A 57382-nucleotide genomic window follows, 5' to 3' on the forward strand; every position below is an offset into this window, starting at 1 on the left:
AATACGCTTTACGGTACGCGATCCCATATCGGCCGAAAATTCACTGTCACGAAAAACGGTAAACCCTTCTTTCAAGCTTAACTGGAACCAATCCCGACAAGTGACTCGGTTGCCGCTCCAATTATGAAAATATTCATGGGCTACTACGCCTTCCACTCGTTGGAAACCGCTGTCGGTGGTGGTTTGCGGGTGGGCCAAAACACAGGACGTATTGAAGATATTCAGCCCTTTGTTTTCCATGGCGCCCATATTGAAATCGTCCACGGCTACGATCATAAAAATATCCAGATCGTATTCACGGCCATACACTTCTTCATCCCAGCGCATGGAATTTTTCAATGCGGTCATGGCATGATCGCACTTCTCAAGATCTTTGGGTTCAACAAAGATACGCAGTTGCACCTCACGCCCAGACTGAGTAGTAAAACCGTCATCAATCACCGACAGTTCCCCGGCCACTAAAGCAAACAAATACGCGGGTTTTTTATGGGGGTCATGCCAGGTCGCAAAATGCCGTGTGTGATCAGTGGCATCATCCCCCTCTTCCACTAAATTACCGTTGCTTAACAGCACTGGACAATGGGCCTTATCGGCCACAATGGTGGTGGTAAATTCACTCATGACATCCGGGCGATCCAGATAATAGGTGATTTTACGAAACCCTTCTGCTTCGCACTGAGTGCAATACATGGTTTTCGAGCGATACAGCCCCTCCAGAGAGGTGTTGCTTTCTGGGGTAATTTTACCGACACACACCCACTCAAAAGTATCGGGGACCGTATTCACCAACAGCGATTCATCCCCCACCGTATACTGGCCAGAAGAGAGCGGCTCGCCATTTAGGGTAATGCTCTGAATATCAATCTCTTGACCCTGCATCAGCAATGGCGCTGCAGAGTTCTGGCTTTCTGGATTTCGGCGAATAGCCAGAGTACTGGTCACGATGGTATGACCATCAAATATCTCGACCTTCAAGTGGGTACGATCGATCAAAAAGTCCGGGACCTGATACTCTTTTAAAAAAATGGTTTTCGGTTGCGCGTCTTTCATTCTCTGAAGCCCTAATTAACAATCGGTGACTGTCGTTTTCGATTCGCCAATGGCATAAGACAGCCCATAAAGTGATTTGTATTAAACGGTTGTTATCAGAATCAACCTGCTGCGACTTTTAATTGATAGCCGGTGTATTTTCTCAAATTGATGACGCCCGTATCGAGCAATAGGTATTGGCCTTTAATCCCTTGTATACAGCCTGTCGCTACCGGATCTTTATCGAGGTTGAAGCTTTTGATGGTTTTAGGGAAGGCTTTCACTGGATAATGAATCGACACCGGCATCACCTCTAATTCCACTACGGCCAGATCCCCGTGCTCAGATCGCAACTGCGCAAGCACATCGCGATGTTTTTCCAGCAATTGCTGTTTTAGGGCCAATAAATCGACATCCTCCCCATTGCCTTTCAGCATGGTGCGCCAATTGGTTTTATCGGCAATATCCGCTTTGAGTGCGGTTTCAATCAGACCAGAAAGTTGACGAGTCGCCACACGCAATATCGGCAAGGCCTGGGTAGCACCTTGATCAATCCAACGGGTGGGAATTTGCGAAGCGCGGGTGATGCCAACCTTGGCCCCGGACGTATTGGCAAGATAGACGATATGGTCGGTCATACAGAATTGTTCCCCCCACTCTGGCTCACGACAGGTGCCCAGATGGTAATGGCACTTTTCTGGGCTCACTATACATTGGTCACATCGGGCCAGTTTTTTCATGCAGGGATAACAATGCCCTTGGCTGAAGCTCTTTTTGGTCTTTCGACCACAAGCAACGCACTCAATCGCCCCCATAAATTCCAAGGTGATGTGCTGTCCAATCAGCGTATTGGCATCGATATGACGATCATTCACTCGTAAGGCGTAAGTGGCGTTGTTGCTTTCATCCAGTGACACCGCCATTTTTTCAATAAATCCAACCACTGACTCACCTTGGTTCAAATGCTCAATGGCCTGAGCCTCCACCACCGCTTGACTCATTGATCACTCCATTTGAGGGGCTGTTCTTCTTGATGATCCGCCACCTCGCCTTCTCCACCACAATGAGTGTGAGATTTTGGTGGAACGTAGCCGGTACGTGCTTCAGGGGAGAGGTGCTTCATCTCATAGGCGATGATCGCTTGCATACAGGTCTCACGTTGCGCTTGGGACAGCACCTGCCCATTGGGCCATTTTCCCAATTCCACGGCGCGCTTTAAATTTTGGTAAATGGTCGGATCAATACTCTCAAGGAGTTGTTGGTAATTCATACTGGATGGGTCACTTCTTCGTCTTTGTCGTCGTTTTTGTCTATGAAATTTTTTGTCTATGACATTAGAGTGTCTTTGAAATTAGAGTGTCTACGGTTAGCCTGACAATTTTGATTATTTTTTCTCCGGCTGGCGTGTTTTTGGCTGTTCAGCGTACTCCTTTAATGATGTACCCGTTTAATGATGTACTCCTTTAATAACGCACCTCTTTAATGTCGTACTCTGATAATGGAGTCCTTCGATAATGGGGTCCTTCGATAATGGAGCCCTTCGATAAAAGTATGCAGTTTAGGTCTGGAAACGGCGTGTGGCCAGCCCTAAAGCCACTCCCGCCAATAACCCACCTAAATGAGCACCATTGGCAATAGAACCCTCAATGAATAAATCAATGCCACCGACCATACCTAACACTAGCCACAACAACATAAACATCGCCAATACGTTTGGCACCTTCACCGCAGGTTCTTCGACAACACGCTGGTACACTAAAATGAAGCCTAATAAGCCGTACACCACGCCCGATAAGCCCCCAAACAACGAGGGGCCACTCCACCAATATTGAGCCATATTAGAGATCAACATCAGAAACAACAGCGCACTGCCCATGGCCAGTGAACCGAATTTAGCCTCCAAACGTGCGCCGAACACCCATATCCACACACTATTAGAGAGATAATGCAGAGCGCCGAAATGCAAAAACGCCGGCGAGACCAGCCGCCATACTTCAAACTGAGACAAGGTATACTGCCATCGAATAAACGCAATTCGATCGCCGTAGGGGATAAACCCCGTGAAGGTCAATAGCGAGAGCCACCCTTTCGTGCCTGTGGCATCCAACCACACTACCATGGCACCCAAGAATCCCAATACTAAGGTCATGATCGTTAAGGGGGCATTTTTGGCGGGACCGGTCAAAAAACGTTGGACACTTTCAGAGAAACGTTCAGAGAAACGTTGGCTCGAGGTTGATTTGGGAACGATTAACCCGGCTTTCCACTGTTCTGCCAACGCCTTAACGTGCTCGGCATCGGTGGATTCAGGAAGCCACAGACATTGATGACCCTTTTCTTCTGTGAACCGATGAGCTAAACCGGCCTGCCATAAAATTTGGCTCAGCTCAGAATAATCATCCGTGAGGGGGAGTTGCGCCAGCGGATACCAATTCACAATCAGGTGAGCCTTTGTCAATTAACGTTATTACACTACTTAAGGCTACTGATCGCCGTTTTCAACGACAAGTCCCACCCACCCTTCAACAGCTAGGCCGCCTCAACCCACTTCGTTTACCCCAATCTTCGTTTAACTCAATCAGCTTCAGGTTGCCGCCATTCGGGCGGATTCACATACACCCATGCAAATTTTTCTGGGCAAAGCTGTGGCTCCCCATCGTAACGATAGGCCGCCAAGCGACCAAATTTAACCGCACTGTAATCCAGGCAGGCGATGTTGTTTCGAATGGGACGTGGCCGACCTTGCAGCCAATAGTGTCCCACAAACAACGGCTTATGTTCAGGACCGTAGTACAGCAGTTGCGCCCTCTCCGCTTCGCTCAATGGTCTGTCCATCAAATCTTCAGGTAACGGATCAGGCTGATACACAACGTCTGCATAGGTGATTGGGGTTTTTGCCCAAAATTTGGTGCGAAAAAATCGACGTTGATAACCATCACGACTGGTAATCACCCGCTCGTCCGGCAACTTTAAACAGGTGCCTCGGGTAAGGCGATCCATCACTTGACCTTCAAAACTGTCTCGATTAACCGAATTGATGATGAAGCGATCATCGACCTGATTAGTACCAAATTCGGCCAAGTAACGGTGAATCAGCGACTCATCCCAACAAGCGTGCACCACTCGGAAATCATTAAATTCAATAAACAACGGCAGGGTTTTAAACCAGGCAAGGTAATCTTTCCAGTCACCGGGGTGGGCTTCAAATTGGGCTTTGGTTTCGGCAATCAATCGATTGTGATGGTGATTATGAGGACGGAGGTAGTCTCGATCTGAAAGCCAGTCCGGCGCAGGGGTTTCATAGCCAATGGCATTGTATTCATGGTTGCCCATAATCATAGTGGCGGCGTTATGCTCGGCCATATCATGAACAATTTGTAGGGCTTCGCGAATGTGAGGGCCTCGGTCGATGATGTCTCCCAAAAAAACCGCTAGGCGTTTAGGATGGCGCCATACACCTCGTTGCTTATGATAGCCTAATCGCGTGAGTAAATTGACAAGGGTATCCGCACACCCATGTACGTCACCAATAATGTCATAACCTGTAAAGTGCTCCAACTCGCCCTGATCTAACATCGTAACCGTTTATTTACCACCAGCCGTTTGTGTCAACCTAACCCCGTAATACTTAATTTTCCCTCAGAAGTTAATGCGTACCCTCTCACTTAGGATAGATCAAACCCTTATCGGCCTATAACAGGATTTAGACAAACGCACTTTATATTTTGGCCACTCTATTCCACCAAATGGGAAGCCCAACCCAGTTTACGACGACACGTTTCATAAAAATTATGGTCTGTGGGGTGAATCAGCGTCATTGCGGTGGATTTTTTCTTAATAAAAACTTCATCTCCTGGCTGGGTCACCACATGAGTTTGCCCATCGCAGGTCACATGGGGGTAAGCCGTGTTATGAGAACCCACTACCAAGCGAATCTCCACATTTCCATTCAATAAAATAGGCCGGCTGCTCAACGTGTGCGGATTAAGGGGAACCAACTCAATGGCGTCCAGTTTAGGGTGCATAATCGGTCCTCCGGCACTGAGCGCGTAGGCGGTAGAGCCCGTTGGAGTAGAAATAATAATGCCGTCAGAACGCTGTCCATACACGAATTGATCATCAATGTAGAGCTCAAACTCAATCATTCGAATGAATTTACCGGGGTGCACAACCACGTCATTCAGTGCATCGCCACCGGCAATGGCCTCACCCTCCCGACGTACTTCCATCGACAACAAAAACCGCTCTTCACTCACATAATGACCTGCCAATACATCCGCGACTTTTTGTTCGATTTCATCAGGTGCGATATCGGTTAAAAAGCCTAACCGACCCCGGTTAACGCCCAATAACGGCACGCCATGATTGGAGACTTCTCGCCCTGCCCCCAATAAGCTGCCATCTCCCCCGACCACGATAACCAAATCACACTTACTGCCCAACTCAGCGGCGCTGAACTCCCCGTGCTCATGGCCTGGCAAGGCAGAGGCGGTATCGGCCTCTAAGACTACGGTCAAACCGCAACTGTCTAAAAAACGCATCAATCGTTTGATGGTGTAAATGGCCCGGTCGCTGCCCAAGCGTCCAACTAACCCGATTTTTTTGAACACAGCCGGGCTAACGGGAGTGCTGCTTGATAGGCTGTCTTTGGATGAGACGTCAGACGAAGTGGACATGAATTTTACAGTGCTCTCTTATCGGTGTACGGTGCGCACTCATTTAGGCGAGTACGGCCTCAAGTATACTCATTCTTTCACGATATTGAGTCATTTAATCAACGAAGAAGTCAAAAACCAACACCCAAAAATCATGACAGGTGCCCTTACGATGCATTCTAGCCCTTTCCGACATCCTCTCGTTCGTGACTTGGCATGGGCATTATTGTCACCAAACCTACTAAGCGCCCACGCGTTGCCAGAAGGTATTTCCTTTTTATTCCCTACAGATTTATTCCCCACAGATTTATTCCCCACAGATTTACTCCCCACAAAAGTGCCTGACTGCCACGACACCCAATACCATAAAATATGGACGTGGTTAAAAGCCCTAGATGAGCGTCCCCAAACACTCGAAAGTCATTTATTGACGCAAGGCTCTCGTCGAATCGGCGTCCAATTCGAACAACTATTGGCTTTTTATTTTCAGTATGGGCCTGAAGCAAACACGATTGCCGATTTTCGACAGCGGGTTCAAATCCATCAATCACATTCTCGGACGCCGAAGACCATCGGCGAATTGGATTTTTTATGGCGGTGCCAATCTCCTGAACAACGCATAGCCCCTGAAATTTACAAAACCGGAAGCCACGTTGAGGCCGCTGTAAAATTTTACATGGGGAACGGAAAACGAGACGTTGACCTGCAAGACCCTTATCAATGGGTAGGCCCCAATCGTAACGATCGCTTAGCATTAAAACTGAATAAGTTGTTTGATCACCAATTACGGCTTTCTCACCATGACTGTGCTCAGGCTGTCATATCGGCACTGGGCATTGAGGTATTGCGCACATACCTGCAACTGAAGGGTCGTTTATTCCTGCCTTGGCGATGGCATCTCGCCACACGAGAAGAATGCACCTGCGTTTTACCGGACATCATTGCTTCTGATGCCGAACTGGGTTTCTGGTTACGATTTTCCGAGTTGTCGTCTGTGATGAATGAAGCCGCAACCGGTAATCGTTGGGCCGTATTAACCAGACAAGGATGGATGAGTACGGCGGTCTGTACACTGTCTCTGGACTCAACGCCATCCGTTTCTCACTCATCGGGTATTGAGTGGGTCTCAGCCACGGATGACGCGAAAGCCACTCACTCAGCGCTGTGCGAACACATCAGCAAATATTTCAGCACCTTTCATCGACCTATATTGATTGCACTTCTGACCAATGATGCTCAGGATGACACTCAGTGGGTAGAGCAACGACGATATTTCGTTACGCCAGACGATTGGGGAGTTTGACTCCTTTGAGGTTAACCCCCTGAAGCAATGATCGCTTCAACCAAGCGAGGAATATCATGCGAGGTTAAGCCGGCAATATTGATGCGTCCGCTCGGCAACAAATAAATTCCATACTGAGTTTTTATGGTATTAATTGCCTCTTCTGACAACCCCATTATAGAGAACATCCCCTTGTGACGAATAAGAAAATCAAAACGCGACGTCTGGGTTTGTTCTTTGAGGGCCGCCGCCAGCTCATGGCGTAAGGATATTAAACGATTGGACATGGTGAGCAGCTCACTCTTCCACTGCGACGTTAATCCTCCATCGCCTAAAATCTCCGCCACAATCGCCGCGCCATGGGCCGGCGGCATGGAGTACGCACTTCGGGCCATTTCACACATGGCCTCACGATAACGTTTCGCTTGCCGCTCAGATTCTGCAATTACAATCGCCGCACCGGTGCGCTCACGATACAAACCGAAGTTTTTGGAACACGAAACAGACATTAACGCTTCTTCGACCGCGTCCACCAACAATCGTGCACCATGAATATCTGGTTCCAAACCATCACCCAACCCATGGTAGGCAATATCAATTAGAGGCAAAAAACCACGCTCAGGCGCCAATTCTGCCAACGCTTGCCAAGCAGCCAACGATAAGTCCGCACCAGAAGGGTTGTGAGCACAACCGTGCAGAAGAAAAACATCACCTGCCCCCAATTGCGACGCCAGATCAATCACCGCATCTTCATCAACACATTGACTTTCCCAATCCAAATAGCGATAAGTCTTGACGGTAAGACCGGCCATCTCAAATACCGGGCGATGATTCACATAGCTAGGGTCGCTGAGCCATATGGTGGCATTAGGCCGGGCCGACGCGATCAGATAAGCCATCAAATTTAATGCCCCGGTTCCCCCAGGGGTTTGCAAGGTCGACGCGCGGCCATCCGCGTTCAAACCGCCTAACATCATGGTTTGAATAGCCTGGTTGAAGGTTTCATTACCAAAAATGCCTTCATAAACCTTGGTGGTTTGGTTGCCCAGCAAACGAGCTTCTGCCGCTTTCACAGCAGCCATAATAGGCGTTAATCCGGTTTCATCTTGATAAACCCCCACACCTAAATTCAACTTCTGATGGCGAGCGTCGGCAAGATATTCATTAAACAAGGACAAAATGGGGCAAGCCCTGGGGGTAGCAAGGGTATTTAGCATGACATTCGCTCATTAAAAACAGAGAGTAAGAACGTGAGTGAAAAACGTGAGTAAAAAATACGACGAGAATTCTGAAACACCATCGTCGTAGCCTTATCTCGCTATGCTAAGCCAGTCGATATAGCAATATGTGATTTTTTTTTGATTCAAACCATTATTTTTGGCAAATTATGCTAACAAATTCATTCATATTAGCCAAAACAACTATATGGACAAAATTGATCGATTTTTGTTATCACAATTACAACGCGATGCCCGCCAAAGCGCTGCTCAACTCGGCGAACAGGTCGGGCTCTCTCCCTCTCCTTGCGCACGACGCATTCGACAACTTGAGGAACAGGGTTTTATTGAAGGGGTGTATGCCCGATTAAATACAAAGCAATTGGGTTTTCACTTAACCGTTTTTGTTCACGTTCGTTTAAGTGCACACCATGAAGCGGTTATTCTTGAATTCGAGGAAGCCATACAATCGATGGATGAAGTGCTCAATTGTACCGTCACATCAGGAAAATTCGATTACTTATTAGAAGTGTTAGTCAAAGATCTAGAGTCTTATGAATTATGGATGAAGTCACTTCACAGGCTTTCGGTTGTCAGCCAAATTGACAGTGCGTTTTCCATTCGAAAAGTCAAATCCAACGGAGTATTACCCCTTACCTAATTCCGCATTACACAAATCCCGCATTAACACAATGAGCATTACACTAATACCCAAGAATCACTTTATAATCTCGCAGTACGTAGGGCGCATCACTTAATGCCAAGAGCCCCTGATCAATATTTTTTTGTCCACCACGCAACGCTTTTAACCCACCCTTGATGGAAACCACTTGGTAACCCAAACGAGAAAGCACACAGGCTGCCGCATCGCTGCGAAAACCGTGGTCACTGTACAAGATATAACGTTGATTTTTATGGAGCCTACGTAATTGCAGCGCAAGCATACTCAGCGGAATATTCACGGCACCCTTTAAATGTCCAAAACGATATTCGTCACTGGTGCGAACATCTACTATCACGGTTGGCATGGTACAATTTGCTGTACTTTTTTTTGTTGTATCTGTTGTGGTTGTATTTATTGTGGTTGTGTCTATTATTTTTGTCTCTTTTAGTGGAGTTTTCTCTGAGGCTTTATCTTCTTCTGAATGAGGCTCCATCTGAGCTGAGGTATCACAAGTAAAAGCTTGTTTCAAAATGGATAAACACTCTGAGCAAGAAAGATGCTCTACTTGTGGAGCTTGCAATAAAGGTAAAAAATCATTTTTGTCCAATTTCACTAACACACCATCGCTGCTCATTCTTACGGTGGCATTACGAGGTAATGAGCTCACCAATGCATCTTCCCCAAAACAACGCCCTGGGCCAATCTCCGCCACACAATTTAATTCTGTGCCGTGTTTTTTTACCCAAACTTGAGCCGTGCCTTCCTTAATAAAATAACATCCATCACCCACTTCACCTTGTTGGACAATATCGTCTCCATGGTTGACCAATAATGTGCGCATTTTTTTAAAAATATCACCCACATTCGTCGGTGGCACTTTGAGAAATAAATTGGAATCCAACACAGCATCAATCCATTGCGCGTCTTCGTCTAGATCTGGATTCATGGCAAACTGCAGACGCTGAAATTCCGCCATCTGGCTCCAGCATAACTGGTTTTTCAAATCCTGAGCGGGCAAGACTAATAATTCACAATCGCTCAGCGCTTTTAATGATTGCAAACCGGTTTCTTGGTAAGCCAATGGGTACAAACTATCGCGCCCACTGACCATTCTGCGTTCACCATTTGAAAAAGCCAGCTCAAGATCACCGTACAACAAAAAATAATCATTCGTATCTGATGCACACAGGTCTCGCCGCCGGCCACTGAATAAATACTGCGGTTCAATTCCCTCCAATAAAAACGCAAGCTGGGCATCGGGAATGGCATTAAAAGGAATGAGTGTACGAATGTGTTCGACTTCGAAATGCTTCATAAATCTCGATAACTGACCAAAATAAGCCCATCAATAATGAATTCATCAATGTAAAAAGGGAATGGATGGGTCGTTGTTAAATTCTATTTACACACATTATCAAGGCTTACATGGGTAAATCATACCCTCGCCTCCCTTGTAGCCCACCTGTGTGAATCGCAACCACGACATCACCTTTTGACCATCGTCCTGATTCAACTCCCGCCGCAATGGCGCGCATCATTTTGACAGTATAGATTGGGTCAAGTAAAAAGCCGCATTCTGCTTCGAACGCCTGCATAAATGCCTTCAAGTCAGGGGGAAATTTACCGTATCCACCGCTGTGGTATCCGGTTAAAATCGACCATTGGCAGTGAGGCTTAATACCATAATCCAGCAGTAACTGCTTCACCCTCTCTGTAAGCGTATCCTCCCCTTTTAGCACACTGACTCCATGAACATTCGCCCACTCTGGTAGCGAACTGATTAAGCCCATTAATGTTGTTGCCGTACCGCAAGGCACAAAGACTTGAAAAGGGGTAGGAATCGACGACTTATGGCTGGAGCTGGATAGATCAAAGCAACGCAGATGTTGATCGAGCTGATGCTGGATAGACTGTGCTATCACTTGGCAACCTAACACCCCTTCTCGATTAGCCCCACCTTCAGGAATCACCCAGTAGTCTGCCAAATTTGGATCTAGCTGAGCCGCAAAAGTAGGATGATAACGCTGAGCGTAGGTTTTTCGGTCCACAAATCGTAAAGTCATACCGGCCGCTTCACAATCTCGTAAGGTGGGCGTCAGTTGATGGCGGTAATCTCCTCGCACAATACCCACAGTGGGAATCTGCAATGCTTTTCCACAATAAGCCAGCGCATGCAAATGATTAGAATAACCCCCACCAAAAGACACCATGCCGATTTTATTCTGAGACTTCATGGCGTCAACATTACCACGTAACTTATACCATTTATTGCCAGACCAATACGGGTTAATTAAGTCTTCACGCTTTACAAAAAAATGGACTCCGGCAGCGTCTGTAATAGGCCAGCGTACACGCTGCAGAGGTGTTTCGGGAAAGAGTTGTGTCGAAAATTTCATTTATGCAAACAGCGATTAAACTGTACTCAAAGTTTATTCAATAATGTGCGTTATTATTTAATAACGACTACTTTACAGTTTAATCACATTTAATGGCAGATGCCGAGGTTCTTGATGGACGTCGCAGCGATCGCTTTGCCCGGGGTGAAATTCCAAAGGAGAAATAATTTTCTTAATCGTTTGACCACAAAGCGTACCGTCTTCATTTACCCCTTTACAACAGGGCGATTCATAATGCTCTTGCCAGCTGCGATATACTGCTAAATCTATACCGCACTTTTCCGCTAAAAACGCCGCAGGATTGATTAAAAAATGAGAGATATCGGATTTTGGAATAGAGAGCGGCCCAAGCCCCGGCTGGTACACAACAAAATCCACTCCAACCTTATGCAAAGATTCCACTACGTCATGATCAGAAGCCTTTAGCAATAAACCATGTTCTTCTCTTAATTGTTGCAACTCTTGTCGAATATAGGCTTCTTGTTCCTTACGATACATCAATTCAACATCTCGTAATTGCAACTGTTGCATTAACGCCTGAGTAGCCTGCTCCAAGGCCTCTTCTATTGCCTCTGTTTTTTCTTGCTCTAAGTGAAACTTCAGTGTATTGATGCGCTCATCTTCACCATTTTTAAACGTTCGCAATTTTTCTTCAAAGTACGAACGTATCCCTTCAATCTTTTGCTCCTGGCCCGTGACCTTTTCCTGAAACGATTGATTCAGTAATAACTGCGACTCCAATGCCTCATCTGATTTCTTCAACGACGCTTCCAATGCTTCGATATGCTGCTGATAGTCTTTACGCTCTTTCTCCAGTTCACGCTGGTGTCGATTTCTTAAGGTTGCCGCCCGCAAGCGTTGCTTACGCAGCGTACCGGCTAACCGATTGCGAAATGCCTGCTGATAGTGTGCTTTTAAAGCGTCTACTTCTTCTTGATGACGAGCTTTCTCGAGCTTTCTCGCATCAATGTAATTGATATCGACATTCGCCAACTCCGTAATCGTGGGAGGCTCTTCCTCAAACGTTAATCCTAAACGATTGCGTTCTGCACACTTCTTAAGTAAAACAAAATGATTCCGACCCGGAGACATCTCTGGGTCCCAAAGGTTTGGTTGTTGCAAACTAATCGGGCATTGCGTGTAACACGCTAATCGAATGGGGCCGCCACCCAGATCAGGGCCAATAGAAGCTTCATCGGCTATTCGTTGCAGAGGAATATTCCAACATTTTTTAGGAAAGCCTTGCGAGTCAAAGGGAATAAGAAAAAACACCGCAGCTCGTACTTGCAACTGTTCGTCTATTCGTACATAAACCGCTGTTGCACATTCACTGGCCATATCAGATAGCGGAATAAAACCGTCGAGTACAGCTTCAAACTCACTGAAAAGCATTTCTCGTAATACTCGATACCCATCGAAAAATACAACAGCTTCACTCAACTCGTAAATGACTTGGTTCATTATTGGTCACCGTACCCATAGCCATCCTTGCTGAATCGGGCAATATTTAGAATGCTCTCGTTTGGCTAAAAACGGTAAGAAAAGTCGTCGTCAGTAACAACGTCATTATGGGAGAGATTGCGGTAATCCGAATGTGAACAAATCGTCAAAACACACTCAATAGTGATATAAATCTCAATTAATTCGAGTAGCTGTACACATTTTAACTCTAAACACCCTTTTTAAGGGTTACATCTCATCCGAATCGGCGTCTAAATCATCAAGTTCATCAGACGCCAATACATCGAGTAACTCTTCAATATAATCATCCATTCCGTTTCACCCTAATTTTTATGATTACTATATCTAAAAAATGTAAAGCCTTAATGGTGGAAATAAAAAATAAAAACTTACTTTAATTTGTATCTTAAACGTAATTTTTGACCCTCACTTTAACTTAAAGCAAGAAAAGGCTATTTCTATTAAAAAGAGACTATTAGATAGAATGAGAAGAGTAGACTATTAAATTACGCAATGATTCCATTATTTGAAATAATGGCGGGCAATGTTACAGAAAAGAAAAGGCGCCATTTCTGGCGCCTTATTAAGATCGATCTAGCTTATTGTTGGGCGTTACTACCACGTCTGAATAACACTGTCATTATCAGCCTCCTTATAGATGTTTTGCTCACCAAAGCTACTTAAACCTAAAATGCCGCTTCCCACTTGAGGGCCTTGAGGAACCGCAATGGCCTCGATACAACGAGCAGTATCATTTTCTGATGGACACGCACGAGCAGAAACCTGATAGAAACCATCTTCTGAAGGAATTTGGTTTTCTGCGTTAAATCCCACTTCGGTTAAATCCACCGTATAGGAAAGCTCATTAATAAAACGACGTTCCTGAGCCTGCATCACCTGAGTTATCAACGCAATACCATCCGCCTGACGCCCCCTTTGCATTTGGTTTTGGTAAGCCGGATAGGCAATTGAAGCCAAGATGGCGATGATGGCCACGACGATCATGACTTCGATTAGGGTGAAGCCCTTCGCAGGTTCACTTCGTGAATTCGATCTTAAAATGTTCATATTGCCACTAACCTATGATTTATCTTCACGCCAAAATTGTTTCTTTGTCAGACTGCAGCCCCCCATTTCACTGCATTCAGCACCGGAGCAAATAATGGTAGACGTCTTACACTCAAGAGGCTTAGGTGGAGGTGGCAGACCTCCACTAGATCCATCTCCATCTCCATCTCCATCTCCATCTCCATCTCCATCTCCATTGTCAATTGTCAGGAAAGTAACTCCGGCCGGAATACCCTGCTGAGTTAGTGTGACAAATCGTGGACGATCCTCTTCCGTTGGCTGCCCTGTTAAAATATCAATACTGTAGAGGCGTCCAGATCCGATATCGCCACCACAGCTAGTATCATCCTCTGAGCGAGCACCATTGGCGGGTAAATAACTTGTGAAATAAACACTTCCATCAAAGGTATTGGGGCTGTTAAGCACCTTCTCACGAAGGTTTTTACCCATATCCAAATAAAAACCATAAGGCGCATTGACATTTTTTCTGGCCACAACAGATTCATCTGTAACATCAAGCAGATCTTGGCTAGTCAATAGTCTTGGAGAATCCAGCCTTACACGGTTTCCCTCTTCATTGATTTCGTACTCTGCATAACGTGCATAAATCGAAGTATTTCCCTCATACTCTTCCGGTGGGGTATACACATTTTCATCGAACATCACATAAAAGCGATCCTGAATTTCACCATCCAATGGATTGGCCCGATAACCAGAACCTACCGAAATAGAGTAAAAACTCGGATTACCCGCGAAACTAAAGAATGCCACACTGGGTGCATTAAAGAAGCGACGCGCGGTAGACCAATCGTTCCCAATTGAGGGCTCTCTTAGATCAGCGATTACCCCACCTTTCACCTCAAAGTCATTCTCATTAGGCACAACGTCAAAACGCCAAACCTGCCCAGCAATATCAATTGTAATGAAGGTATCAGCAAAACCATCTGAGAAATAATTGGAGTCTGCACTACCCAAAATATCAATTGGCACAATATCAGCGGGGATACTGTACTGCATTCTTGGAAGGTTTAGATCGTGTTCAGCCCCATTACCTGCAGACCATAATAGGTCACCAGTATTGGCATCAACAATAAAGATGGCAGCTCCCTTCGCACCCGCAGGATTTGTGACCGGGCTATCGTTAACTGTGTCGTATCCACCCGTGAACACTAATGCATCTTTTGCCTCGCACCCAGAGTCAGAACACCCTACTCTAAACTTCGTTAGCTGTGGTTTAGACCAAGTTTGTCCTAAATCGCCAAAACCCGGCATGTCATTATTAATCGTCCATAAATATTTCGGATTATCTAAATCAGTAACATCTAAGGCATATAAGCTATTTCCACCTCTGCGCATACCAAAGTACAAAATAACTTTATCTTCAGAAGGCGTAATAATATTGTCACCATCACCTGGGTTTTCCTCTATCCAAACGGTTATTTGACCATCTAAGCCATAAGATCGAGTATCACTGGTATTATTATTAAAATAATCCACTAATACTGGAGCCACTTCAGGAGGTAAGAAAGAAAAAATCTGTTTACCATTATCGATATCAACCGCATGTAACAGCCCTTGGTTGGTTGTTACAAATAAGACTTGGCCGCTATCTTCTTCCGAGTCGCTGTTATCGTCGCCTTCTGAATCAGATGTGGTGTAACGATCTTGCCCATAAGCCACAACAACCGGCTGACTGTGTAGAGGGTCTCCCATGAAACGATTAGGTTCATTATATGTGACATCTCCCGCACCACTGACTTGCTGACCAGAGGTCCAAGCAAAAAGACGGGTTAGGTAATCATTATGTGTATTTTCTGGAAGACCTAAAAATGCTTTTGTTATTTGGTCATTGTCTGATTCAAAGCGATTAGATTCCACATTCAGGGCAGTATTATTCGGTGCCGCATCACCTGTGTAGGTATAAACAGTACGCTCGGTTGTGATTTGCTCTGCAACGCCACCCTTACGTACTGAACCGCCATCTGGTTCAGATGACCACCAACTTTGTGCAGTTGATTTAAAAAAGCCCGATGCTTCGTCAACTGCAGCAATACCATTTCTATCAACAATGGTTCCGTCAGGTTTAATTTCGAAGCGCTTTACATTTCCATGCCACCGATGAGTACCACCGGGTTCAAATAAGGCATAAAATAAATCGTCACCATTGGTTAAATTATTGTATGCACTCACGGATACGGCAGGAGAGGTAAATGTTGACTGAGAGGTTTCAATAATATCGCCGATTTGATTAATGATGCCCGATAGTTGAGTTGCGTTTTGCGCAACAAAATATTCACCACCACCCTTACTGGCTGTAGTTGCCAGTAATTCCATGTCCGTTTCCAAACCAATGGTGTAAGTTTTAATCGTTTGTGTTCCAGGCATAGATGAAAAATCTGTTTCATACATATAGCCGGCCAACTCATCTAAACATGTATTTTCAGAACTTCTGCCACTTCCATGATCACATTTTGCATTTCCTTCTGCATTTGTTAAACCATTTATATAATTATCTGCTTGATCGTCATCTGTAGGCTCTCCATCAGTCAAATAAACAACAAAATTATTTTGACAGGAATTCACCAGTGGTGAACTATATTTTCCATCTTCCCCAACAGATTCTGGGACACTTGTTGTAGTATCTCGGTAAGCTTGTCGACCAAAGAATGGATTGTCACCACGAAACACCCTATAGGCTTCAGACAATGTTTCCGCTAAAGGTGTATTACCTCCTGCTTCAATTTCAGATATTGCCTCTTTTACACCATCTTTGGCGCTATCGTTACCAATGTCAGCAAACTCATGAAGCACAAACCCCCCATCATAACCTTCACGTATACAACTACCAGGGGCACAAGGCGTATTTATAATATACCCCCCTTCATCAAACATCATTAGCCCTAAATTAATACTGTCATTTCTATCAACCATATCTCCTAGAGCTTTTTTCATCACTTCTAGGCGTGTACTAATCTTGGTTTGTGATACACTACTCTGCAAATAATCGTGATAATTTGAAGAAACAAAATATCTAAACTGAAAATCACCTCTATTATTATCTCGATAACTTTCAAGCTCTTCTGAATTTCTTCGACAAAAAACATCTTTACTGTCTGCGTCTTCACAATTTTCATTCCCAGATTCACATAAATCTGAGAAAATTTCACGCTCTACCCAATGACAGCCGAAAAAACCGCACCTCCATACAAGTTCAGTATCCCTAAAGCCTGCAAAATCTGCATAATATGGCGACGCCGGCGTGTTAGTGAACGTATCTGTGATGTTTTCACATTGATTTTGATCTTTAGAAAAAGAATAATCTGTATATACTAAGTCATCCTTACCACTTCCACGATAAACATATATTCTGTCATCCGTAGATGACCCATATTGAAAGCTAGGATCATATCCACCATCGGCGACAAGAACTTGAGCAGCCATACTTCCTGATGAGTCCAATATAAACATTACATTTGACTTAAACTCGGTCGCTTCATCATCCAATTTAGTTACATAAATATCGGTATCATCACCCAATACCTGTGATGATAAAGAAAATGCCGCAAAGGTCGTCAGCAACGCCAATACTTCTTTTATATGTCTAACACGCATCTCGCATTCTCCATTTACTTAATAAGTGGCGTCTAATAAAAATTTTTCAGCAACACCTTCTGAGTTGCTTACTAAAAGTGTGCCGACAGCCCCTGAATATTTCAGAAAATCCTCCATTACTTCTCCACTGCTATAAACAACCTCAAAACTTCCATTACTGTATTTAAAGGTTTTCGCTTCACATTCCTTACAATATAAAAAATGAGCTACCACGATACCTCCCTTCTTACTTGCGTCTGGAAAGATTTCTACACGCACCCCTTCATAAGGGGTTTGCAAACTAACAATAGGGGCTGCCCAACTATTAGGGATAACAAAAAATATAAGGAAAAGAAAGCCAACAAAAAACTTCATAAAAACCTCAGTGCTAGTAGACAAGAAAATTTATTTAGATAGAAGTTGCAGAGATATGCGTAAAAGTCACAACCTGCCTCGAACGACTACCAGTACCATCAATAGAAGCTTCAGAGGTCATAATAAATTGGTAACATCCATTTTGTACTGGGAATCCAGAAGCGCAAACAGAGGTAAGCGGTTTGCCCGTGCTTTTATCAACGATAACTTCCACTCGACTAGACTGAGAAAAAGCATCGGTTTCATCAGCAGATAAAGGCTTATCTTCTAATTCTTCAGAATATTCTTTTACTGTTAGATTTTCATCGCTCAGCAAATCATCGATATCCTCCCAAACTTTATCGCCATTAGCAAAATAAGCATTGATTTCTGAGTTGGCCTGATTAAATGCAGCCTTACTTAACTGGCTATTACGAACCATACTGGTTTGCATGCCAACATCTCTAACCATAGAAGAACCAATAACGGTGATGATTAACAAAAGAATCATGCAAACAATCAACGTTGCCCCTCGCTGATTGCTTTTTGAAAAGTTAGAATTCATCATGCCACTCCTTTTTTCAACTTGTATTCTTTATTAATCATCTTCGCTCTCACTATCCTCATCATCTTGCTCTTTTGGTCCTAAATTTGATACCTTGGGGTCAAAGTCAGTATTTTCTAAATAAATGGTTGCTGTGTACAACTCACGATTTTCACCCGTTTCAAAAACAAGCTCCCCTGAATCAAATACAGCAAATTGACTTTCTTCGTTTGATCTAGATGAACTTGCAAAGCCACCATTTACTAAGAGAGCGACACGAAGCGAGTTGACAGTAGTCCAATTATCCACCTCATTAGCCGTTACATACTGCGTTGAGTTTTGCCACTGGCCTACTTCATCCACTACACCATAAAGCACTTGCATATTATCGATGCCATCAACTAAATTTACGGATTCACCATTCCATGTAGATAAATCAAGATTGTAGCCTCTACACCTAAGACTCCCGTCTTCAATAAAATACACATTTGCCATTCCTTTGGACTCTTCATTGTTGAGATCAACCTCAGCCCCCGTGCAATCCGTCTGTGGCTCATCGATATGAGGTTCATATATGACGGCAAATCTATCACTATCGCCATTTGAATTATTTAGAGTACAGGGATTCCAACTGCCGCAAGGTCCATCAAGGAACGACTGTAAAGGACTCGCACCTATCATTTGAAATCCTGCTTTGCGCACATCATCAGTGATAATATCCAATGCAAAGCGTGCATTTTCTTGCATTCTCGACAATTCGTTATTTACAACAGAAGAGTTACGAGATGCCATTAGCATCTGTACTGCAGCCGCCAAAATAGTAAGCCCTAAAGTCATCGCAATAAGCAGCTCAATGAGTGACAAACCCTTTTGTCTTTGCAATTTCATATCCAATAAAACCCTATAAAGTATGAAAAATTAAGATAGACTGTGTTAATTAAAAATACATAACGCTTTGTATGCTCTGCTCAGCATCTTCATCGGTAATGTTGCGATTTTCCTTACGAACTTGATCCAAAACACTTTTTGCTGACCAAGAAACCTCAACATTTAAACTCCTGGGTTTCCCCCCCCTTTCAACAGAAACTCCTGTCAATAAAATTGAGCTTAATGAAGATTGATCAGTGTCATCGCTAGAGTGGCCACAAGTTAATTCCCACACATCATAAATTGCAATTTCAGCAGAATTACATTGTGTTGATTTTTTTATTTCTGAACCATCGTAATAGGTTGCACACATAATCTCTGGTTCGTCATCACAACTTACTGCTTCAGAGGCGCTAACATAGCTATCCACCCCTGCTGTATTCGCCTTTATTCGCTCAATCAATTCTTGCGCCACCCACATAGCATGGGAGCGCTGGTTTGTATCAAAAGATTCTTTAACCACATTGGCTTGCAGACTGATAATGCCCGCGAAACCGACACTCATAATTAAAAAAGCAACCAACACTTCAATCAGTGAGGCACCGGTCTGATGATGTTTTAAGGGTGATGAAACACTGCTATTAAGAGGGGAAATTTTCATTGATTTAAATCCCTGTTTTAAAATGGCCATTTATCGCCATTAATATATTGATCCGAAAAAATGAGCCGCTAAGCATTTATACTTAAGGTTTGTGAAAACGTATTTTATGAGCCAGAACAATCTTCGTTAGCCACTCCTAAGCGGCCCACTGCATTTAAAGTAATACGTCGCCCTTGAGCAGACTCTTCTGAACACATCACAAATTCGCTAGCAGAAGTGGCTGGATTATTTAAACGGCCCGTGCCGAGATAAGACAACTGCGTTCTGTCTGCAGGTTCAGTGGCAATGGTGACACCCGCTTCTGCGGGATTAAAGATTTTAACAATGGCATCATCGGCATCAAATTCACCATCCGCGTTCGTATCAGCAGCAACGATAATTCGCCCACCCCAGCCATCTGCTGCATTGACAAACACTTCTTGATTTCTTGCGGACGCTTCGCTTCGAGCCATTTGAATGGCATTCACCATACGGGTTTCAGCGCTGTTCATTCGGCTATTGGCGATGAGATTGGAAAAGGAAGGAGCAGCAATCGCTGCCAAAATGGCGACAATCGTTAATGTAACGAGCAACTCCAATAAAGTGAAACCGACGAATTTTTGGCGCATTTTAGATAACTTCTAGCAATAAAAATGAAGGGTTAATGAAAGTCTATCGATTTTTCCCAACCAAACACTATCGCAGTGAAGATAAACGGTATACCAAATGGAATAAGCGGTTAGAAGGTTCACAAAGTGAGAAATGCATCAAGAAAGGAGTGTAAAGAAACGTCAATAATCTGATATATAGAATGTAAGCGATTACATATCTATATGATTAATGCGCCCATTTGATTATTAAATAGACGCCAATTTTGATCAATTAAAAACACGCTTGCCCCGCATTAATCATATCAATGCGCGTGTTAAGAGACAGCCGTATCGTATGCCCACTGGATCCATGGTATAAGCGCTTCTACATCGGCCGTTTCAATGGTTGCACCACACCAAATACGAAGACCGTTTGGTGCATCACGATAAGAGCCGATATCGTAAGCGACTTGCTCTTGTTCAAGCAGACTCAACATTTTCGATACCACTTCTTTTTCAGCACATCCATCAGGCGTTTTTAGGACAAGGCAGACGCTAGTTGAAGAAACTTCATCAGGTTTTCGCGCAAGAAATTCTAACCACGGCGTTTTTTCTACGAAGTCTTCGATGACCTTGACATTGGCACTCGTTCGACGAATGGTTTCTTTCACCCCTCCAATTTGACGAACCCAACTCAATGCATCAAGATAATCAGCAACACAAAGCATAGAAGGGGTATTAATGGTTGCGCCTTTAAAAATTCCTTCGATTAATTTCCCGTTTTTTGTCATCCGAAAAATTTTAGGTAATGGCCATGGTGGAACGTAATTTTCTAAACGCGCTACCGCTCTAGGGCTGAGTATCAACATACCGTGCGCACCCTCGCCGCCTAATACTTTTTGCCACGAGAAAGTAACGACGTCTAATTTCTCCCAGGGTAACGCCATAGCAAACACGGCTGAGGTTGCATCGCAAATGGTTAATCCACTACGATCATCAGGAATCCAATCACCACTAGGTACTCGGACACCCGAGGTAGTACCATTCCAAGTGAAAACCACATCGTGATTAAAATTAACACTTTTTAAATTGGGTAATTCACCATACGGAGCTTCCAAAAGACGAACATTTTCCAGCTTTAATTGTTGTTTAACATCGGTCACCCAACCCGCACCGAAAGACTCCCAAGCCAACATATCGATGGGGCGTTCACCCAATAGCGACCACATGGCCATTTCAACCGCCCCCGTATCAGAAGCAGGCACAACGCCCACTCGATAGCCATCCGGTAACCCCAACAGCTCCGCCGTTTCGGTACAACACCTCTCTAAAGCCTGTTTTCCAATGGGAGCTCGATGAGACCGCCCCTGAGTGGAAAGATCGAGTAAATTAATGTCATACCCGGGGCGTTTAGAACACGGGCCAGAAGAAAAATTAGGGTTGTTCGGTTTTTGCTCAGGCCGTAAAGGCTGAGAAAGCTCATTGATCGTCATAGCACCCTCATACAAACACACATTGAAATACTTCTATACAACACCACTTCTTTATTGTGGCCAAATCGCCTTAATTTTAATCGACTTTTAAGTAAGGCAATGCGGGTATTATGGCAGCCAAAAAAGATTTGCACAGCTACCCTACCATGCCTATTTCAAAAGAGGCTATATTTGAAGACAGCGTAATAATAAAAAAGGCCGTCCCCGGAGCCTAAAAATGGATGTGAAGATTTTCCGCAAATTAATAGAGCAACGTGTAAAACTGACGTTGATATTTCACAGCTAATGGATCCGCCTTACCCAATGAAGCAATCACATCCAAAAATGTTTTTTTAGCTTCACCCTCATTAAAATCAAGGTCTTTTCTCAAAACTTTGATGAGCAATTCCAATGCCTCTTGCGTAAATCCATTGTCGTGATACTGAACAGCCGCAGTTAAATGCAAGCTCAAATTATCTGGTTGAGCACGCATTTCTTCCTCCAACGCAGACAATTCAGGACTCTTTGCAGACTCACGACGTAAGTTTAATTTCGCTTGAATCTGGACAAAGTATTCCTCTTGATCTACAAGCGTAATTTTATCCAAATAGGATTGAGCATCATCAAGTCGGTTAAGCTCCACCAATGTATCCGCCAGTACCTTTAACGCCTGTGGATTATTGCTCGATTCAGATACCGCTTGCTGCGCTTTCTCCATCGCCTCGGTGAAGTTTTCTTCCTCTAATAATGCTTGAGCTTCCGCTAATGCCAACTCCCATGCCTTAGGCAAATACTTATCCAAAATTTCCCGTATTGCCGCCTCTGTTTGCGCACCCGCAAAGCCATCAACAGGCTGCCCCTCTTTCATAATCATCACAGTCGGCAAACTACGTACACCAAACTGTGCTGCGATCATTTGCTGATCATCCGCATTAACCTTAGCAAGGAGGAACTGGCCTGCGTATTCGTTAGCCAAGGACTCCAACAAGGGCATCAATGATTTGCATGGCCCACACCATTCTGCCCAAAAATCAATCATCACAGGGCGCTTAAAAGATTCATCAATTAACTGTGCTTGCGCATTATTTTGATCGATATCGACAATGCATTCTTCTGTCATTACGTTTTACTCCGAGAAATTCAAAAAACAAATGGGGGCATCAATGTGGATTGCAATGGCGGCAAGGTGTGTTTATAGCGCCAACCGGACACTAACTCAACCAATGTGGCAATGATGGCATCATTTTTGATGGATATTAACAAAGTCATCTTATGTAACACTCACAAAGAACCAGCTCCCGCAACCAAAAAAGGGCAATATGGTTATTTGTGTTGGTTTTCAGCCATAAAATCAGAGGGAGTATTTTGGGCCAATAGAAAAACGCATGTTTGAACTGACTAAATTTCTATGGTTAGCAAGGCACGCTTAAGAAAATCGCTTTAATAGAAACGGCGCCTTAATTTTCATATCACCCTTTTACAATGACTCTACGAACCAAAATCATATGACATTGATAAAATAATTTTACATATGTAAAAAGCAAGCTTATATCATTAATAAATTTTCTTTTTTATACCACGTAAAAAGAAAAGAAAAATATCTAGAGAAAACATAAAACACTTGTATTAATCGAAACCGAAATAACTAAGTGCATAGTGTTGCCATGCTTTATTAGGCTGCGCACGCAACGAAAGAAAGCTAGAAAATCGTGCAATCAAAGCCAAAGTGCCTTACATTGAAGCACACATTAAGATGAACTATGAAACTACCCTGTAAAATCACAACCCTGATGCACTAAAATTACCACTTGACACAAAGGTGTCATTATTAAAGCTCTATACTTTAATTATTAATATTACAATCACTTATAAATTGCCATAAGCACAAAGAGAACAGTTAGCAGCTCCTCAGCCCTTAATCCTAAATGCAAACATTTAGCAATTGTAAGGTATCAAAAGAATATACAGCGTTAACAGGAGCCGCCATTAAACCACCGCGCACTTTATATTAGCGCTTAATTTAACACCCTTATTTTTATTTTAAGATTAACGTGACATCCGCACGACCATGGGCCTCAAAATAATGCATCTATTGGCTACTGAATTATATTCAACACCAATACGTCAATTATTAATGACTGTGATTTTGGGCAACCTGCATCTTATTGCCAATTTAATTCAAACACGATTGATCCATCGAAAGCTCACGGACAACACATTGCGATTTAAAAGAATCTTTATTTTCACAAACACAGCACTCCTCCATAAATCTAGACAATCTGAATTTATGCACTGTTGTGTTTGCACCTTCCCACCTCAACAATCACTCCATAGGAGACTTTCTCATGGGCAATGTTGCAATAGTTACAGGCGGTACTCGTGGTATTGGTGAAGCAATTTCTGTTCACTTAAAAGAAATGGGCATGCAAGTTGTTGCTAATTACGCAGGTAATGACGAGCGAGCCAAAGCGTTTACTGAAGCAACGGGTATTCCTGCATTAAAATTTGATGTAGCCGATTACGATGCGGTAGAGGATGGCATTCAAAAAGTCGAGGCAGACTTTGGCCCAGTATCAGTTCTTGTTAATAATGCCGGAATTACACGAGATGGGGTGCTGGCTAAAATGAATTGCGAAAATTGGGATGCCGTATTACAGACCAACCTTAAGTCTTGCTACAACACCTGTCATACGGTTGTTCCTGGCATGAGAGAGCGAGGCTTTGGCCGCATCATCAATATCAGTTCTATTAATGGACAACAAGGCCAGTATGGACAGGTCAACTATGCTGCGGCCAAAGCCGGTATCTTAGGCTTCACTAAGGCTCTAGCTCTTGAAACGGCAAAATATGGTGTGACCGTTAATGCCATCGCTCCAGGTTATGTGGATACAGACATGGTAAGAGCCGTCCCCCCCGAAGTACTCGAAAAAATTATTCGCAAAATTCCTGTGGGTCGCCTTGGCAATCCAGACGATATTGCAAGGGCAGTTGCTTTCCTAGCAGATGAACGTAATAGCTTTATGACAGGTGCGACGTTATCAATTAATGGCGGCCAATTTATGGCGAATTAATTTGTGGAGAGCTTTGATAAATACTGGCTTTTTTTACACCAGATTGAATCAAAATCACCGGAGCTGCGAGCACATAAAAATAAAAATGACATATCAAGGAAATGCATACAGCGCAAAACAAGCTAGGAAATGATAAATAGACACTGTTTTTATGCATAGAGTTGCGTCTAATCAGTAAATCTTTATTCATTGCTTTTGACGAGCCATTGGATAAGCATTCAATACAACAACTATTATTCATGCTGCCCCCAATGGCTCAATTGAGCGCTTTCACATCACCGCTCATTTCGCCCTTCCCCACTACTGTCGCAGTCAACGTAGAAATATTTAAGAAAAAGTATTTACGGAAATGCACTAGGGTAAATCGCAGGCATAAAAAAAGCCCCTCTTTTAGAGGGGCTTTTTGAATTCAATGGCGGACCGGACGGGACTCGAACCCGCGACCTCCGGCGTGACAGGCCGGCATTCTAACCAACTGAACTACCGGTCCGCAAAAACCGTCCAATTAACATTGGAAAACTTAGAAGAATCTAAGTGGTGGGTGGTACAGGGGTCGAACCTGTGACCTACGGCTTGTAAGGCCGTCGCTCTCCCAACTGAGCTAACCACCCCCGTTCAGGTGAGGGCGCATTCTACAGAATTTCCTCTGACTGTCAAACACTTTTAAATGCCTGTACCGATACAATTATCAACCTCTGCACTTATATCAACCTCTGTACTTAGCTTCTGCCCTATCAATCAACAAACGATCAATTAACCAAACAGTCTCAACACCATACTCTGCTGGCCATAATTGCTGAGAACACATAAACAGCATTGGACAAAATGCACCAACCAGCGACAATACTCATAATAAAGATATACATAACAGGTATCTATAGTTACCCACAATACTGACACTGCCTGATCCAGAGACTCTCTATGAGCACACCCCTTGCCAGTCTTACCGCCACAGCAGCTATTTCCTTAACCACCCTTCCCACTTTCTGCCTAGCCTCTCCACTCAGCAACAACGCCCTATCTCAAACAGAATGGTTGTTGAGTGGCGTAACAACGCTACTGCTAATCACTCTATTACTGAGTAAAGCCCAGCATGAAAAACGTCAATCCGCCCTACTCCGAGATCAACATCAACTGGAAGACCGGGTCTCCAAACGTACAGAAACATTAAATGATCTCAATGAAAAATTAAGCAATGAAATTGTTCAACACAAAGCCACAGAAGCACTTCTAAAAAAGACCCAAGCTTACTATCACAGCATCATTCACTCTATGCCCTCCATTATTATTGGCTTGGCCGAAGACGGTACCATTACTCACTGGAATAATGCTGCCGTGCTTTCTACCGCCATTAGTGAAAAAGATGCCGTTGGGCAGACCATCGACAACATGTACCCGTACCTCAATATTAAACCGGAAATTTTAAAAGCGGCATTAGGCGGTGACGACCCGATGAGTTTTGAGTGCCTCGCCCAAGGACATGGTAGCCACCGACGCTATGTTGATCTCACCATTTACCCACTGAAAGGAGATCACAATGGCGCGGTGGTTCGCATAGATGATGTGACTCAAAAAGTGCAAGTTGAAAATATGATGGTGCAGAACGAAAAACTGATGTCATTGGGTGAGATGGCCGCCGGTTTAGCTCACGAAATTAACAACCCTCTTGCTGCCGTTATTAATAGTATTCAAAACATTGAGCGCCGCACCAGCCTATCGTTACCAGCCAACCGCAACATTGCCGAACAATGCAACCTCGACCTTGAAAACTTGCAACACTATTTTGAACAGCGCGGCGTTAAACGCTCAATAGAAACACTGAGAGAAGGTGCAGAACGTGCGGCATTGATTGTAAAAAACATGCTGGATTTTTCTCATGGCGGTGCCGAGTCGAGGGGGCCAGAAGCCATTAACCAACTTATTGAACACGCTGTCGAACTCGCCAAACGAGGCTTTGAAACCGGCGAATCAAAAGAAGCGCACTCAAGCAATTTGATATTAGAGTTGAAAGCAGAGCAGGATATTTGTCTTTGTGCCCCCACAGAAATTCAGCAGGTCATTTTAAATCTCATACGAAATGGCTGCCAAGCCTGCGAAGAAGCCGGCATTCCCCCTGAAATCACCCTAACCACGCGAACCGAACTTGATCAACTCATCATTGACATCAAAGACAACGGACCAGGTATTCCTGACGATGTGATCAGCCATATTTTTGAGCCGTTTTTCACAACCAAAGGCGTCGGGCAAGGGACTGGGCTAGGCCTATCTGTGTCGTATTTTATTATTACCGAACACCACGATGGCACGATTGAAGTAGAGTCTCATGAAGGTGAAGGCACGTGCTTTTCCATTCACCTTCCCTTATTAGAGGACGGGTAGCATAAGACAATAAGCACCTATAAATAGCCGCCATCCACATAAATCAGTGAGGATATTGGCGCCTCGGAAACCAAAACACGAGAAACTTCCCCTATCATAATTAAATGAGTGCCAAACTCGATGTCTTTCGCCCTTTGGCACACAAAGACCGACTGAGCGTCACCCAAATACCAAACTCCAGTCTCGGTACACTGCTGCCAATCTCCAATTTCAAATCGAGCCTCACCATCTTCTAAGCCGGCACAGCGATTGGATACATCTTGCTGATCGGCTCCTAAAACACTGATGCTAAAAGGTTGCCCCCCCATTAACGACGAATAAATGGCCGCACTGCGATTCACGCAAACCAAAAGCGATGGAGGCTCCATGGATACCGATGTGACAGATGACGCCGTCATCGCTTGACGAGCGCCACCCTTCTCAACCGTCGATACCACACAAACACCTGACGCCAAACGACGCATACCTTCTTTCATCGACTGCTCTAAGTCGAATTCCTTCATGCAAACCTCATATTAATGAACTCAGATGACAATAACCCAGATTGACGAGCCCAAACTGAAGCTCGCGCCACACAACCTATCTGCTTCGGAAAATAACGGGACTCAGTCAATATTACAATACAATTGCCAACGAACCGATGATAAACACGGGTATCATGAGAATGTAAACACTAAGAATAAAAGAATAGGAAAGGAAAAATAGAATGGTCGGAGTGGAGGGATTCGAACCCCCGACCCTCTGGTCCCAAACCAGATGCGCTACCAAGCTGCGCTACACTCCGATACACTGAAAACTAAGACGATAAAAACATCTTAAGCTAAGAGGCGGTAAAGTAAGAAGAACTCTTAACTCTTGCCTCAACAGCGGAGACGCATGGTAGAAAATTTTGGCATAAAATGGAAGTCCTTTTTTGAGGGGGGTGTCATTGTTTAGGAAAACAACAGCAACAAGCCTTAAGCTGCCAACGTAAAATCCACCGCCTGCAAACATTTGAGCCCAGAATGAATCGATGCCGCAATAAACTCCACTTGGCCATCTTCATAAATATGCACCACTTCATGGGATTTCACATCAATACGTTTGTCACCAAATATCACCGTAAAATAACGCTTTGAGTAGTCTTTATTATATCGAAAGCCATGGGTCACATAAGGCGCAAAAATTACGGAACTCACCTGAGCCAACGTCAACCACTGTTTTACATACTCATCATCACAACAATTAATGACTCGAGCAATTTCAGCTTTTTCAGTATCAAACTTACTCTTATAGCGCCTATGCAAATCATGCAGAAAATCATCACTGAGAGAGCGACTAGAGAGTGAAAACGCCTCTATAGTTTGACTACAATAAAACCATTGTCTTGCGAAGATGGGTGTGACATTAAACATAGCAATGACCTTTTCGTTCCACATTATTTTTACATTCCCTTAAAGCACTATCGGCGAGCCAGAGATAACCAACACAGAAATACTGCACTCCCTCAACGTGCTCAAAATGTACAGGAGCCAAACTATTATTACTGTACCCCCTAAGACCTAAGCCTTAAGTTGTAGCCTGCACAACCTAAAATACCAAGAAATAGACCGTTCGTTTTATATACACACCTTCACACCAGGCGCATAATTTTATCGTCAATGCCTAATTTGTTATTTTTGAATTGGGTGGAGACGAATATCTTAAGTGATATTTAGTTTGTTTTAGCATCATGAGCTTGAGCCACTTCCTTCAGGAAGTGGCTTTTTTTGTGCTGCTTGGGAAATGAGGGTCATGGCAATGGGTGAAGATTTTTCAGCCGTAGACTAAGTGCTAAACCATAGGATAAAAAATATGAAATTTTTCACAAAATCAATGGTAGTTCACCATGGCCGTTCGCATATTTGAGGGTTTATAAGTGACTACCCGGAATCGGGAGCACCACAAAATGACGATAATAGGAAGTATCTCAATTCATGCAGAGCAAAGAGAAACCTGCAATCAAGCATCATGAATGGGAGATGTAAAATAATTATATTAGGAAAAATATTAGGAAATGGGGTTTTGTTAGTAGATGTTAACCGGGAAATGCTTTGATAATGGGGTGACTGACGGGGATCGAACCCGCGACCACCGGAATCACAATCCGGGGCTCTACCAACTGAGCTACAGTCACCATTGATATTCACGGCATGAACTCGTGAAAGAATTACATTCAACACTGCGTCTTCCAACACTGCGTCTTCTCACCAAACAGCATGTATGGCACGCCCGGCAGGACTCGAACCTGCGACCCACGGCTTAGAAGGCCGTTGCTCTATCCAGCTGAGCTACGAGCGCCCAGATTACCGCCTAAGGCGTCAACACTGAGTTGAATGAATGGTCGGAGTGGAGGGATTCGAACCCCCGACCCTCTGGTCCCAAACCAGATGCGCTACCAAGCTGCGCTACACTCCGATCATATTGAAACGTTTTGTTTGGATTTCACCTTGGCTTAACCCGCCCCTTCGTCTCAAGTGGTGCGCATAATACCGATGCCCCTCATGCTCGTCAACGCTTTGTAAACGTTAATTCAGGGTTTTTGTAAGGTAAACCAATCACTTAGGTGTATTTCTGAACATTTCGGTGCCTTTGTAGAACATTCGCCTTAAACCGAGCAAAATGGCCAATCTTCCACCAGCCCCCATAAACTACAATGACATAATTCATATCATAGCAACGCCCCCTTGAAACAGGTTATTGCCTTATGAACTCACTATGGGAGAATACGCGCCCGCAGACAGGGGACGAATAACCTAAGGGTACGAGTAACCTAAAGGTTAGTAACCTCAATCCTCCCCTAAATAAACGGAATCACCACCCTACACCCAATGTGATATCCGAACATCCACCTCTAACGCTAGGAACCCAAGCCATCATGCCTGCACTGGTACTCGACGGAAAAAGCCTTGCTAAAAAAACAGAATCCGAACTCAGCCAACGGGTTAACACCCTGAAAGCAAAAGCCGAGGGTAAAACCCCTATTCTCGCCACCATATTAGTCGGCAGTGACCCAGCCTCCGCCACCTATGTAAAGATGAAAGGCAATGCCTGCCAACGCATCGGTATGGACTCATTAAAAGTCGAGCTCCCCGAAAGCACCTCGACCGAAGCGCTTCTCGATACGATCAATCAGCTCAACAACGACCCCAATGTGCACGGCATTTTATTACAACACCCTGTACCGGCTCAGATCGACGAACGCGCCTGTTTTGATGCCATCGCTCTGGAAAAAGACGTGGACGGTGTGACCTGTCTCGGATTCGGGCGCATGAGTATGGGCGAAAGTGCCTATGGTTGTGCCACGCCGAAAGGCATTATGCGATTACTAGAAGCTTATGATATCCCGCTCTCTGGCAAGCACGCTGTTGTAATTGGTCGAAGCCCCATTCTGGGAAAACCCATGGCGATGATGCTGTTAAACGCCGATGCTACCGTGACCATTTGCCACTCTAGAACCCAAAACCTAGCCGAGCATGTGAAACAAGCGGACATCATCGTGGCAGCAGTGGGCCGACGTGAATTTGTCAAAGCAGAATGGATTAAAGACGGCGCGGTTGTCGTCGATGCCGGTTACCACCCAGGCGTAGACGGACAACCCGGCGTAGGTGATGTAGAACTGGCTCCCTTATTGGACCGAGTCAGTGCCTATACTCCCGTACCCGGTGGGGTTGGCCCAATGACCATTAATACTCTGATTTACCAATCTGTGGATTCTGGCGAAAAATCCATGCTGGGCGACTAATCGCCGTGCCAATGGAAACGCCTCGTGAAAAACTCGTCGCCCCCAGCGGCGAGCCACCTTTACCCATTTTATATCAAGATGAACATTGCGTGGTCATTAACAAGCCTTCTGGATTGTTAGTGCATAAAAGCCCCATTGATCGACACGAAACGCGCTTTGCCATGAAAATCCTGCGGGATCAACTGGGTCAGTGGGTGTACCCCATACACCGTTTGGATAAGCCCACTTCCGGTGCGCTATTGTTCGGCTTATCTGCCGACGTGGCCCGCCAGTTGGGTGAAAGCCAAGAGCAGCGGCATTGGCAGAAACGCTATTTGACCATCGTTCGAGGCTGGGCACCGGAGTCAGGGTGCATTGATCACCCACTGAAAGAAAAGCTGGATAAAATCGCTGATAAGCACACAAACCAAAACAAACCCGCGCAGTCTGCGGTAACGCATTATCGACGGCTCGCCTCCGCAGAATTACCCATTTCTGTCGATCGCTTTCCCACCACACGCTATTCTTTCATCCGTTGCCAACCCGTGACGGGGAGAAAACACCAAATTCGTCGGCACATGAAACACATCGGCTACCCCATTATTGGGGATGCCAAACATGGTAAAGGTATACACAACCGTGGCTTTCGGGATTATTTTTTAACCGTCGAGACGTGTCAAAATACCGCTTGTGAAAGCCCATATCGGTCTGTTGAAGAAGGCCGGCTGATGCTGCATGCTCACCAATTAACGTTTTGTCACCCCTACACGAGTGCAGAAATTACCGTTACTGCGCCACTGGATCACTATTTTCAGACTGTCGTGGAGCATTTATTTCCCGGTGCACTGTAAAAACACCCTACATATCCACCAAAAACACAAGTACTCAAAGAACATCAAGAAGAACACCAATATGCGTTTGGACAAATTTATCAGTCACCGTTCCCCGTTGAGCCGCTCGCAAGTGCGACCAGCCCTTAAGCAAGGCCGAATTACCATTAATGGTGAAATAGCCACCAATGCGGCACAAAAACTCACTGCCGATGACATCATCGCACTGGACAACACCGTATTAAACCCGTTTGAAGAACACTATTGGATGTTTCATAAACCTCTGGATTGTGTGTGTGCCAATCAGGATTCCGATCACCCGACGGTGTTGGATTTTTTCGCAGACGAAGACTTACCCCTCAAAAAAGCATTACAAATTGTCGGGCGGTTGGACATCGACACCACCGGCCTGGTGCTATTAACCACCAATGGGCAATGGAATCACTGGGTAACCTCCCCCAAATATCAATGCGAAAAGCGCTATTTAGTGACCCTAACCGACAACATCTCCACGGAAGCGATTCAGCAATTGGAAAACGGTGTGAAACTTGCCAACGAGCCCTACCCCACCAAGCCCGCCAAAGTCGAGGTTTTATTTACCAATGAAATTCGACTGACTATTTCCGAAGGCCGCTATCATCAAGTCAAACGTATGCTGGCCGCCGTTGGCAATCATGTGGAAGCCTTGCACAGAGAAAGTATTGGCACGATTCAATTGGATGAGTTCTTGGCTCCCGGAGAATACCGACCTCTCACACAGGCCGAAATAGACAGTGTTACCCCTTCATGAAGCCCCCCGCCCATGAAAATGCATTGACTAAAATATCATCACAACAGATTTTATAAATATTGATCTAACCATTATGACCGACTCTTGTATTGATCTACTGTTACATGCCCACGCCACTGACTTTGCCGACGCCTCTCTTTGGATTTTAGATGAAGGCAGCGCCGCCAGTGTTGCAGCCCTCGCTCATTCAGCGAATTATTTTCTCACCAATCGATGGGACATTTTTTCAAACCTCACCAAAGTGTGCAAAACACAGCCGAAAAAACAGGTCATTTTAAATGACATGGATTTATCTGTGTTTTCAACAAGCGCCATTAATTCACTGTGGTTTCGTATCTCCAAAGAAAAGCCCGTCACCAACCACATCATTAATCAAGCTCTGTCTTTTTTACCCCCAAGAGGCAAGCTGCATCTTGCCGGTGAAAAAAATGAAGGGATTAAAAGCTACTTCACCAACGGTAAAAAAGGCTTTGGCGAAGGTCATATTGAAAAACACGGAAAAGATTATTTGGCAACGTTAGTCAAAACCCATCCGAATAACTCCGTTCATTTAGACACCAAGGATTACGCCCAACTTCGCTCGATTGGCGATATTCACTCTGTATCGCAACATGAGAAAACCTACTCTTTAGTCAGCAAGCCCGGCATCTTCGGTTGGCAAAAGCTGGATCGCGGCAGTGAATTCCTGGCCTTAGCGTTACAAGAATGGCTGACAAACAACGCAAATAGTGACTTATCCAATACCAGAATATTGGATTTAGGCTGTGGTTACGGTTATCTCAGCGTGATTGCCGCCGACTTAGGTTTTGGTGAAATTCACGCAACGGACAACAACTTTACGGCCATCCAGGCGTTACAAGAAACCGCAACAGCCAATGCCTTACCGATAACGGGCTGGGTAGACGATTGCGGGCTCTATAACACGCAAGATAAAAAGGGCTATGACTGGCTAGTGTGCAACCCCCCATTCCACCAAGGGTTTGACACCCATACCGACCTCACCGAAAAATTCATTCACGCCATCGCACAACACCTTCGCCCGAGCGGACAAGCCTTTGTGGTAGTGAATCAATTTATTGGCCTAGAAACCCGAGCACAACGCTATTCAACTAAGCCATTCAAAACTGTGGAAGTGATTAAGCGAGACAAGAGTTTTAAGGTGGTTAGGCTTGTTGGCTAAACCCATAATGATTTTAAATAAATTCTGATTTATCCAATTATTTTTAGCCCTTCCGTACAGATTAGATAAATCAGAAATTAAAGAAACGTCTGTTGCCCGTCATTTTTATCACTATGGTAATGTGGACTCTCCGACCGTTTTTATAAATTATCATCAATGGGTTAAACGCCACCCCCTCTAATTTCAACCGGGTGATTGTTTGGTCATTCGTATGGTAGGCGGTGGTATTTCTTGGGCAGGGTTTATGTTTACAAAAGATTGATTAAGCAAAGATTCGTCTTTTTCAGACGAAACAGGTATCGATTTTTAATCTTTACATTACAAATCGATCAAGCAGGATGATTGACCTAGCGCTCCAGCTACCGTAAATTTTTAAAGGTTATCTGCTGCGGTGTTAACATGGCCTCCGGGCCCGCAAGTCCATGGAACAACTAAGCGAGAGCGTGTCCTTTTAAGTATCGGATCTGTTCGTCAGAAGTGGCTAAGTCCCCTACGGTCTATTTCGTGGTCGGCCTTGGCGCGCACTTCATTAAGTCGAGAGAAAAGAGAAAAAGTGATTTGCGGCATCTGCGGTTGGTTGGTGGGGCCTTCGGGCACCCACCAACGACTTAGCAGTATGAAAGGTTACTCTATCGTTAAATCAATCTCTACTGGCCTTTCCGCTTTATAAAGTGTTCTCGTATCACGCCTAATAGATGCATTAAATCTATTTACGTCGTCTGCAGGGAAGTTATGCTCATGATAAACCAAAAGGGCATTATTTTTTTGCTCAAGCAGCTGCCAAGTACGAGTATTATACAACCAACAACCGGCCATACTTCCATCAAAGCAGAGAGGGTTATAGTCTCCGTTTTCATCAAAATAACGCGTTATTTCTAGCTGTCCGTCATCGATTGACCATTGCCCATACATGATGCGCACTTCACTGCTTTCAAGTTGCCCATTTCCATCAACGTCTCTCGTGGATATTGTATAGGCACGACCACTCTCCGATAGCTCAAGCCAAAAATGGTTTAAGTTATTCTCCTCAATCGAGCTAACTTTATTATAACGATACACACCAGGTATAGCTTCGCCAACAAAGCTTGGGAATGATGTTGAAATACTCCCTTTGTAAACAACGCTATTGGATAACTCGCCATCAACATAAATATCATTAACAAAAAAGTTTTCTGTTGCACCGTTAGACGTCAATACAGAAACGCGCATTTGCGAAGAGCCCTCTTCTAAAAATAAAGAGCCTCCTTCTAGCGACCAATTCATGTCCTGTCCAACAACCCTACTCTCGGCAACACCACCTTCATTTAAAGCAAAAATATCTGCACTATAATGCATAAATGTATCTGACGCTGACTGAATACTCTGGTAATTTTCAATTGATTTTTCATCATGCTCAATGGCTATTTGATCTCCCATTTCAAATTCAATGGGCTCTATATTAGCTTCCTCCAGAGCAGGCATCACTCGACTACTTTCTGATATTTCAGGGGGAGCTATGTGGTTATTGGGGTTATCTCTGTCAAAGGCACTCACCGTGCGAATGGATGTGACATTCAATACATGCGAATGATTCACACTGGAGATGACTGAAAAACGGTAATCATAATGATAATTATCATATATAGAGGTCATTAATTCATAGTCATAATGACTGTATCTCTCAAAATCATCACCAGAATCAAGCACCATAGTGATCTCACCATTCTCCTCGCTCCAGTTTAACTGAGCAATACCATTGTACCCATAGAAAGTACCCGTACCATCTTCCTCTAAGGAAAAGCTGCCTCGTGAAAAACACTCCTCACAGGGTGGAAGCATGTATACCCGCCCTTCAAGCATCACATTACTTGCGGGTAATAGATTTTCATCTTCAAAGAGCGCTTCGTAAGATGTCGCCACTTCTGGGTTACCTTGAACTTGCGTTGAATACAGCACTAAAGAATCTAGATCGGTGACAAGGCTTAATGTGGAGTCAATAGAAGCAGGCAGTGCCAAGTCTTCATCTAAAGGCCCGTGGTCGATGGCAACTTTAATCAAGGTGGCAAGCTCTAATACTTCATCAAAGTCAAGTGCTTGCATAGCCTCTTCCAGCGCTTCATTTGTTACTGGAAGGCTACCTTCATTATCACGATAAATTAGCCCGTATATTGCAGTAGTAACATTGGTGATATTGACACTGGCCGACTCATCTCTATCAAGAACAGTATCGCTTCCAGCCAGCTGAACCAAAAAATCAACAGTACCCATCAAAGACATCAACTCCGCTGCACTTTGGGCTTCAACCCCTTTCACTTGCAGAGATAAAAAACTGTCTATCTGAGAGTCATCTAGCTCAACTGCTAACTCATAAACACCATCCATATCGGTAACTGCGCTAAAGCCCGCTTCCTGTCCGTTGATGAACAAATTAACTTCTGCATTGCGTAAGGGCTCATCGGTTGCCAAGCCTTTAATAGTAAGGGGGATAGTTAATTGATTAACGACCACCGTGGCTTGACTTGTTGCCGATGCTCCTTGAGCATCGGTTACCGTTACCTGAAAGGTCATTTCAGTATCTTCAAACACCTCGGGAGCAACAAAACTGAGGGTGCTTGAGGTCGTGTCAGAAAGCTCGATGACATGATCGGAAGTAACTTCCCACTGATAAGATACAATAGATCCATCCGTATCAACCGCATTCGCCTCCAGTGTGACCTCACTCTTTTCATTTACATCCACACTGGCTATCGTCACGGAAGGAGCCTGATTTTCATTACCCCCCCCGCCAGAATCACTGCCACATCCGGATAATGCAGCCAAACCCAACAACACAACTCCCAAATTACTCTTCACAGATATAACTCCATTTGTATAAAAGCGGTATAACTATTACAAAATAAATAAATAAACTGGAAATGCTAAACAAGAAATGTACAGCGAACCACTTAATATAGTGGGGGCGGAATCCTACCAACGTTTGATGTCAGCCTCAAATAAACGGACTAATTAAAAAAGTATAAAAGCGATGAAAAACTCGCTCATTGACTTATCTTAACTAATAATTGATCACCAATGTAAAGAGAAAAAATTCAGATCAACATCGGATGTATAACGTTTTTAATGACATTAACTATAGTAGATAGCCAAACAAGCAAAGTGTTGGGTACGGTAACATTACTGATGACGATACTTTTAGTGGATTAGACCTTTCCCAGATGTAGCCCAAAAATAGAAGTAAAAAAGTCCCTTCTTTTCTAAGTTTTAAAAGTATAAAACTCAATTACTTCCGAAAATTCTACTTCTAACCTCCAAAAAACATTCATTAACCCCGACTTTATTTTTTCCACTATTCTTAGCAAGGTTCAAAGCTATGCTTCCTTTTGGGGTTGTGTTATAACTTTTGTGAGTCCAATAAGAATCAATTACAAGGGTAAGCTAACTATGAATTCAACTGACACTGCAGCCATTGAGGCATTGTTTGATCGTTGGAACGCCTCACTTCAAACCGGGGACCCAAAAGCGGTGGTTAAAAACTATGCCGAACGATCCATTCTTTTACCAACCGTATCCAATGTGCCACGCTTAACCGCTGAAGAAAAAGAAGATTACTTCGTACATTTTCTTACCAATGAACCTTCCGGCGTCATTGATATGAGACAAATCACCATGAATGGCGATTTAGCCATAGATTCAGGTTTATACACATTCACTTTTGGAAAAACCGGGCAAAAAGTCAAAGCACGTTACAGCTTTGCTTACCAAAATATTGATGGCGAATGGTTGATTGTTAGCCATCACTCTTCAGCGATGCCAGAAGCAGAATAATGGTTTAAAAATAATTAATACCATTTTTAATGTGGGGTAATAATGAGCTTACCCCACTGACATACACTCCCTTGTACACCACCCTACATGTTAGTTGGCAATCATTGGCTTTTTCACACCAGTGGCCTTTTTCACATAGTCTTGAGTTAACAAGCATACACCCAGCCAGATAAACCAAACGATTTGGGTAATGCCAAATATTTCAGTAAATATATCGTCAGGGTAGATCGTCGCAACACCCGCAACACCAACAAACAAACCAAAGTAATTCAAAAAACGCGGGAACACGCCTGCAGATAACGCCGCTAGGCTCATCAACAAAACCCAAAGGCCACCCACCAACTCATTTCCTCCGCCAATACTTTCTGTAATCACTGAAATAATAAGCCACATCTCTAGGGCTTTTTCTGGGCTAGTTTCCATAAGATCGATGGCACTTCCAAGCCCGATATGAGAAATCATTCCGCTCGCGATCACTAGGCCAACCCAAATCACACCAAATAAAGAGCCGATTAACACAGCGGGATGATTTGACTGTTTTAGTTTTTCATGCAAACCAACAACAAGTACCGCGAGAAAAACCCCAAATACGACATACATCAGGAACAAAATTAATGAAAACACAACCTGATTTTCTGCCAGGTAAGTCATTTTTTCTGCTGAAGTACCATCAAAAGGATATGACCAAAATGCACCAAAATAAACAAAGGCGGCAATGTAAATCAGCGCCTCAAAAATGGCAAAAACCCCTGCCCACTGTTGTAATTTATTGTTCATTAAAAAGCCGTTCATTAAAAAACTCTCCGCTGTCATCTTCATACAATTCTAAAGGTAGACCATCTGGATCTGCAAAAAAAGTGTATTTCCTGCCAGTGTATTCATCTACTCTTACCGGCTCAACATCCACTCCCTGTGATGCCAAATAAGCAGAGTATTGCTCTACTGACTGAACAACAAAGGCCAAATGTCGTAAGCCCGCTGCTTCAGGGTGGTTGGCTCTTGCCGGTGGGCTTGGAAATGAAAACAGCTCAATTTGCCCACCATTCGGTAGCGCCAAATCCAATTTGTATGAATTTCGTTGCTGACGAAAATTTTCTGCAATAATTTTTAGCCCAAGAATTTCCGTATAAAAAACTTTTGATTTTTTGTAGTCGGAGCAGATGATAGCAACATGGTGTATTCCTGATAATTGCAATGGAATATCCTCTCGGTGACAAGCATGTAAGTAAACAAGATTGGGTTTGTGTTTACCAGTGTAAAAATATCTTGCTATCAATTCAGTGTTTGTGATATCTGACATTCTCTTTAATTAATCTCTTAGAGATCACTCTTTAAGTACTCTCTTAAGAGAGCATTTATTCAAGCAACGTAAGGGCAATCATGATGAGCGAATCAAAACGTCGGGTTGGCTGGCGCGAATGGGTGAGTTTACCAGACCTGAATATTCCGGCCATCAAAGCCAAGGTGGATACCGGTGCAAAAACCAGTGCATTACACGCCTATTTTGTTGAGCCTTTTGAGAATAATGGGGCGCGTTGGGTTCGCTTTCGCATGCATCCGAATCAAGATGAAACCATAACCACCATTGAATGCTCTGCCCCATTGATTGACCAGCGTAAGGTCACAGACTCTGGTGGGCATTCAGAACAACGTTATGTCATTTCCACACCGATCATGATTGGAGATCAGCAGTTTCATACTGAAATTACCCTAACAGATCGAGAGTCTATGCGCTTTCGGATGCTATTAGGCAGAAGTGCTTTGGATGGGCGTTTTATTGTGGACTCCGAAGCATCCTATTTACTCGGACAAATGACAGTAGATACTCAGGAGATGAACAATGAAGATTGCAATTCTATCGAGGAATAGCAAACTTTACTCCACAACCCGATTAGTGGAAGCCGGTGAAGCGCGTGGCCATGAAGTTCGAGTCATCGATACGCTTAAATGTTACATGGACATTACCTCAACAAAACCGGCAATTTGGTACAAGGGCGAAAAATTGGAGGGGTTTGATGCGGTCATTCCACGCATCGGCGCTTCCATTACAAGCTATGGCATGGCAGTCATCCGGCAATTTGAAATGATGGGTGTATTCTGCCTGACCGAATCCGTCGCCCTTGGCCGATCAAGAGATAAATTACGAGCCTTACAGCTATTATCAAGAAAGGATATTGGTATGCCCATTACCGGGTTTGCGCATTTTCTTGATAATACCAAAGACTTGATCAAGCTTGTGGGTGGCGCCCCATTAGTGGTTAAACTGTTGGAAGGCACACAAGGTCGTGGAGTCGTGCTCGCTGAAACCGCCAAAGCGGCCGAAAGCGTGATTGATGCATTTCGAGAGTTACGAGCTGATTTTCTGGTACAAGAATTTATTAAAGAAGCCGGGGGCAGTGATGTTCGATGTTTAGTCATCGGCAATAAAGTGGTTGCCGCAATGGAAAGAACCGCTCAAGCAGGAGAATTTCGCTCAAATCTCCATCGTGGGGGTAGCGCTCAACTAACCAAGCTAACACCACTGGAGAGAAAAACCGCCATCAGTGCTGCACAAACACTGGGGTTGAGAGTATCGGGAGTTGACATACTTCGTGCAGAACGTGGCCCGCTCGTAATGGAGGTCAACTCATCACCTGGGCTTGAAGGTATTGAAAAGGCAACACATAAAGATGTCGCCGGTTCGATTATCGAATTTATAGAGGCAAACGCGAAGCCAAATCAAACGCGGACAAAAGGTAAAGGCTAAGTTAATGAACACAAAAGTGTCGTCAAGAAATTCGTCCATCGAGATTGGCGGCGAGCGAATTAACCCTGGTGAGCGCAAAGCCATAAAGATTCCCATCGTAGCCATGGCAACCCACGAAACCACGGACATGACGGCACATGTGATTAATGGCAAAAGTACTGGTCCGACGCTTTTTGTGAGTGCCGCCATACACGGGGATGAGATTAACGGTGTCGAAATTATTCGGCGTTTACTCAAACAAAAACAAATAGCACGGCTTAACGGTACATTGATTGCGATACCCATCGTGAATATCCATGGTTTTATTACCCAATCAAGATACCTGCCAGATGGTCGCGACCTGAACCGCAGCTTTCCGGGCAGCGAGAAGGGCTCACTGGCAGGCAGAATGGCGCACACTTTTTTTAACGAGGTGATTGCACAATGCACACAGGGTATTGATTTACATACCGGCGCTAGGCACCGTGAAAACTTGCCACAAATACGCGCTGATATGAGCCAAGAAGAAACTCGAAATTTAGCCACTGCCTTTGGTGTACCCGCGATTATTGATTCAAAAATACGGGATGGCTCTTTGCGTGCCGTCACTGAAGAAGCCGGCATACCCGTTTTACTTTATGAGGCTGGTGAAGCATTGCGCTTTGATGAAATTTCAATACGTGCAGGTGTTCGAGGCATTTTGAATGTAATGCGGCATCTGGGAATGCTCCCAAGGCTCAAAAACAAAGAGCCACGCCACCCTCCCATTATCTCCAACAGTACCGCTTGGGTCCGAGCGACCCATAGCGGTGTGCTAAGAGCACTATTACCATTAGGAGCCAAAGCAGAAAAAGGCAGCACACTGGGCGTGATAGCCGACCCCCTCGGCGATGGTGAATACCCGGTTATCGCTCCAGAAGATGCCATCGTCATAGGCCGCACCAATTTACCTCTCACTCACGAAGGTGACGCCCTCTTCCATCTTGCGTATTACAAAAGAAAAACGGATACCGTACTGGATCAGGTGGAGGAATTTCAGGAACGGTTTGAACCTAACACTTTGCAACCCTGATAGAAGTCACTGTTTTTTGTAAGGCATGAACATGGACTGGAAAATTTTCGCAACGATTTTTACAGCGGTATTTATCGCTGAATTAGGCGATAAAAGTCAACTCGCCACCATGCTCTTCGCGGCTGATAAAGAGGCAAGTGAATTAACTGTTTTCTTGGCAGTATCCGCCGCCTTGGTTTTTACCTCTCTACTGGGCGTGATTGCAGGAAGTACATTATCGGAATATATCAATGAGCGATATTTAAATTACCTCGCAGGAATCGGATTTATCATCATAGGCGTCTTTACCTTATACAAGGCATAAAAATCCAAATTCTTTTGATGCTGAGCGTCGGCACCTCTCTATTTAAGGTGTTAAGAATAACATTAATACTCACCTCAGGAATTTACATGCAATACGATGAATTGTTGCAAACTCTGTTAAAAAATGCTCATAACATTAGTGAAGATATTTTTAAAGTTGACAGCTATATTCAATTTGGATGCATTATCCTAATCTATAGTTCAGCCTATTTATTGTCTATAAAAGCAAAAAAATGGGTCCCTGAGATAACACAGCCTATTGACGCAAGGAACCACCCTTTGCGCAAATTACTGTTTCGTGCCGACCGAGTATTGTTCCCGCTCGTTGTGATTATATTGCTCAAGTTTGGAGTAGAAGCAGGAAAAGTATTACTTGAACACAATTGGATTTTTACCATTGCACTGACCACTGCCGTACTACTTTTCTGTAACTCGCTCATCAGTAACGGGGTGGCCAATCCTATATTAAGTACATGGTTTAAAGTAATTGGCTTGCCTATTCTTTTTCTTCATTTTACCGGCTTATTAAGTGGGATTACTGAAATACTGGAAAGTATTTCAGTGACAGTTGGCAATATCAATCTTTCAGCCTATGGGTTGGCACGAGTACTGATTTTCGGTTCTTTATTGTTCTGGTTAGGGCGTGCGTCTAATTCTGTTGGAAAAGATATAATCCGCAAACAAGCCTCCCTCGACATTCGTACAAGGGAGGTCTTTGCCAAACTATTCGAAGTGGTACTCTACTGCATTATCTTATTGTTACTACTCAATGTTATGGGTATCAACCTCACTGCATTGGCGGTATTTGGTGGCGCGTTGGGTGTGGGGCTGGGGTTTGGTTTGCAGTCTATCGCATCCAACTTTATTTCCGGCATCATCATCCTGTTAGATCGCTCACTTACAGTAGGCGATTATGTGGAAATGGAGGATGGGAAAACCGGCTTCGTTCGCGAATTCAATATGCGATACACCACACTGGAAACCTATGATGGCAAAGACATCATGGTGCCCAACGAAAAGTTTATTACAACCACCTTTATTAACTGGTCCCATAAAGATCCTAAACAACGCTATCGTGTGGACTTCTCTGTCGCCTATAAAACAGATATTCGTGCTATGGTTGACATTATCAAAGACGCTGTGGCCAGCCACCCCTCTGTACTCAGTGGCGAGCAATACCCTATCGAACTTCGCCCAGACTGTGAAATCGATAACTTTGGTGATTCAGGTGTGAATATGTTTGTTGAATTCTGGATGGAGGGCATTGATGATGGAAAAAATCGAGTTGGCGGAGATCTGTTATTACTGATTTTCGAAACACTCCGTCAGCACGATATTGAAATACCTTTCCCACAGCGTGAAGTACGTATTATTCATGAAAATCATGGCTCTCCCTCATAAATCATTTCACTATAGAGCCCACACCTACGATGTGAATCTGATGTGGGCAATTAACCGGTTAATCCGCTGAAAGCACTCTCACGTAATCAAGTTGTAATCCATCAGCCTCTTCTGGGGAATCAGCAAAATAAGCTCCATCAACCTCTAGTTGAATATACACCGGCTCATTTGCAGAGAAATAGAGGTAAACGTCCGATTCACGCCGATAAGGGCTTTGCGGAGTCACCATAGAGCGTGAAAAAGCTTTTTCAACACTGTTATCTGAAGCGTTAACCACTCTCACTATTGTGCCTTTTACATTCTTAGGCAGTATAATCCAATAGTTACCATTTACCGAAATCGGAGCACTTTCTCCAATAAAATACAGACCATCGCTCATATTCCCTGTATCCAACTTCCCATCATAAATAGCACTATAAGTTTCCGATTCAATACGACATCGTTTGGCGTTATTGCTATGACACCCTTCATCCTTTAAAGCCCAGTATTCTGATGTATCAAATTCACTATTTGGCAATATGTTTAAATGTGCTTCTGTATTTTCAATACTGAATGTATTAGTGGCGGCAAATTCGCTTTCGTTTTGAGCATTTGTAATTCTAATTGAAAAGTTATCACCCTCAATCATCGATGGCACGAGCCACCAGTAACTTGGTATCCCGTCAGGATTATGAATTTTGTTATAGGGATAATTACTGGAGATACGGTAAAAAGGAAGGTCATTTTGGTACAAATCAATATTAATATATGAAGCATACCAATTTGAGCAACCGCCACAAAGCAGATTACCCCAATTTAACTCAATGTTTTCATGAGAGTAAATTATATTATTTATTTCTGTGGAAATAATGGTTGAAAAAGCCGATGACGTCCATAATATGCTCAACGCAATAACAACAGACCCTAGAAAATGATTCTTTTTCATAAACCGAATTTCACTCCTACAATATGATTAAAGTTGACATCCATGCATAACATAAATGAACAAAGTGACATATATTATGAATTTCTTATGAAACTATAATGACGAAGTGACACTTATTTCATCTATGCAAAATTAAATATTTTCCAGCGACAGTCAGTTCAATAAAAATTAATGAATTAAGCCATCATGCTTTAAATATCATTTGCTGGCGATATAAGCATCGTGCGTTACACTCACAATAATGAACAGTAAAAACTGGTTGTATTGATGAACGCACGATATTTATTCATTGTCGGTGGGTCATTTTTACTGATTTTAATAGTGGTTGGACTTTATTATTCCCAAAAGGAAATACATCAATTATACAATGTTGATTCCACCTCCACGCTCTATGACATGACCGTTATTGACGGGCCCATTCAGCCGATCCCGAGCATCCGCCGCATTGAAAGCCAGTGGGTGGTGTTAGGCCAAGCATTGTTCACAAGCCCTCTACTGTCTAAAGATAGTTCAGTTTCCTGCGCGACCTGTCATGATCTAGCCAATGGCGGAGAAGATAGTATGGCAGTGTCAACCGGCATTGGCGGATTAAAAGGCACGCGAAATGCCCCGAGTGTGTTTAATGCGGTATTTAACTTCCGCCAATTTTGGGATGGCCGAAGTCATGACTTAAGTGATCAGATTGCAGGCCCTATTCATAACCCTCTTGAAATGGGCAGCAATTGGGAGGAAGTCATCAATAAGCTTTCAAAGGACGACTATTTTTCTCACGCTTTTAAAGCATTAAGTGAAGAGGGTGTTACCCAAGCCAATATCATTAAAGCCATTACTATTTTTGAAGAATCTCTTATTACGCCCAATGCCCCCGTTGATCGTTATCTACTGGGAGATAAGCACGCCCTTTCCCCAGACCAAGAACGAGGCCTACAAAAATTTATTGACTACGGCTGCGTGACGTGCCACCAAGGACGAAATATTGGTGGTAATGTCTTTCAAAAAATTGGTCGTATTGACCGTGTTCCAAAACATTTATTAAAGGATAAAGGCCGATACTTGATTACGGAGAATAAATTCGATGAGCATGTATTTAAAGTGCCCAGTTTGCGTAACATAGAAAAGACTGCCCCCTACTTTCACGATGGTTCAGTGGCGGATTTAAATCAGGCTATTCGCATTATGGCACGAGGACAACTGGGGTTAGAATTAGAGGATAATGACGTCTCGGATTTACGCGCAGCTTTAACGGCATTTACTGGTGAAATGCCAGCTTCCTTACAGTAGCGTTTTATTGTTTATGTTGAACAAACACGTCATCAGCTATGGAATTGAAGTATTGTTTCTAACCACAATCCTTGTTTCAGGCCTTCGATTTGTTGACGCTTATGCCCACCTAAGAAACCACCAAGAAGACTTCAAGCTAAAATCAACATTAAACGAACTTGCCGTAGAGCTTGCCATTGAAGCGGTTTCCTCAAGATCACAGCGTACTCACCATCTTGATCGCTACGCAGAAAAACAGTTTGAATTTGAACAAATTCTGCAAAAATTGCCGACAACTGACCAACGAGAGTCAAAACTAAACCCGCTTCTAAAACAATTCATGGAAAATGTCACCAACTATATTCAACTCTCCACGATGTTAAAAACATCATTAAAGTTTGTAGCACAATTCGACTTAGAAAACACAGGAATGTCCAATGCACAACGAACACAAACGCTTGATATAATAGCAACTGTAAGTGCTTTAGAAAACTCCATTAGTATCGACAAAAAAGAACAGATAAAAAAACAGTTACTACTGAAGTTAGAAACATTACCGGATATCCACCACACTAACAATGCCCTATGGTATATGTTTAAAATTCACACAAAATTTATTGCAGACAACCTACTCAGATCCGATCAGTTTCTAGACCCTATTCAAAAAACGGAATTTAATACTGTCTTAACTAATGAGTTGAGTAGGTTGAATTCATTTCAAGAGCATCATTATTGGAACATGGTCTTTTATGGATTCTCTTTTGTCGCTTCGATATTTGGGTTATTACTGACTTCAATTTTACGACAATCATTTCAGTTACACCTTGCCAATCATAAGGCGAGAAAGTCTGCTCAAGCCAAAGCCAGGTTTCTTGCTAATATGTCTCATGAAATTCGAACCCCCATGAATGGCATTATGGGGTTAAGTGATATTCTGCTTAATACAGAATTAACTTCTCGCCAACGCTCACACCTTGAAAAAATTAAATTTTCAGTAAAATCCTTAACAACAATCATTAATGACATTTTGGATTTTTCTAAAATTGAATCGGAAAATTTGAACCTAGAGATTGTAGAGTTTGATTTAAGTGATTTGTTGGATAATATCAAAGCGATGCTGTCCAATAGCGCATCGGAAAAAGGATTAGAGTTTGTTATTGATTGCGATAAAAAACTCCAACCAACCTACCAAGGGGATCCGGTTAGAATCGGGCAAATATTGCTCAACTTAACCTCTAACGCCATCAAATTTACCCCAAAAGGTTCGGTAATCTTACAGCTTGTGCCTGTGGAGCAACAAAGCCATCAAGATATTGTGGCTTTTTCTGTTATCGATACCGGTATTGGTATTGCTCAAGATCAAATAGACACCTTATTTCAGCGCTTTACCCAGGCTGAATCATCAACAACACGGAAGTATGGCGGTACGGGGCTGGGGCTTTCTATTTGCAAAATGTTAACCGAGTTAATGGGCGGCAATATTGTAGCAAAAAGTGAATTGGGCAAAGGATCTGAATTTTGTGTGACATTGCCTTTATCGCATTCTCAGGGCAACCTGATAGAAAGCAGCCCAGCTTCCTTTAAAGGTGAGCAATTATTGATTATTGAAGATAATATAATCACACAAGAAATTACGCAGAAATTTGCCGAAGACGCAGGCCTGAATGTAACCGTGGCCTCCTTGGCAAAAGAAGGGCTTAGCAAACTGGATGAATCATTCTATTCATTTATATTAATCGATTGGGTATTGCCCGATATGCACGGATATGAAGTTGTTGAATATGCACGACACCATAGCCCCAACTCGCACATCCTTGTTTTTACCAGTTACGACAAAGAAAACATTGAAGTTGAAAAAGAGATCGCCATCTTAACAAAACCAATATTAAGAGAGGATTTGATTCATGCCCTGAAAGAAAGCCAAGTACGGAAAGAAAACGGAAAACATAATGACATCAATACAGAGCTCGACATTGACTCTCAATCGGACAACGAGGCCGAGAGCACAGCCATTAAATTAGACAGCCCCATTCATAGCGACGAACCCAATAATATTTCTTCAACGTTGAAAGTATTGATTGCAGATGACAACGACATTAATTTGTTTGTTGCACAAGAGATTTTAATGGAACTCAACGTCGAGGTGACCACAGCCGAAAATGGAAAGATTGCCGTTGAGAGAATATTGAACAACGCCTTCGATTTGGTTTTGATGGACATACAGATGCCTGAGATGGATGGCATCGAAGCAACAATAAAAATTCGTGAACACTTCTCCCCTCACCAACTCCCGATTTATGCCTTAACAGCCAACGTGCTTGAGGATGAAGTCCGTAGCTACGAAAAAGCCGGTATGAATGGGCATTTAGGCAAACCTTTTGAAGCAGATGAAATCATCGAATTAGTGGGTTCTTATATCCGTTAATATCTGCAACGCCGTCCAAACTCTCTGCTCAATCAGATACTGACAAACGGCTTGAACTTCACAATTTTTTCTATTCCCTTCTTCACTATAGGTGTTTTTTGAAATCGTTTTCTATGACTTACTGATCTATGGCACCCCCTTTAAAACATTGAGTAAAAATCATCTCTAGAACAAACGTGTTTATGCTCACAAAAAAGCGGCGCAAGAAAAAAGAATCGAAACAATGACCAACCAGTCGAAGACATTTAATAAAATAAAAAAACAAATTCACACACTATGTATTGCACATAGAAAAAACCTTTATCACAATAGGCAGACCTGTGACACTTGCGGCAAACCACAAACGAAATACCGTTACATAAACTATGGCGCACAAGCTACATCAGTCACCTCCCTACACTTAAAACAAACCTAAGGATGCCTTGTGCGATAAATATATCGTATCAAGCAACATGATACCGAAAGCATTAAAAGCATGTACAAAAAGAATTTTGAGTGCCACTTGCCATTCATTTTTACGCACATTAAACAGCAGTCTATTTTTATAAAGCCTTAACTTTATTGTTTTAAAGAAAACAATAAAGCAAAAACCACAACAACAGCCATAACAACAGCAGCAAAAAAGAAAGGAGGAAATTAATATTCAATATATACCAATCACAAAAACATTTTAATTTTTTGCATACTTCCTGTGGTTTAAGGCACTTACCCTAACTTCATATATAGGGCTATCTGCTTTTAATGCACAGTAAGCAACAATGAGAAGATGTACTCCAAGGATAGGCTTTTTGATGTAAAACCTTCATCCGCTAAATGTCAGTATTCGCTGTGATAGCTACGTTTAACGATTAAAAAAAACAGAATGGGGATATTAAAATGGCCAATTCAATTTGGGTCACCTGGCCTGCGCTCACGAAATTTGGCACTCTCGGAGTGTTAACCGGAGTTTTGATTCTAGCCGGAGAGCGAGAAGATTTATTAGAAAACAATCTTATTGATGTTGAAAACCTAGAAACCTTAAATGCAAGTATTACCTGTGATGAACGCAGTCACACTGCTCGCCTTGAAGACGGAACCTGCAATCAACTCGATAACCCGGCAGAAGGATCGGTTTATCGTCGCTTTGGTCGCAACGTCGCCTTGGACGCAGCAAGCGGAGAAACCGAAGCCGATACACTGTTGTCTCCTAACCCTCGTGAAGTGAGTAATGTATTAATGTCTCGTGGTGAGTTTAAACCTGCCACGTCTGTCAACTTTATTGCCGCTGCCTGGATTCAATTTATGATTCACGATTGGGTCAGCCACGGGCCCAATAAACAAGACAACCCCATTGAAGTGCCTTTACCCGCTGGTGACCCTTTAGGAACGGGCGTGATGGAAATTGAACGCACTACACCCGATCCGCAACGAAGCGAGGAAGACGCAAACTTACCGGCAACCTATCGTAATGTGAATACCCACTGGTGGGATGGTTCACAATTGTACGGTAGTGATGCCTCAGTCACGGAAAAAGTCCGAGAGTTTTCAGGGGGGCGCTTAACAGTAACCGAAGATAATACACTTCCAACAGACTTTTTCAGTGGTGTGCCCATTACCGGCTTTACCGACAACTGGTGGCTAGGGTTGAGCATGATGCATCAACTGTTTACTTTGGAACATAATGCCATTGCAGAAAAGCTACAGGCACTGTATCCAGAGAAGTCCGACCAATGGCTGTACGACAAAGCACGCCTGATTAATTCAGCACTGATGGCAAAAATTCACACCGTTGAATGGACGCCTGCGATTATTGCCAACCCAGTCACCGAACGCTCACTGTATGCCAATTGGTGGGGGTTAAAAGGGGATCGAGATGGTCGTGATGACATTCAGGAAGACTTCGAAAAATTTATCAACGCCATTCAAAATTCTGATTCGTGGATAATTAAGTTTTTACTGGAAAATAATCCTGATTTGGCGGATAAACTCGACTCACCCGGATTTGTTGAGTTTGGCTTAGGCGGACTGGTCGGCGCCAGAGATTCTCAAAACAGCGGTGTGCCTTATACTCTTACTGAAGAATTTGTGGCCGTGTATCGTATGCATCCACTCATGAGAGATAACGTTGAGGTGTATGATATTGGCTCTAATATTGTTGCCAACACCATTCCCATTCAGGATACACGCGATGGCGATGCCGAAGATATTATGGATGACGAAGGCGCTGATCGTCTTTGGTATTCTTTTGGTATCACCAACCCTGGCTCCTTAACACTCAATAACTATCCAGAATTTTTACGAAACCTGTCGTTACCTCTTGTTGGCGATATCGACTTAGCCACCATTGATGTGATTCGTGATCGCGAGCGGGGCGTACCTCGCTACAATGAATTCCGTCGCCAAATTGGTTTAACCCCAATCCGTGAATTTGAAGATTTAACGCAAGACCCTACCACACTCGCCAATTTAAAACGTATCTATGATAACGACGTTGAAAAAATTGATGCGTTGGTTGGTCAGCTTGCCGAAACCGTACGACCAGAAGGATTTGCTTTTGGTGAAACGGCTTTCCAGATTTTCATTTTAAATGCCTCACGTCGCTTAATGACAGACCGTTTCTATACTAAGGATTACACTCCTGAAGTGTACACCGCCGAAGGGATCGATTGGGTAGAAGAAACCACCATGGTCGATGTGATCGAACGTCATTTCCCGCAATTGGCAGCCAGCCTAGTTGGACAGGAAAATGCGTTCAAACCTTGGGGGCTAAACATGCCTGAGGAATATGAAAGCTGGTCGGCCTGCACCAAACAGCAACACTTGTGGGTAAACGGTGCGATGCGCACTCAATATGATGCCGATGCATTACCGGCGTTAAAAGAAATTGACGTGCTAGGGTTGATTGACCGCATCTTGCGCGAAAAAGTGAAAGATAAAAAAGACGTGGCACCCGCAGGATATGAAAAACCCATTCATGCTCGCGCGGCCATGGCCAAAGTTGCTTTTAACGCAACGGAAGATTCTCCATACACCGGTATCTTTGAAGGCAGTGACTGTGGCTTCCTTCGTTTATCCGTCACCGGTGACCCTGCAGATCGAGGATTCGCTCCAGGGCTTGCATGGAAAACCTTTATTGATGGTCAACCTTCTGCCAATGTCTCTGCTTTATATACACTTTCTGGCCAAGGGGACGACTACGATATCTTTGCCAACGAGCTGTCTCAGTATGTCTTACCGGAAGTCAATGAAACGTTAGGCACCACCACTATTTTCTCATTGGTAACCACGCGCCCTACTCGCTTAATGACAGAGAACCTGGCACAAGTGAATCAACAAGGCACCGAAGCCACTGAAATGACTGCGCCAACGCAAATTTATTTCGTACCGAGTGAAGAAGTGAAACATCGCTTTGAAACCGCTGCCCACGATTTCCGCGAAGACTTATTGACCCTTCCAGAAGGAACCAAAGTGTATGATGTATATGGGACGTCAATGGCTATCAAAACCAGTTTGATTCCAAGAAAATCTCGCCGGTTTGCCGAAGAACGCCGTGAGGATGCGGTGAAAATTGGGGAGCTTGTATTGACGTCTCCGTTTATCAGTTCCGCATTCAGTGATGAAGGCATTTTCTTTAAGCATCAGCGTTATGAAGATGCTCGTTAGTTGGTGATCGATGGTTGATAATCGATGGTTAATAATCGATAGGTAAGGCAGAAATTCTGCTTACCCAATGTCTGCTTACCCAACCAATACCCCGGTAGCGTCATGCTAGCGGGGTATTTTTTTAAACAAATTAACCGGTCGAATTAGACGGTTGTCCCCTGAGCCGTCGCAATAATTTCATCACTGGCTTTTTCGCTGATCATGTAAATCGGCACCACAATAAAGAAACCAGGAATGTACGGGAACACAGAAGCATCAACCACCCGTAAATTTTCCGTACCAATCACGCGGAATTTACTGTCTACCACAGCCATCGGATCTTCTGGGCTGCCCATTTTATTGGTACAAGAGGCATGGTGCCCCCAGGCTTCATTTTTGACATACTCCTCAATCTCTTGGTCTGATTGCTTGTCATCACCCGGATAAACTTCACGGGTAATTTGATCTCGCGTCCAAGAGGAATCCATAATATCCCGAGCCGCTTTCACGCCTTCTACAACCGAGCGTAGATCATCGCCATTGGTATCATTCCCTTCATCAAAATAATTAAAATTAATTTCAGGAGTGTCTTGTGGGTCTGATGATCGAAGCGTTACACGCCCCGCACTGTTGTTAGTGTGCCCTTTTAACACCAACCAAGAGAAACGGTTTTTCACCGTTTTTAAACTCTCAGAATAACCGGGATAATAACCACGAAACTCACTGGGCAACCCAAAAATAAATAAATCAGGATCAAGACGTTCTTCAAAGGAGCGCTTCACCACAGACAGTGTTGCACCATTCGTGGCATAAGGGCCACGACTCCACCAACGGTTCCGATAGCGCCGCAAACAAGGGTCACCCTCCTCCCCCCAGGTACAGCGCTCAAGCAACGCCAAGTCATCATCCAACTCACTGACCACACCCACTTCGTAACGGTCCTGCAAGTTTTCACCGACGCCAGGGCGGTTTAATCTCGGTGTAATACCGTGGCGTCTTAATTCATCCGCCGGCCCAATACCGGATAGCTTCAATAATTGCGGGCTATTAAACGCACCACCAGCCAAAATCACTTCTCGACGCGCAATCACCTGTTTGCGCTCACCAGCATTCGCATTGTTATTATGCAACGGATCGGCACGATACAACCCCTGCCCTTCGATAAACTCGACACCAATCGCACGATTGCCATCAAAAAGCACTTGGGTTGCTAGCGCATTAGTACGAATATGTAAGCGATCTGGGTACTTATCTTGTGTATCAAATAAATATTCTCGAACACTTTCGCGGCGACCTCTGCCATTGGCCGCCATCGGCACCAAAAACGGCCCTTCACGGCCTCTGGCCACATCCCAATGGTTAATATCCAATGCTAAATTGCCTGATAAAATTCGATCTAAGGCACCATCAAGACCATAACGAGACAACGTCGCCAGCACAATTTTTAAAATAGCCGGGTCTTCCAGTAACAAACCCAAATCCACTTTATTGGTGGGCAGCCAGCCATCAAAGCCATGACGTGAAGGGTTGTTATTAGCAGACAACGGACGCGGTACGTATTCACAACGCTCTAGCCGTTCAAAGTAACGGCGCATGTTGGCGCTATCCCACGAGTCATCGCCGGTTAATTCGGCAATTTTATCAAAGTCATTATTGTGGGGGTAAACGGTAATCAAAGCATGGTGTGTGGTACACCCCCCCACCGTGCTTGAACGAGGATACAAAATGCCCTTACCCGGCACATATTTGCTGTCTTGCTGTTGACGTTGTGGGTCTTTGTAATGATTAACAAAAAAATCCCAACTTAATTTTCGATCTTCCGAGGCAAACGGGTGCCAAGCGGGAATATCATGGGTATTATCACTCGGGTCATTATCTCCGGCTTCCAGCACTAAGACAGAGTAACCCGCCTTGGCTAAATTGGCCGCCAACGGCCCACCACCGGCCCCAGACCCCACAATAACGTATTCGTATTCATCGTAAAAAGTATTCGATTGCATTGTTGAAAAAGAAGACGCGGCAACACTTGAAGAGGCTGCGGCTAACCCACCTAATTGTATCGCCCGCTTTGAAAACGTTCGGCGATCCATTCCGCCTTTTTTTGTCTGAGCGCTTTCTGACGCTTTTGTGTTAGAGGCAGCATTATTATTTTCGATCGGATTATTCTCTTTTGATTTTTGATCACCCATTATAAAAACCTTATTGTTGTTGAATTTAGTTTTTGCTGGAGACATCTTATGTTCTTAAATATGTGTTGAAATACGAGGGACTCGTATTGACGGAGCATATAAAACAAGGTTCTGAGCAATAGCTCAAGCATTTGGTAGAGGTAGATAATATATTTATAAAGAAATCAAAACTTTGCCGCCAAAAAACGCTTTTATTGGCGGCAAAGTTTGTGGGGAGCATCATTCAAAAAAGCACCGACACCAAGACAAGTTCGCTCAGTTTAGTCTTTGAAGATAAATAAAAGTAATCGTTAAAAAAGGATTTCCTTTTTTCGATGGCGCGAACTGCTATTGAAAAAACACCATTATGGGAGTTAAGACTTCTCCGTTACCTGATTTAGGCATACCGCCTCAATAGTTGCTACTGTAACTATTTTTAAATATACGGATTATCCAATAAAGAGTGATACAGCACACTAAAACCGCTATCCCCAAAAGTACAATATTTTCATCTAAAGAAGGAATATTCTTTTGAAGCTGAAACCCAAAAGAAAGAGCAGAAAATAAGAATGCAAAACACATGCGCCAAAGATGCCTAGCAAGGCGTTGTGCACCAGAAAGCCCACCTAGTATTAGGACTCGCAAATCACCAATAGCAAAAATGAGAGACGCAACAACCATTCCATACAAAGATGGAACATCCTTACCCTCGTCATGCAACTCGATGAATAAAGCAGCCCCTCCAACAACTATCACATAAATAAATGCAACGAATTCAAACCATCCTGTTATTTGAGTTTTGCGAACCACTGTTATCCAAGCTGTCGCAACCAAATACAAAGTAAGAAGACCAACAAATAAAGAATCCAAAATGTTTTCCCTATAGGCTATGTACACCGCACTCACACACATCAACGGCATAGAAATACCAAACACTTTCCCTGCATAACGATGCTTATAGGAACCTTTAATAAAAATTAAGGCTGCCACTCCTGAAAAAAGCCCTATTAGCCCAGCCAAACTATGGATAATCATTAAAGGGGAGAATTCCATAATCCACCTAATTGTGCGAGCAAGTGAAACACCTAACGAAACTGATTCTGTATAGCATGAGTGTGTTGGTTAAAAATAGAGGTTTTTTCACTTCACCAGCCTCAAGCTCAAGAAACCAATATTTTTATTTTCTATTATATGTCGTGGAGTATCATATGATGCTCGCCTTTGCTGTTCTATTACTTCGCTCGATATGATAATTGGGGAAAACCCCATTGCTTTTGTCAACAGACCAGCCCTCTAAAAAGTTATCTTCCAGCAAGCCCAGGGCAATTCAGTCTCTATCCACTTTATTAATGTAATTAATCAGAGATTCCTATACCCCAATAAGCTGACTCACTATAATATTCACTTGAGGTTTTAAATGTGAAGGTTTTATTAAGGTTTTGACGTGCAAAATAACATTTAACAATTATCGCGCCTTCATGTGCAAGAGCTCTTGCATGACTTCCTCTTTATAGGATCATTAAAGAGCAAATAAGCGTCAACATCGATGAAAGTCGTTATTCTTTACCCGTATTGAATTGTATTTAAGTTAAACTGATCATAATATAAACCAAACATCCGTAATAACATTGACTAAAAGGATTCTTAGTATGTTTAATATTCTGCCTTTGGTGTTTTTTCTATTGCGCTTGATCGTTGTCGTTATAATGTTTGCTCCTTTTTCATCATTAAGCCAAGCATTGAATTGTGAGCCTCTTGACCCGAGACAACACGTAGGAAAGAAAGCCGAGCACAGCATTGAAGGGAGTGCAAAAGCCTTATTTAAAGTGGCAAAAGGTGAAATTAATTACAAGAACAAAACTCAAGAAGAGATCAATAACCTTTACCAAAGCTACCCCAATGCAGACAGAATCGTTATTCAAGGAAAGTTAATATACACCTTTTGCACCGCTTTAAACGATGCAAAAGACATGAAGCCTTCGGACAAATTAGAAAAACTCAATAATTTCATGTCACTCTTAATTGGCACTCCTACTGCAACAGATAAACCCACCTCTCAAAAAGAAAAAAACCAATATATCGCAGAGCTAGACGAATTTGTGTTTGAGTTAAAGCAGTGTAAAGGTTCCGGCAGCGCCATTCGGTGCTACTTTATCGTGACCAATGTGGGCCAAGATAGAAGCCTAGGAATATATGGCAACTACGGTGCCTCTAGTTCAAGACTTTTTCTTGCATCAGGTGATGAGGTGCTGTCAGTGAAGTCACAACTTGGCGCATCTGAAAGTAAACAATATGTCAGTGTCAATCTAATAAGCGGAATTCCTGTCAAAGCCTCACTGCACTTTAAGGCATCCAATATAGAATCAAATAAAATAGCCGCTTTGGAAGTTAAAACGAAAGGAGGGCCAATACAGTTTAGAGGCATTACGCTGGCTGAATAAATTTTAAAAGCTGGGTAATTTTTTATTTCTTTTTTATCAAGGTATTCCGCCACTCCAAATCCAAGCTTGTCGAAGGCTAACTCTCTCAACAAGGTTAACCTCCGACAAACCTAAAGCAATTCTGACCCTATAAAAAAGACTATTTATATAGCTTTAGTTCTCCATTGCTCCATCTAAATGTATATTTCTTTGCTGTATGACAACTTGCACTATAAGAATATTTTTTATCTAAAGTATACAAAGCTTCTTGGTAGCCTTCTTTGATATTATCGTCGAACCTAAGGTTGAAATCAGTGTCAGAGTGAATAGAAAACCATTCATTATCATTGGGTTGAAGGGTGACTCTTTTCCAATTTCCGTAACTTCCCCAACGATAACTAAAATAGACATCAGAGTTAGTATCCATTATTTAAGCAGGTAATATATTTACCTTTACTTGTTGTTGCCGAAGAACGATAAGTGCTTTTTGTCTCATTGGTTTTGCAAGCATCCGGATTAAAAACACAAACTAAAGCTGCAATACCAATTGCAGTAATGGCTACACCTTCACCAAAGTCCTCTGCTGCCTCCTTGTCACTGTCTGACTTAGTTAAAAGATCCCCAGGGTAAACTCTATCAATTTCACCACTATGAGGCCCCTCCAAATATTGTATCTCCACTCGAGTTCCGTGAATGGAAAGCGCTTTCACTCTGTTATTATTATTCCACTCGTTATGATAATAAATACCACCCACACGAATATCACTCAAATTAAGAGCAAGAACAAAGTTGTGCATTATGCACAAGACAAACAAACCAACAATTTTGATAGCTTTCATAAATCAACTCCTTTTGATTAATTTTTTAATTAATAAAATTGCATAAAACCAAGCCCCACTACCACCCTTATAACTTGTACAACTTTACGCCAAAAAATTCCACAACACCAAAGCTCAGGCGCCATCTTTCAAGACAATCAAAAAATAAAATAGTCAATCAGTTAACTTATCAAAATGGCGACATTTAAAACAGATAGGGTTCTCAGCTACTAATTTACCAGATTTTTAATATCGTGTATCAGCAAAAATGTTGTTAATACCGATTAGTTTCAGGGCACCTCTAAAAATAGCCCAACTTTGATATAATCTCACTGTTCAAAAATTTCAAGAGTTTCCTTCTATGTCTCAGCCCGGCTTTTTTGATTTAGATGACAGGTATCGCAAGTTAGATGAAAAAGATCCATTAGTTCATCTCAACAAACTGATATTTTGGGAAGCCTTTCGTCCGACCTTAAAGGAAATACGAAAGTCAAACCGAAAAAGCAATGCGGGTCGTAAAGCCTATGACGAGCTTCTGATGTTCAAAGTACTCGTACTTCAGCACTTATACAATGTATCCGATGATCAGATAGAGTACCAAATACGGGACCGCTATTC

At 43.3% G+C, this 57382-nt stretch carries 48 protein-coding genes and 6 tRNA genes (1 of these 54 running past the window's edge); 19 read left to right on the forward strand and 35 right to left on the reverse strand.

Translation table 11 applies throughout. The features are described 5' to 3' along the window. The 6 genes from pepN to LU351_RS10800 form a co-directional block, all read right to left on the reverse strand. On the reverse strand, positions 1–1050 hold the 5' end (the start) of the coding sequence (gene pepN / locus LU351_RS10775) for an aminopeptidase N (protein WP_232594084.1). It extends 1659 nt beyond the left edge of the window; only the first 1050 of its 2709 coding nucleotides appear in the window; it begins with the start codon at positions 1048–1050; the stop codon falls past the left edge of the window. A 101-nt stretch (positions 1051–1151) separates the two neighbouring features. Beyond that, a complete protein-coding gene (locus tag LU351_RS10780) occupies positions 1152–2030 on the reverse strand; it encodes a DUF2797 domain-containing protein (protein WP_232594085.1) in 879 nt (292 codons plus the stop codon). After that, positions 2027–2299, reverse strand: a complete 273-nt coding sequence (locus LU351_RS10785; RefSeq protein WP_232594086.1) for a YeaC family protein — start codon at positions 2297–2299, stop codon at positions 2027–2029. The genes LU351_RS10780 and LU351_RS10785 overlap by 4 nt, the downstream gene beginning before the upstream one ends. A gap of 288 nt (positions 2300–2587) precedes the next feature. Further along, positions 2588–3466 carry a rhomboid family intramembrane serine protease gene (locus tag LU351_RS10790; RefSeq protein WP_232594087.1) on the reverse strand — a complete coding sequence of 293 codons (879 nt, stop codon included), beginning with the start codon at positions 3464–3466 and terminating at the stop codon, positions 2588–2590. 137 nt (positions 3467–3603) lie between these two features. Beyond that, the gene (locus tag LU351_RS10795; protein ID WP_232594088.1) at positions 3604–4605 is read right to left on the reverse strand and encodes a metallophosphoesterase; all 1002 of its coding nucleotides are present in this window, start codon (positions 4603–4605) and stop codon (positions 3604–3606) included. Positions 4606–4763: 158 nt separating this feature from the next. Next, positions 4764–5705 (reverse strand): NAD(+) kinase, encoded by a 942-nt coding sequence (locus LU351_RS10800; protein WP_232594089.1) that lies wholly within the window; start codon positions 5703–5705, stop codon positions 4764–4766. Between LU351_RS10800 and LU351_RS10805 the strand changes: the two genes are divergently transcribed. Further along, entirely contained in the window at positions 5704–6987 is a 1284-nt protein-coding gene (locus LU351_RS10805; protein ID WP_232594090.1) for a DUF1853 family protein, read from the forward strand. The genes LU351_RS10800 and LU351_RS10805 overlap by 2 nt on opposite strands. An 11-nt stretch (positions 6988–6998) precedes the next feature. On the opposite strand, the gene LU351_RS10810 is transcribed toward LU351_RS10805, so the two are convergent. Then, positions 6999–8183 carry an amino acid aminotransferase gene (locus tag LU351_RS10810; RefSeq protein ID WP_232594091.1) on the reverse strand — a complete coding sequence of 395 codons (1185 nt, stop codon included), beginning with the start codon at positions 8181–8183 and terminating at the stop codon, positions 6999–7001. Between the two features lie 208 nt (positions 8184–8391). Here LU351_RS10810 and LU351_RS10815 point away from each other — a divergent pair, with 208 nt between their 5' ends. After that, entirely contained in the window at positions 8392–8844 is a 453-nt protein-coding gene (locus tag LU351_RS10815; RefSeq protein WP_232594092.1) for an Lrp/AsnC family transcriptional regulator, read from the forward strand. A gap of 43 nt (positions 8845–8887) precedes the next feature. Here the strand turns inward: LU351_RS10815 and LU351_RS10820 are convergent, their stop codons facing one another. From LU351_RS10820 to LU351_RS20725, 13 genes are all read right to left on the reverse strand, one after another. Next, positions 8888–10162: a cyclic nucleotide-binding domain-containing protein gene (locus tag LU351_RS10820; RefSeq protein WP_232594093.1), complete on the reverse strand. Its 1275-nt coding sequence runs from the start codon at positions 10160–10162 to the stop codon at positions 8888–8890. A 106-nt stretch (positions 10163–10268) separates the two neighbouring features. Further along, a complete protein-coding gene (locus LU351_RS10825) occupies positions 10269–11243 on the reverse strand; it encodes a 1-aminocyclopropane-1-carboxylate deaminase/D-cysteine desulfhydrase (protein WP_232594094.1) in 975 nt (324 codons plus the stop codon). A 72-nt stretch (positions 11244–11315) separates the two neighbouring features. Further along, positions 11316–12704, reverse strand: coding sequence for a hypothetical protein (locus LU351_RS10830; protein ID WP_232594095.1), 1389 nt, complete (start codon positions 12702–12704; stop codon positions 11316–11318). Between the two features lie 615 nt (positions 12705–13319). After that, a complete protein-coding gene (locus LU351_RS10835; protein WP_269783429.1) occupies positions 13320–13772 on the reverse strand; it encodes a type IV pilin protein in 453 nt (150 codons plus the stop codon). Between the two features lie 12 nt (positions 13773–13784). Next, positions 13785–17384, reverse strand: a complete 3600-nt coding sequence (locus LU351_RS10845; RefSeq protein ID WP_232594096.1) for a pilus assembly protein — start codon at positions 17382–17384, stop codon at positions 13785–13787. A gap of 18 nt (positions 17385–17402) precedes the next feature. Further along, positions 17403–17738: a hypothetical protein gene (locus LU351_RS10850; protein ID WP_232594097.1), complete on the reverse strand. Its 336-nt coding sequence runs from the start codon at positions 17736–17738 to the stop codon at positions 17403–17405. A 34-nt stretch (positions 17739–17772) separates the two neighbouring features. Further along, positions 17773–18285, reverse strand: coding sequence for a pilus assembly PilX family protein (locus tag LU351_RS10855; protein ID WP_232594098.1), 513 nt, complete (start codon positions 18283–18285; stop codon positions 17773–17775). 30 nt (positions 18286–18315) lie between these two features. Beyond that, positions 18316–19149, reverse strand: coding sequence for a PilW family protein (locus tag LU351_RS10860; protein ID WP_232594099.1), 834 nt, complete (start codon positions 19147–19149; stop codon positions 18316–18318). Positions 19150–19198: 49 nt separating this feature from the next. Continuing rightward, a complete protein-coding gene (pilV, locus tag LU351_RS10865) occupies positions 19199–19789 on the reverse strand; it encodes a type IV pilus modification protein PilV (RefSeq protein WP_232594100.1) in 591 nt (196 codons plus the stop codon). Between the two features lie 104 nt (positions 19790–19893). Then, on the reverse strand, positions 19894–20397 hold the full coding sequence (locus tag LU351_RS10870; RefSeq protein ID WP_232594101.1) for a GspH/FimT family protein: 504 nt from the start codon (positions 20395–20397) through the stop codon (positions 19894–19896). Positions 20398–20693: 296 nt separating this feature from the next. Then, positions 20694–21851, reverse strand: coding sequence for a phosphoserine transaminase (locus LU351_RS10875; protein WP_232594102.1), 1158 nt, complete (start codon positions 21849–21851; stop codon positions 20694–20696). A gap of 241 nt (positions 21852–22092) precedes the next feature. Further along, positions 22093–22950 (reverse strand): thioredoxin, encoded by an 858-nt coding sequence (gene trxA, locus LU351_RS10880; protein WP_232594103.1) that lies wholly within the window; start codon positions 22948–22950, stop codon positions 22093–22095. Positions 22951–22970: 20 nt separating this feature from the next. Beyond that, on the reverse strand, positions 22971–23099 hold the full coding sequence (locus tag LU351_RS20725) for a hypothetical protein (RefSeq protein ID WP_269783430.1): 129 nt from the start codon (positions 23097–23099) through the stop codon (positions 22971–22973). A 1076-nt stretch (positions 23100–24175) separates the two neighbouring features. Here LU351_RS20725 and phbB point away from each other — a divergent pair. Then, a complete protein-coding gene (phbB, locus tag LU351_RS10885; protein WP_232594104.1) occupies positions 24176–24901 on the forward strand; it encodes an acetoacetyl-CoA reductase in 726 nt (241 codons plus the stop codon). 413 nt (positions 24902–25314) lie between these two features. On the opposite strand, the gene LU351_RS10890 is transcribed toward phbB, so the two are convergent. Continuing rightward, positions 25315–25391, reverse strand: a tRNA-Asp gene (locus tag LU351_RS10890). A 45-nt stretch (positions 25392–25436) separates the two neighbouring features. Further along, positions 25437–25512, reverse strand: a tRNA-Val gene (locus LU351_RS10895). 310 nt (positions 25513–25822) lie between these two features. Here LU351_RS10895 and LU351_RS10900 point away from each other — a divergent pair. Further along, positions 25823–27280, forward strand: a complete 1458-nt coding sequence (locus tag LU351_RS10900; RefSeq protein WP_232594105.1) for a two-component system sensor histidine kinase NtrB — start codon at positions 25823–25825, stop codon at positions 27278–27280. A gap of 17 nt (positions 27281–27297) precedes the next feature. On the opposite strand, the gene LU351_RS10905 is transcribed toward LU351_RS10900, so the two are convergent. The 6 genes from LU351_RS10905 to LU351_RS10930 all read right to left on the reverse strand — a co-directional run bounded on the left by LU351_RS10905 (position 27298) and on the right by LU351_RS10930 (position 29716). Next, positions 27298–27783: a flavin reductase family protein gene (locus tag LU351_RS10905; protein WP_232594106.1), complete on the reverse strand. Its 486-nt coding sequence runs from the start codon at positions 27781–27783 to the stop codon at positions 27298–27300. A 204-nt stretch (positions 27784–27987) separates the two neighbouring features. Beyond that, positions 27988–28064, reverse strand: a tRNA-Pro gene (locus LU351_RS10910). Positions 28065–28236: 172 nt separating this feature from the next. Beyond that, entirely contained in the window at positions 28237–28674 is a 438-nt protein-coding gene (locus tag LU351_RS10915; protein ID WP_232594107.1) for a hypothetical protein, read from the reverse strand. A gap of 685 nt (positions 28675–29359) precedes the next feature. Continuing rightward, positions 29360–29435: transfer RNA gene (locus tag LU351_RS10920), tRNA-His, on the reverse strand. Positions 29436–29522: 87 nt separating this feature from the next. Continuing rightward, a tRNA-Arg gene (locus LU351_RS10925) sits at positions 29523–29599 on the reverse strand. Positions 29600–29639: 40 nt separating this feature from the next. Then, positions 29640–29716, reverse strand: a tRNA-Pro gene (locus LU351_RS10930). Positions 29717–30176: 460 nt separating this feature from the next. On the opposite strand from LU351_RS10930, the gene folD reads away from it, so the two are divergent. From folD to LU351_RS10950, 4 genes are all read left to right on the forward strand, one after another. Then, complete coding sequence (gene folD / locus LU351_RS10935; protein ID WP_232594108.1) at positions 30177–31043, forward strand: bifunctional methylenetetrahydrofolate dehydrogenase/methenyltetrahydrofolate cyclohydrolase FolD; 867 nt, start codon at positions 30177–30179, stop codon at positions 31041–31043. 11 nt (positions 31044–31054) lie between these two features. Then, positions 31055–31873 carry a pseudouridine synthase gene (locus LU351_RS10940; RefSeq protein ID WP_232594129.1) on the forward strand — a complete coding sequence of 273 codons (819 nt, stop codon included), beginning with the start codon at positions 31055–31057 and terminating at the stop codon, positions 31871–31873. 61 nt (positions 31874–31934) lie between these two features. Next, positions 31935–32642 carry a 16S rRNA pseudouridine(516) synthase RsuA gene (rsuA, locus tag LU351_RS10945; protein WP_232594109.1) on the forward strand — a complete coding sequence of 236 codons (708 nt, stop codon included), beginning with the start codon at positions 31935–31937 and terminating at the stop codon, positions 32640–32642. A gap of 73 nt (positions 32643–32715) precedes the next feature. After that, positions 32716–33822, forward strand: a complete 1107-nt coding sequence (locus LU351_RS10950; RefSeq protein WP_232594110.1) for a class I SAM-dependent methyltransferase — start codon at positions 32716–32718, stop codon at positions 33820–33822. A gap of 624 nt (positions 33823–34446) precedes the next feature. On the opposite strand, the gene LU351_RS10955 is transcribed toward LU351_RS10950, so the two are convergent. Beyond that, positions 34447–36654 carry a PKD domain-containing protein gene (locus LU351_RS10955; protein WP_232594111.1) on the reverse strand — a complete coding sequence of 736 codons (2208 nt, stop codon included), beginning with the start codon at positions 36652–36654 and terminating at the stop codon, positions 34447–34449. Between the two features lie 588 nt (positions 36655–37242). Here LU351_RS10955 and LU351_RS10960 point away from each other — a divergent pair. After that, positions 37243–37626, forward strand: a complete 384-nt coding sequence (locus LU351_RS10960; protein ID WP_232594112.1) for an SgcJ/EcaC family oxidoreductase — start codon at positions 37243–37245, stop codon at positions 37624–37626. 90 nt (positions 37627–37716) lie between these two features. On the opposite strand, the gene LU351_RS10965 is transcribed toward LU351_RS10960, so the two are convergent. Together LU351_RS10965 and gloA2 are read right to left on the reverse strand one after the other, a co-directional pair. Beyond that, positions 37717–38418: a DUF4386 family protein gene (locus LU351_RS10965; protein WP_232594113.1), complete on the reverse strand. Its 702-nt coding sequence runs from the start codon at positions 38416–38418 to the stop codon at positions 37717–37719. Next, the gene (gloA2, locus tag LU351_RS10970; RefSeq protein ID WP_232594114.1) at positions 38393–38926 is read right to left on the reverse strand and encodes an SMU1112c/YaeR family gloxylase I-like metalloprotein; all 534 of its coding nucleotides are present in this window, start codon (positions 38924–38926) and stop codon (positions 38393–38395) included. Before gloA2 ends, LU351_RS10965 begins: the two co-directional genes overlap by 26 nt. An 80-nt stretch (positions 38927–39006) precedes the next feature. Here gloA2 and LU351_RS10975 point away from each other — a divergent pair, with 80 nt between their 5' ends. The 5 genes from LU351_RS10975 (at position 39007) to LU351_RS10995 (ending at position 43127) form a co-directional block, all read left to right on the forward strand. Beyond that, positions 39007–39495, forward strand: a complete 489-nt coding sequence (locus tag LU351_RS10975) for an ATP-dependent zinc protease family protein (protein WP_232594115.1) — start codon at positions 39007–39009, stop codon at positions 39493–39495. After that, the gene (rimK, locus tag LU351_RS10980) at positions 39467–40372 is read left to right on the forward strand and encodes a 30S ribosomal protein S6--L-glutamate ligase (protein WP_232594116.1); all 906 of its coding nucleotides are present in this window, start codon (positions 39467–39469) and stop codon (positions 40370–40372) included. Before LU351_RS10975 ends, rimK begins: the two co-directional genes overlap by 29 nt. A gap of 4 nt (positions 40373–40376) precedes the next feature. Beyond that, a complete protein-coding gene (locus tag LU351_RS10985; protein WP_232594117.1) occupies positions 40377–41423 on the forward strand; it encodes a succinylglutamate desuccinylase/aspartoacylase family protein in 1047 nt (348 codons plus the stop codon). Positions 41424–41454: 31 nt separating this feature from the next. Then, positions 41455–41727 carry a TMEM165/GDT1 family protein gene (locus tag LU351_RS10990; RefSeq protein WP_232594118.1) on the forward strand — a complete coding sequence of 91 codons (273 nt, stop codon included), beginning with the start codon at positions 41455–41457 and terminating at the stop codon, positions 41725–41727. A 278-nt stretch (positions 41728–42005) separates the two neighbouring features. Continuing rightward, positions 42006–43127, forward strand: a complete 1122-nt coding sequence (locus tag LU351_RS10995) for a mechanosensitive ion channel family protein (RefSeq protein ID WP_232594119.1) — start codon at positions 42006–42008, stop codon at positions 43125–43127. Positions 43128–43185: 58 nt separating this feature from the next. On the opposite strand, the gene LU351_RS11000 is transcribed toward LU351_RS10995, so the two are convergent. Continuing rightward, a complete protein-coding gene (locus tag LU351_RS11000) occupies positions 43186–44052 on the reverse strand; it encodes a hypothetical protein (RefSeq protein ID WP_232594120.1) in 867 nt (288 codons plus the stop codon). Positions 44053–44319: 267 nt separating this feature from the next. Between LU351_RS11000 and LU351_RS11005 the strand changes: the two genes are divergently transcribed. The 3 genes from LU351_RS11005 (at position 44320) to LU351_RS11015 (ending at position 51379) form a co-directional block, all read left to right on the forward strand. Beyond that, a complete protein-coding gene (locus tag LU351_RS11005; protein ID WP_232594121.1) occupies positions 44320–45333 on the forward strand; it encodes a cytochrome-c peroxidase in 1014 nt (337 codons plus the stop codon). A 13-nt stretch (positions 45334–45346) separates the two neighbouring features. Continuing rightward, positions 45347–47737 carry a response regulator gene (locus tag LU351_RS11010; protein WP_232594122.1) on the forward strand — a complete coding sequence of 797 codons (2391 nt, stop codon included), beginning with the start codon at positions 45347–45349 and terminating at the stop codon, positions 47735–47737. 876 nt (positions 47738–48613) lie between these two features. Continuing rightward, positions 48614–51379, forward strand: coding sequence for a peroxidase family protein (locus LU351_RS11015; protein ID WP_232594123.1), 2766 nt, complete (start codon positions 48614–48616; stop codon positions 51377–51379). A gap of 143 nt (positions 51380–51522) precedes the next feature. Here LU351_RS11015 and LU351_RS11020 read toward each other — a convergent pair whose 3' ends face one another. Both LU351_RS11020 and LU351_RS11025 read right to left on the reverse strand, forming a co-directional pair. Further along, a complete protein-coding gene (locus LU351_RS11020) occupies positions 51523–53547 on the reverse strand; it encodes a GMC family oxidoreductase (protein WP_232594124.1) in 2025 nt (674 codons plus the stop codon). Positions 53548–53937: 390 nt separating this feature from the next. Continuing rightward, a complete protein-coding gene (locus LU351_RS11025; RefSeq protein ID WP_232594125.1) occupies positions 53938–54579 on the reverse strand; it encodes a DUF2306 domain-containing protein in 642 nt (213 codons plus the stop codon). Between the two features lie 596 nt (positions 54580–55175). On the opposite strand from LU351_RS11025, the gene LU351_RS11030 reads away from it, so the two are divergent. Beyond that, entirely contained in the window at positions 55176–55967 is a 792-nt protein-coding gene (locus LU351_RS11030; RefSeq protein ID WP_232594126.1) for a hypothetical protein, read from the forward strand. A gap of 395 nt (positions 55968–56362) precedes the next feature. On the opposite strand, the gene LU351_RS11035 is transcribed toward LU351_RS11030, so the two are convergent. Further along, positions 56363–56785: a hypothetical protein gene (locus tag LU351_RS11035; RefSeq protein ID WP_232594127.1), complete on the reverse strand. Its 423-nt coding sequence runs from the start codon at positions 56783–56785 to the stop codon at positions 56363–56365. 340 nt (positions 56786–57125) lie between these two features. On the opposite strand from LU351_RS11035, the gene LU351_RS11040 reads away from it, so the two are divergent. Beyond that, positions 57126–57382, forward strand: a 257-nt coding sequence (locus LU351_RS11040; protein ID WP_232593637.1) for a transposase, incomplete at its 3' end; no start/stop codon positions are given.

It is taken from the genome of Marinibactrum halimedae (assembly GCF_021234875.1).
Taxonomy (GTDB): Bacteria; Pseudomonadota; Gammaproteobacteria; order Pseudomonadales; family Cellvibrionaceae; genus Marinibactrum; species Marinibactrum halimedae.

Coding starts and splice junctions, on each gene's coding strand:
- pilV (WP_232594100.1), bottom strand. CDS start 19,789: ATGAAAATTTCCCCTCTTAATAGCAGTGTTTCATCACCCTTAAAACAT.
- LU351_RS10810 (WP_232594091.1), bottom strand. CDS start 8,183: ATGCTAAATACCCTTGCTACCCCCAGGGCTTGCCCCATTTTGTCCTTG.
- LU351_RS11005 (WP_232594121.1), top strand. CDS start 44,320: ATGAACGCACGATATTTATTCATTGTCGGTGGGTCATTTTTACTGATT.
- LU351_RS10960 (WP_232594112.1), top strand. CDS start 37,243: ATGAATTCAACTGACACTGCAGCCATTGAGGCATTGTTTGATCGTTGG.
- LU351_RS10855 (WP_232594098.1), bottom strand. CDS start 18,285: ATGATGAATTCTAACTTTTCAAAAAGCAATCAGCGAGGGGCAACGTTG.
- LU351_RS10870 (WP_232594101.1), bottom strand. CDS start 20,397: ATGCGCCAAAAATTCGTCGGTTTCACTTTATTGGAGTTGCTCGTTACA.
- LU351_RS10830 (WP_232594095.1), bottom strand. CDS start 12,704: ATGAACCAAGTCATTTACGAGTTGAGTGAAGCTGTTGTATTTTTCGAT.
- LU351_RS10940 (WP_232594129.1), top strand. CDS start 31,055: ATGGAAACGCCTCGTGAAAAACTCGTCGCCCCCAGCGGCGAGCCACCT.
- LU351_RS10800 (WP_232594089.1), bottom strand. CDS start 5,705: ATGTCCACTTCGTCTGACGTCTCATCCAAAGACAGCCTATCAAGCAGC.
- LU351_RS11025 (WP_232594125.1), bottom strand. CDS start 54,579: ATGGAATTCTCCCCTTTAATGATTATCCATAGTTTGGCTGGGCTAATA.
- LU351_RS10965 (WP_232594113.1), bottom strand. CDS start 38,418: ATGAACGGCTTTTTAATGAACAATAAATTACAACAGTGGGCAGGGGTT.
- LU351_RS10990 (WP_232594118.1), top strand. CDS start 41,455: ATGGACTGGAAAATTTTCGCAACGATTTTTACAGCGGTATTTATCGCT.
- LU351_RS20725 (WP_269783430.1), bottom strand. CDS start 23,099: ATGACTTTGTTAATATCCATCAAAAATGATGCCATCATTGCCACATTG.
- rimK (WP_232594116.1), top strand. CDS start 39,467: ATGAAGATTGCAATTCTATCGAGGAATAGCAAACTTTACTCCACAACC.
- LU351_RS11020 (WP_232594124.1), bottom strand. CDS start 53,547: ATGGGTGATCAAAAATCAAAAGAGAATAATCCGATCGAAAATAATAAT.
- LU351_RS10795 (WP_232594088.1), bottom strand. CDS start 4,605: ATGTTAGATCAGGGCGAGTTGGAGCACTTTACAGGTTATGACATTATT.
- LU351_RS10860 (WP_232594099.1), bottom strand. CDS start 19,149: ATGAAATTGCAAAGACAAAAGGGTTTGTCACTCATTGAGCTGCTTATT.
- LU351_RS10900 (WP_232594105.1), top strand. CDS start 25,823: ATGAGCACACCCCTTGCCAGTCTTACCGCCACAGCAGCTATTTCCTTA.
- folD (WP_232594108.1), top strand. CDS start 30,177: ATGCCTGCACTGGTACTCGACGGAAAAAGCCTTGCTAAAAAAACAGAA.
- LU351_RS11030 (WP_232594126.1), top strand. CDS start 55,176: ATGTTTAATATTCTGCCTTTGGTGTTTTTTCTATTGCGCTTGATCGTT.
- LU351_RS10825 (WP_232594094.1), bottom strand. CDS start 11,243: ATGAAATTTTCGACACAACTCTTTCCCGAAACACCTCTGCAGCGTGTA.
- LU351_RS10975 (WP_232594115.1), top strand. CDS start 39,007: ATGATGAGCGAATCAAAACGTCGGGTTGGCTGGCGCGAATGGGTGAGT.
- gloA2 (WP_232594114.1), bottom strand. CDS start 38,926: ATGTCAGATATCACAAACACTGAATTGATAGCAAGATATTTTTACACT.
- LU351_RS10805 (WP_232594090.1), top strand. CDS start 5,704: ATGAATTTTACAGTGCTCTCTTATCGGTGTACGGTGCGCACTCATTTA.
- LU351_RS10850 (WP_232594097.1), bottom strand. CDS start 17,738: ATGAAGTTTTTTGTTGGCTTTCTTTTCCTTATATTTTTTGTTATCCCT.
- LU351_RS10820 (WP_232594093.1), bottom strand. CDS start 10,162: ATGAAGCATTTCGAAGTCGAACACATTCGTACACTCATTCCTTTTAAT.
- LU351_RS10835 (WP_269783429.1), bottom strand. CDS start 13,772: ATGAACATTTTAAGATCGAATTCACGAAGTGAACCTGCGAAGGGCTTC.
- LU351_RS10985 (WP_232594117.1), top strand. CDS start 40,377: ATGAACACAAAAGTGTCGTCAAGAAATTCGTCCATCGAGATTGGCGGC.
- phbB (WP_232594104.1), top strand. CDS start 24,176: ATGGGCAATGTTGCAATAGTTACAGGCGGTACTCGTGGTATTGGTGAA.
- LU351_RS10815 (WP_232594092.1), top strand. CDS start 8,392: ATGGACAAAATTGATCGATTTTTGTTATCACAATTACAACGCGATGCC.
- LU351_RS10780 (WP_232594085.1), bottom strand. CDS start 2,030: ATGAGTCAAGCGGTGGTGGAGGCTCAGGCCATTGAGCATTTGAACCAA.
- LU351_RS10875 (WP_232594102.1), bottom strand. CDS start 21,851: ATGACGATCAATGAGCTTTCTCAGCCTTTACGGCCTGAGCAAAAACCG.
- LU351_RS10950 (WP_232594110.1), top strand. CDS start 32,716: ATGACCGACTCTTGTATTGATCTACTGTTACATGCCCACGCCACTGAC.
- LU351_RS11010 (WP_232594122.1), top strand. CDS start 45,347: ATGTTGAACAAACACGTCATCAGCTATGGAATTGAAGTATTGTTTCTA.
- rsuA (WP_232594109.1), top strand. CDS start 31,935: ATGCGTTTGGACAAATTTATCAGTCACCGTTCCCCGTTGAGCCGCTCG.
- LU351_RS10785 (WP_232594086.1), bottom strand. CDS start 2,299: ATGAATTACCAACAACTCCTTGAGAGTATTGATCCGACCATTTACCAA.
- LU351_RS11015 (WP_232594123.1), top strand. CDS start 48,614: ATGGCCAATTCAATTTGGGTCACCTGGCCTGCGCTCACGAAATTTGGC.
- LU351_RS10915 (WP_232594107.1), bottom strand. CDS start 28,674: ATGTTTAATGTCACACCCATCTTCGCAAGACAATGGTTTTATTGTAGT.
- LU351_RS11000 (WP_232594120.1), bottom strand. CDS start 44,052: ATGAAAAAGAATCATTTTCTAGGGTCTGTTGTTATTGCGTTGAGCATA.
- LU351_RS11035 (WP_232594127.1), bottom strand. CDS start 56,785: ATGAAAGCTATCAAAATTGTTGGTTTGTTTGTCTTGTGCATAATGCAC.
- trxA (WP_232594103.1), bottom strand. CDS start 22,950: ATGACAGAAGAATGCATTGTCGATATCGATCAAAATAATGCGCAAGCA.
- LU351_RS10905 (WP_232594106.1), bottom strand. CDS start 27,783: ATGAAGGAATTCGACTTAGAGCAGTCGATGAAAGAAGGTATGCGTCGT.
- LU351_RS10845 (WP_232594096.1), bottom strand. CDS start 17,384: ATGCGTGTTAGACATATAAAAGAAGTATTGGCGTTGCTGACGACCTTT.